General features: G+C 38.4%; 49 protein-coding genes (1 of these 49 running past the window's edge). 31 read left to right on the forward strand and 18 right to left on the reverse strand.

Annotated features, from left to right (window positions below; genetic code table 11):
- Positions 1–232: 232 nt before the first annotated feature.
- From H4J54_RS11250 to tal, 3 genes are all read right to left on the reverse strand, one after another.
- Positions 233–799 (reverse strand): DUF6942 family protein, encoded by a 567-nt coding sequence (locus tag H4J54_RS11250; RefSeq protein WP_182190973.1) that lies wholly within the window; start codon positions 797–799, stop codon positions 233–235.
- A 257-nt stretch (positions 800–1,056) separates the two neighbouring features.
- Positions 1,057–1,230, reverse strand: coding sequence for a DUF3545 family protein (locus H4J54_RS11255; RefSeq protein WP_182190974.1), 174 nt, complete (start codon positions 1,228–1,230; stop codon positions 1,057–1,059).
- A gap of 119 nt (positions 1,231–1,349) precedes the next feature.
- Complete coding sequence (tal, locus tag H4J54_RS11260) at positions 1,350–2,312, reverse strand: transaldolase (RefSeq protein WP_182190975.1); 963 nt, start codon at positions 2,310–2,312, stop codon at positions 1,350–1,352.
- A 317-nt stretch (positions 2,313–2,629) separates the two neighbouring features.
- On the opposite strand from tal, the gene yaaA reads away from it, so the two are divergent.
- Positions 2,630–3,406, forward strand: coding sequence for a peroxide stress protein YaaA (gene yaaA / locus H4J54_RS11265; RefSeq protein ID WP_182190976.1), 777 nt, complete (start codon positions 2,630–2,632; stop codon positions 3,404–3,406).
- Between the two features lie 22 nt (positions 3,407–3,428).
- On the opposite strand, the gene H4J54_RS11270 is transcribed toward yaaA, so the two are convergent.
- Together H4J54_RS11270 and H4J54_RS19785 are read right to left on the reverse strand one after the other, a co-directional pair.
- Entirely contained in the window at positions 3,429–3,584 is a 156-nt protein-coding gene (locus tag H4J54_RS11270; RefSeq protein WP_182190977.1) for a hypothetical protein, read from the reverse strand.
- Between the two features lie 146 nt (positions 3,585–3,730).
- Positions 3,731–3,883, reverse strand: coding sequence for a tyrosine-type recombinase/integrase (locus H4J54_RS19785; protein ID WP_404851902.1), 153 nt, complete (start codon positions 3,881–3,883; stop codon positions 3,731–3,733).
- Between the two features lie 279 nt (positions 3,884–4,162).
- On the opposite strand from H4J54_RS19785, the gene H4J54_RS11280 reads away from it, so the two are divergent.
- A complete protein-coding gene (locus tag H4J54_RS11280) occupies positions 4,163–5,650 on the forward strand; it encodes a sulfotransferase (RefSeq protein ID WP_182190978.1) in 1,488 nt (495 codons plus the stop codon).
- A gap of 267 nt (positions 5,651–5,917) precedes the next feature.
- On the opposite strand, the gene srmB is transcribed toward H4J54_RS11280, so the two are convergent.
- Together srmB and fldB are read right to left on the reverse strand one after the other, a co-directional pair.
- Positions 5,918–7,159: an ATP-dependent RNA helicase SrmB gene (srmB, locus tag H4J54_RS11285; protein ID WP_182190979.1), complete on the reverse strand. Its 1,242-nt coding sequence runs from the start codon at positions 7,157–7,159 to the stop codon at positions 5,918–5,920.
- Positions 7,160–7,260: 101 nt separating this feature from the next.
- The gene (fldB, locus tag H4J54_RS11290; protein WP_182190980.1) at positions 7,261–7,785 is read right to left on the reverse strand and encodes a flavodoxin FldB; all 525 of its coding nucleotides are present in this window, start codon (positions 7,783–7,785) and stop codon (positions 7,261–7,263) included.
- Between the two features lie 274 nt (positions 7,786–8,059).
- Between fldB and dsbC the strand changes: the two genes are divergently transcribed.
- The 5 genes from dsbC (at position 8,060) to H4J54_RS11315 (ending at position 14,699) form a co-directional block, all read left to right on the forward strand.
- Positions 8,060–8,848, forward strand: a complete 789-nt coding sequence (gene dsbC, locus H4J54_RS11295; protein WP_182190981.1) for a bifunctional protein-disulfide isomerase/oxidoreductase DsbC — start codon at positions 8,060–8,062, stop codon at positions 8,846–8,848.
- Positions 8,849–8,960: 112 nt separating this feature from the next.
- A complete protein-coding gene (gene recJ / locus H4J54_RS11300; protein ID WP_182190982.1) occupies positions 8,961–10,730 on the forward strand; it encodes a single-stranded-DNA-specific exonuclease RecJ in 1,770 nt (589 codons plus the stop codon).
- A gap of 165 nt (positions 10,731–10,895) precedes the next feature.
- A protein-coding gene (prfB, locus tag H4J54_RS11305; RefSeq protein WP_182190983.1) for a peptide chain release factor 2 occupies positions 10,896–11,994 on the forward strand; the annotation gives its coding sequence in 2 pieces (ribosomal slippage) (positions 10,896–10,970 and positions 10,972–11,994; 1,098 coding nt in all).
- A gap of 110 nt (positions 11,995–12,104) precedes the next feature.
- The gene (gene lysS / locus H4J54_RS11310) at positions 12,105–13,646 is read left to right on the forward strand and encodes a lysine--tRNA ligase (RefSeq protein ID WP_182190984.1); all 1,542 of its coding nucleotides are present in this window, start codon (positions 12,105–12,107) and stop codon (positions 13,644–13,646) included.
- 504 nt (positions 13,647–14,150) lie between these two features.
- Entirely contained in the window at positions 14,151–14,699 is a 549-nt protein-coding gene (locus H4J54_RS11315) for a YkvA family protein (RefSeq protein WP_182190985.1), read from the forward strand.
- A gap of 111 nt (positions 14,700–14,810) precedes the next feature.
- Here H4J54_RS11315 and H4J54_RS11320 read toward each other — a convergent pair whose 3' ends face one another.
- The 6 genes from H4J54_RS11320 to H4J54_RS11345 form a co-directional block, all read right to left on the reverse strand.
- Entirely contained in the window at positions 14,811–14,981 is a 171-nt protein-coding gene (locus H4J54_RS11320) for a hypothetical protein (protein WP_182135106.1), read from the reverse strand.
- A 2-nt stretch (positions 14,982–14,983) separates the two neighbouring features.
- Positions 14,984–16,243: an AmpG family muropeptide MFS transporter gene (locus H4J54_RS11325; protein ID WP_182190986.1), complete on the reverse strand. Its 1,260-nt coding sequence runs from the start codon at positions 16,241–16,243 to the stop codon at positions 14,984–14,986.
- A gap of 136 nt (positions 16,244–16,379) precedes the next feature.
- Complete coding sequence (locus H4J54_RS11330; RefSeq protein ID WP_182190987.1) at positions 16,380–16,709, reverse strand: hypothetical protein; 330 nt, start codon at positions 16,707–16,709, stop codon at positions 16,380–16,382.
- A gap of 319 nt (positions 16,710–17,028) precedes the next feature.
- Entirely contained in the window at positions 17,029–17,610 is a 582-nt protein-coding gene (locus H4J54_RS11335; protein WP_182190988.1) for a peptidylprolyl isomerase, read from the reverse strand.
- 37 nt (positions 17,611–17,647) lie between these two features.
- Positions 17,648–18,217: a YajG family lipoprotein gene (locus H4J54_RS11340; protein WP_182190989.1), complete on the reverse strand. Its 570-nt coding sequence runs from the start codon at positions 18,215–18,217 to the stop codon at positions 17,648–17,650.
- A 30-nt stretch (positions 18,218–18,247) separates the two neighbouring features.
- A complete protein-coding gene (locus H4J54_RS11345; protein ID WP_182190990.1) occupies positions 18,248–19,387 on the reverse strand; it encodes a methyltransferase in 1,140 nt (379 codons plus the stop codon).
- Between the two features lie 138 nt (positions 19,388–19,525).
- On the opposite strand from H4J54_RS11345, the gene H4J54_RS11350 reads away from it, so the two are divergent.
- From H4J54_RS11350 to nqrM, 12 genes are all read left to right on the forward strand, one after another.
- Positions 19,526–20,101: an alpha-ketoglutarate-dependent dioxygenase AlkB gene (locus tag H4J54_RS11350; protein ID WP_220464165.1), complete on the forward strand. Its 576-nt coding sequence runs from the start codon at positions 19,526–19,528 to the stop codon at positions 20,099–20,101.
- Positions 20,102–20,249: 148 nt separating this feature from the next.
- Positions 20,250–20,573: a BolA family transcriptional regulator gene (locus H4J54_RS11355; protein WP_182135097.1), complete on the forward strand. Its 324-nt coding sequence runs from the start codon at positions 20,250–20,252 to the stop codon at positions 20,571–20,573.
- 435 nt (positions 20,574–21,008) lie between these two features.
- On the forward strand, positions 21,009–21,374 hold the full coding sequence (locus tag H4J54_RS11360; RefSeq protein WP_182191105.1) for a hypothetical protein: 366 nt from the start codon (positions 21,009–21,011) through the stop codon (positions 21,372–21,374).
- 278 nt (positions 21,375–21,652) lie between these two features.
- Positions 21,653–22,843 (forward strand): enoyl-ACP reductase FabV, encoded by a 1,191-nt coding sequence (gene fabV, locus H4J54_RS11365; protein WP_182190991.1) that lies wholly within the window; start codon positions 21,653–21,655, stop codon positions 22,841–22,843.
- 528 nt (positions 22,844–23,371) lie between these two features.
- Positions 23,372–24,709 (forward strand): Na(+)-translocating NADH-quinone reductase subunit A, encoded by a 1,338-nt coding sequence (locus H4J54_RS11370; protein WP_182190992.1) that lies wholly within the window; start codon positions 23,372–23,374, stop codon positions 24,707–24,709.
- 2 nt (positions 24,710–24,711) lie between these two features.
- On the forward strand, positions 24,712–25,914 hold the full coding sequence (locus tag H4J54_RS11375; RefSeq protein WP_182190993.1) for an NADH:ubiquinone reductase (Na(+)-transporting) subunit B: 1,203 nt from the start codon (positions 24,712–24,714) through the stop codon (positions 25,912–25,914).
- Positions 25,907–26,719, forward strand: coding sequence for a Na(+)-translocating NADH-quinone reductase subunit C (locus tag H4J54_RS11380; RefSeq protein WP_182190994.1), 813 nt, complete (start codon positions 25,907–25,909; stop codon positions 26,717–26,719). Before H4J54_RS11375 ends, H4J54_RS11380 begins: the two co-directional genes overlap by 8 nt.
- The gene (locus tag H4J54_RS11385) at positions 26,719–27,342 is read left to right on the forward strand and encodes an NADH:ubiquinone reductase (Na(+)-transporting) subunit D (protein WP_182190995.1); all 624 of its coding nucleotides are present in this window, start codon (positions 26,719–26,721) and stop codon (positions 27,340–27,342) included. The genes H4J54_RS11380 and H4J54_RS11385 overlap by 1 nt, the downstream gene beginning before the upstream one ends.
- Before the next feature lie 6 nt (positions 27,343–27,348).
- Positions 27,349–27,972 (forward strand): NADH:ubiquinone reductase (Na(+)-transporting) subunit E, encoded by a 624-nt coding sequence (gene nqrE, locus H4J54_RS11390; protein ID WP_182190996.1) that lies wholly within the window; start codon positions 27,349–27,351, stop codon positions 27,970–27,972.
- Positions 27,973–28,052: 80 nt separating this feature from the next.
- Positions 28,053–29,279 carry an NADH:ubiquinone reductase (Na(+)-transporting) subunit F gene (gene nqrF / locus H4J54_RS11395; RefSeq protein ID WP_182190997.1) on the forward strand — a complete coding sequence of 409 codons (1,227 nt, stop codon included), beginning with the start codon at positions 28,053–28,055 and terminating at the stop codon, positions 29,277–29,279.
- A 164-nt stretch (positions 29,280–29,443) separates the two neighbouring features.
- Positions 29,444–30,487 carry an FAD:protein FMN transferase gene (locus H4J54_RS11400; protein ID WP_182190998.1) on the forward strand — a complete coding sequence of 348 codons (1,044 nt, stop codon included), beginning with the start codon at positions 29,444–29,446 and terminating at the stop codon, positions 30,485–30,487.
- A gap of 102 nt (positions 30,488–30,589) precedes the next feature.
- Complete coding sequence (gene nqrM / locus H4J54_RS11405; protein WP_182135079.1) at positions 30,590–30,811, forward strand: (Na+)-NQR maturation NqrM; 222 nt, start codon at positions 30,590–30,592, stop codon at positions 30,809–30,811.
- 264 nt (positions 30,812–31,075) lie between these two features.
- Here the strand turns inward: nqrM and H4J54_RS11410 are convergent, their stop codons facing one another.
- The gene (locus tag H4J54_RS11410) at positions 31,076–32,278 is read right to left on the reverse strand and encodes a HupE/UreJ family protein (protein WP_220464166.1); all 1,203 of its coding nucleotides are present in this window, start codon (positions 32,276–32,278) and stop codon (positions 31,076–31,078) included.
- A 524-nt stretch (positions 32,279–32,802) separates the two neighbouring features.
- On the opposite strand from H4J54_RS11410, the gene nhaD reads away from it, so the two are divergent.
- The 11 genes from nhaD (at position 32,803) to H4J54_RS11465 (ending at position 49,251) form a co-directional block, all read left to right on the forward strand.
- Positions 32,803–34,224, forward strand: coding sequence for a sodium:proton antiporter NhaD (nhaD, locus tag H4J54_RS11415; protein ID WP_182190999.1), 1,422 nt, complete (start codon positions 32,803–32,805; stop codon positions 34,222–34,224).
- Positions 34,225–34,649: 425 nt separating this feature from the next.
- A complete protein-coding gene (dinB, locus tag H4J54_RS11420; protein WP_182191000.1) occupies positions 34,650–35,723 on the forward strand; it encodes a DNA polymerase IV in 1,074 nt (357 codons plus the stop codon).
- A gap of 236 nt (positions 35,724–35,959) precedes the next feature.
- Positions 35,960–36,844: an MBL fold metallo-hydrolase gene (locus tag H4J54_RS11425; RefSeq protein ID WP_182191001.1), complete on the forward strand. Its 885-nt coding sequence runs from the start codon at positions 35,960–35,962 to the stop codon at positions 36,842–36,844.
- A gap of 360 nt (positions 36,845–37,204) precedes the next feature.
- Positions 37,205–37,993, forward strand: a complete 789-nt coding sequence (locus tag H4J54_RS11430; RefSeq protein WP_182191002.1) for a thermostable hemolysin — start codon at positions 37,205–37,207, stop codon at positions 37,991–37,993.
- Between the two features lie 39 nt (positions 37,994–38,032).
- Positions 38,033–38,692: a tetratricopeptide repeat protein gene (locus tag H4J54_RS11435; RefSeq protein ID WP_182191003.1), complete on the forward strand. Its 660-nt coding sequence runs from the start codon at positions 38,033–38,035 to the stop codon at positions 38,690–38,692.
- Positions 38,693–39,743: 1,051 nt separating this feature from the next.
- Positions 39,744–39,971, forward strand: a complete 228-nt coding sequence (locus H4J54_RS11440) for a hypothetical protein (RefSeq protein WP_259366982.1) — start codon at positions 39,744–39,746, stop codon at positions 39,969–39,971.
- 67 nt (positions 39,972–40,038) lie between these two features.
- Positions 40,039–40,611, forward strand: a complete 573-nt coding sequence (locus tag H4J54_RS11445; protein ID WP_182191004.1) for a hypothetical protein — start codon at positions 40,039–40,041, stop codon at positions 40,609–40,611.
- 73 nt (positions 40,612–40,684) lie between these two features.
- Positions 40,685–41,587, forward strand: a complete 903-nt coding sequence (locus tag H4J54_RS11450) for a sulfotransferase domain-containing protein (RefSeq protein ID WP_182191005.1) — start codon at positions 40,685–40,687, stop codon at positions 41,585–41,587.
- A 725-nt stretch (positions 41,588–42,312) separates the two neighbouring features.
- Positions 42,313–43,011 (forward strand): PEP-CTERM sorting domain-containing protein, encoded by a 699-nt coding sequence (locus tag H4J54_RS11455; protein ID WP_182191006.1) that lies wholly within the window; start codon positions 42,313–42,315, stop codon positions 43,009–43,011.
- Positions 43,012–44,299: 1,288 nt separating this feature from the next.
- Positions 44,300–45,520: a diguanylate cyclase gene (locus H4J54_RS11460; RefSeq protein ID WP_182191007.1), complete on the forward strand. Its 1,221-nt coding sequence runs from the start codon at positions 44,300–44,302 to the stop codon at positions 45,518–45,520.
- Between the two features lie 29 nt (positions 45,521–45,549).
- Positions 45,550–49,251 (forward strand): sensor histidine kinase, encoded by a 3,702-nt coding sequence (locus tag H4J54_RS11465; RefSeq protein WP_182191008.1) that lies wholly within the window; start codon positions 45,550–45,552, stop codon positions 49,249–49,251.
- Positions 49,252–49,681: 430 nt separating this feature from the next.
- On the opposite strand, the gene H4J54_RS11470 is transcribed toward H4J54_RS11465, so the two are convergent.
- From H4J54_RS11470 to H4J54_RS11485, 4 genes are all read right to left on the reverse strand, one after another.
- Positions 49,682–50,518: an SDR family oxidoreductase gene (locus tag H4J54_RS11470; RefSeq protein WP_220464167.1), complete on the reverse strand. Its 837-nt coding sequence runs from the start codon at positions 50,516–50,518 to the stop codon at positions 49,682–49,684.
- Positions 50,519–50,605: 87 nt separating this feature from the next.
- Positions 50,606–51,511, reverse strand: a complete 906-nt coding sequence (locus tag H4J54_RS11475) for a TauD/TfdA family dioxygenase (protein ID WP_182191009.1) — start codon at positions 51,509–51,511, stop codon at positions 50,606–50,608.
- Between the two features lie 30 nt (positions 51,512–51,541).
- On the reverse strand, positions 51,542–53,071 hold the full coding sequence (locus tag H4J54_RS11480) for an AMP-binding protein (RefSeq protein WP_182191010.1): 1,530 nt from the start codon (positions 53,069–53,071) through the stop codon (positions 51,542–51,544).
- A 313-nt stretch (positions 53,072–53,384) separates the two neighbouring features.
- Entirely contained in the window at positions 53,385–56,879 is a 3,495-nt protein-coding gene (locus H4J54_RS11485) for a hypothetical protein (protein ID WP_182191011.1), read from the reverse strand.
- Positions 56,880–57,636: 757 nt separating this feature from the next.
- Here H4J54_RS11485 and alaS point away from each other — a divergent pair.
- Positions 57,637–57,671, forward strand: partial view of an alanine--tRNA ligase gene (gene alaS, locus H4J54_RS11490; RefSeq protein ID WP_182191012.1) — the start only. The gene runs 2,590 nt beyond the window's last position; only the first 35 of its 2,625 coding nucleotides appear in the window; its start codon is at positions 57,637–57,639; its stop codon lies beyond the right edge, outside the window.

Raw genomic sequence — 57,671 nt, forward strand, 5'->3', positions numbered from 1 at the left:
ACGAGCGGTATGCTGCGATCACATGGATGTGAAAGAGCAGCGATGCTCAGGACGAGCGGTATGCTGCGATCACATGGATGTGAAAGAGCAGCGATGCTCAGGACGAGCGGTATGCTGCGATCACACGGATGTGAAAGAGCAGCCATGCTCAGGACGAGCGGTTAGTTTTTTTGCCAGACAAAAAATAAGTACCGAGATCCATGTCGGTAAAGCTACGAACACGTGGCCGTTCCTAGCCATCCATCTTGGATTGTACTTGGTGCGCGGTTAACTGTTGAATTAGTCCCGAAAGTTGCGTAATTTTTTTATTTGATAATTGCCGATAATCGAAATAAGGACAAATAATAACGCCTAAATCGATATTAATGGCGAAATCATGACTCAGCCATACGCAGCTATTACAAAATCCTAGTTGCTCAGCGTAACCTTTACCTAATATTATGTGTAGTTTTTGACTGGGCTTAGCGCTGAGTAAATTAGCCCCTGAACAGTCAGCCTCTGAAAAGTCAGGTGCTGAAAAAAGTAAGCAATGATCACTTTCTGCCTGTAATAGAAGGCTGTCTCTTAAGTGTTGCCAGCTAGTAAATGGTTCCGGTGATATTTCAAATAACAACTTAGCGTAGACATTAAAAATTTTTCGCCAATGGTTACCGGTTTCACGAGCAATATGGGCGATTTCATCCGCCACTAACGCTTTAACACTCGTCAGGTTTTGATAGTGTGCTAATGGAGGGCAGTTTCTTATATAGAAAATAATCTTGGCGTTAAGAGTACCTAAACCGATGGCTTTATTTTGCATTTTCACCCATTTTATTTGCTAGGTTATCCATTTTTTACGCAGGAAAAATGGCCAAATAGAAGACATTTATTTAATTACGAGTTGTGCTAATTATTAAATAAATAAATAACGCAGCAGTTATTTAAACCAGTAGAAGTGATAACAAACTTAGTGAAATGGGTGTTACTTTCCCTAATAAAAAATCCAATAAAAAATCCAATAAAAAACCCGGTACAATCCGGGTTTTTAATCGTTAATATTAGCCATACTAAGCTTAATTAAAACTCTTTCAACATATTTTCCAAAGAATCATCAAACGCATTTAATTCTTTTTCCAGTTGAAATTTTTCTTTCAGTTGTTCAATTTCACGCCACTTTCTTTTTTTATTATTACTTGAACTCGATTTAGGCCGTTTGGCTAAAGAGACCAATACTTGTTGAAAATTATCCATGGTATGCTCCTTATTTCTACAACTGCAGTATTTTGTATCACAGTTGTTAACAATATAGAAACATTATTTGCGTTTTAGTTACGAGTGCATGGGTTTCAGAAGTTTTATAACTTAAAAATTTAAAGCATTGCCTGTAATTGTTGCTCAAGTTTAACTTGGTCAATGGTAAAGTTTCGAATACCCTCAGCTAACTTCTCTGTTGCCATGGCATCTTGGTTCATTTGCCATCTAAATTGTGCTTCACTAAGTACAGGTTCATCGGCTAATGGTGCATGATCGCTGAACAGTTTTTGCGATACTGTTGCCGTTGAATTAGCTAATTCGTCCATCAGGTTTGGGCTAATCGTCAATCGATCACAACCAGCGAGTTCAAGTATCTCACCAATATTTCGGAAACTAGCACCCATGACTACGGTTTTGTGACCTTTAGCTTTGTAATAATTATAAATACTGGTGACTGATACTACGCCTGGATCTTCGCTGGCTGAGTAATCACTACGGCCAGTGTCTTTTTTATACCAATCTAAAATGCGACCAACAAAAGGTGAAATTAGGTAAATATTGGCTTCAGCACAGGCCTGTGCTTGAGCAAAGTTAAACAACAAAGTTAAATTGCAATTAATGCCTTCAGCTTCTAATTGCTCTGCCGCTTTAATACCTTCCCATGTCGAGGCTACTTTGATCAATATACGATCATTACTAATGCCAGCCTCGTTGTACATAGCGATAAGTTTATACGCTTTAGCAATCGATGCTGCTGTATCAAAAGATAAGCGCGCATCAACTTCTGTTGAAATTCTACCAGGGACTGTCTTTAAGATTTCTAAGCCAATGAGTACCGAAAACTTATCTGCAGCGTCGATGACTTGCTGTTCAGTGTTTGATGATTGAGTTTTCGCCCAGGCTACTGCGCTAGCAAGTAGTTGCTGATAATTAGCTAAAGAGGCTGCCTTTAATAGTAAAGACGGATTAGTGGTGGCGTCTTGTGGTTGAAACTTAGCAATAGCTTCAATATCGCCGGTATCAGCAACAACCGTGGTCATTGCTTTTAGTTGAGAAAGTTGAGAAAGTTGATCGGTCATAACATGTCCCTTGACGTTGATAATGTAATCAGGTGGTTTTATTGAGTAAATTTTGGTGAAATATTACAACATTTACAAGTATTTTGATTGAAAATAGTGATTTTTTTATCTTATTCGCCCCTATTTGTATCAAATTTTCATAATTTAGCAAGTGTGATGGTGAAATAATGTCGATAAAACACTTTATTGCCTGTGTGTGCGCTATTTATTGCCTGTGTGTGCGCTAATGGTTCAGTGCGCAATTGATAATGAAGATAATTATATTCGTTTTTTCCTGTGTTATAGTGACAAAAACTTTAAGATAGAGTAGATAAATAATGTTACTTGTTGTTTCTCCGGCGAAGAACTTAGATTATGAATCCCCCGTTGCTACCGAGCTATATTCACAGCCTGAACTATTAGCAGACAGTAAAGTGCTGATGAAAAAGTGTAAAACACTAACGCCTGCGGATATTAGTTCATTAATGGCTATTAGCGATAAATTAGCTGGCTTAAATGCGGCACGTTTTGGCGAATGGGCAACGCCTTTTACGCCGGAAAATGCTCGACAAGCTGTGCTAGCTTTTAATGGCGACGTATACACTGGCTTAGATGCTAAATCGTTTAGCGAGGATGACTTTACCTTCGCTCAGCAACATATGCGGATATTATCAGGGTTATATGGCCTATTAAAACCGCTCGATCTGATGCAAGCATATCGACTAGAAATGGGTAAGAAATTAGATAATGATCGCGGTAGTAATTTATATCAATTTTGGGGTGATATTATCACCGAGCATTTAAATGTCGCTATTGCTGCCCAAGGCGATAATGTGTTAATTAATTTAGCGTCAAATGAATACTTTAAAGCGGTTAATAAAAAAGTATTAAAAGCCGAAGTAATAACCCCAGCATTTAAAGATTGGAAAAATGGTCAATTTAAAATGATCAGTTTTTTTGCCAAAAAAGCCCGAGGTTTAATGGCGCGTTATATTATTGAGCACCAAATCACAGATCTTGAAAAGCTGAAAGACTTTGATGTGGCAGGTTATCAATACTCCAGTGAATTAAGTAAAGATAATGACTGGGTATTTACCCGTAAAACGCTCGATTAAGCGGATTTTATTTGCTTGACTATTAATCGCTATGATGACCAAAGAGATTGCCGTTGTTGCGATGTTTTGCACATAAGTATGGCATAATCGCGTGACGAATATCCTGTGTTAATTGACTGCTATATTGAGTTTCAAGGGCTTGGTGATGTTGTCGTAGTAAGTCGATAAAGGTACTCATTTTACAGACCATGTAATGGTCAGTGTATTGGTTAAGTCGTTTATGGTGCATGACATATCACGTTGTTTCACTTTAGTGAGTTGAGTGTAGCGTGCAGTGGAAACTGGCGTGTCCAAGTATTGCTGTAAAGAGCGCAAATCAAGCCCTTACTCAAGCAGATGGGTAGCAAAACAATGACGAAGGGAATGTGGGCTAATGGGTTTTTTAATCTGGCAATTTTGGAGCACACGTTTTAACGCTTGTTGAGTAATGCCTTTATCCATTGGTGTATTGGTTTTTGTATGAGCCCCAGGAAATATTCAACGCATGTGGCGGTGTGTTTTCCAATAATTTCTCAGCGCTAATAGGGTATACTCAATGACAGCATCATCGAAGTGACAATGCTGTCATTGAGTATGGAAGGTAGTTTAAAAAGTTACTCTGCCGCAGAGCGGCTTCGTTCAACAAGTTGCTAAACGGAAAAGTACAGCTGTCTTTTTTCACTCCGTTCAACATTTTAGCCAACAATTACTTAGCCTGTTATTTAGGTGTTGGATTCGATTTCAGACAACACCTTAGAGAGATAAATTGAATAATGTATGGTAAATATTACTTCAGCACATCAATGTTTTAATCAAGGAAATATTGCCCAAGCAGAGCAAATGTATCGTCAAATATTATCTGAAAATAAAAATAATGTTGAAGCGCTTTGGGGAATGGGCAGGGTAGCATTAACGTTTAATAGTTATCAGCGCGCATATGAGCTATTTAAACGCTGTATTTCGCTCAATAGCACATTGAAACAACCACAGTATCTTTTATCGATGTCTGAGGCTTGCCTTCACTTAATGAGGTTTGAAGAAGCAGAGCAGGCTTTGTTAGCTGCGAATAAAGTTAATGGAGGCTCTGTAGCTACTTTCACGGCATTGGCTATATTTTATTGTGAAATGGGTGATTTTATACAAGCAGGAACTTTTATTAAAAATATTTTGAAAATAGTCCCTGCAAATGTACAAGCTTTTTGTTTATTAGTACGCTGTAAAAAGTTAACACTTGCTAATAATAGCGAAAGAGAATTTGTTGATGATATGTTCAATAAGCTTACACTTTCTACAAGTGTATTAACGAAGCGAGAGAAAATATTATTACATTTTTCTTTTGCTGAACTTTTTCATGAAAACAATGAATTTGAAAAAGCATTTTCACATTTTACCCAGGCCAATGCACTGCAACGTTCGCTTATTAATTTTAGTGTAGTTGATATGAAAGACTATTTTGACAGTTTACTTTCTTCATTCACCCATAGTACTTTTCAACAGCTAGAACCTGAGCTAGAACTAGCCGAAACCCAAAAACAGCAATTAACCCCAATTTTTATTGTTGGGCAGCCGCGTTCAGGCTCTACTTTATTAGAACAAATGTTAATAGGGCACAGTGCTATTAACAGTGGTGGTGAATTACCCTTTATGGCTGGAGATATAGCCAAAGGCATTTATCAATTAACGGGTAAGCACTTTCCTGAAGGCGCATCACTGTTAGATAACAAACAATGCCGTATACTAGGTGAACATTATTTAAAAAACTTACAAACACTTGCCCCTTCATCAAAATATATCATTGATAAAATGCCCGCGAATTATCAGTCAATAGGTTTGATAAAATTGATATTGCCACAGGCAAAAATAATTCATATTAAGCGAGATCCTATTGACGTTAGTTGGTCAATTTTTAACAACCATTTTGAATCATTAGAGCCTTACTTTTGTTCGCTAATTGAAATAGGGCAATATCATCACTTATACCAAAAAATCATGGATAATTGGCAAGCGGTGCTCCCTAACTTTGTTCATCACATTAGTTATGAACAATTAGTGGAAACCCCAGAAGTTGAAATAACGAAAGTGCTAGCGTTTTGTAAGTTAGAGTTCCAAAGTAGTTGTTTATCAATGGCAGGGTCTAAACGTTACATTAGGACACTGAGTGATATACAGTTAAGAGAAGGTATACAGAAAAATAATGAGAAAAAATGGTTATCTTATAATAAGTATTTGCAGCCGTTATTTGATGCTTTGAATGTGACGAGTTAACAATCATATTCTTAGGTGGTTCTCAGGTAATTATTGTTAAATATTTGGATATTTAAGCTTAAGTTGTTTCGCATTTTGGATGTGTATTGCTGATAGCCATTGAATTCACGGGCTAAAGCTGACGGAATTAGAATAAAAGTAGGGGGGTAGGTGTAACAAAAACCTAAACAGTAATGTTTAGGTTTTTTAGTTTACATTGACAGCTTTTAATTTCTAGCTAACATCTGGTCACTTTTAACTGACAGCTTAGCACTGGCCATGTTTAGTTTAACTAGTCGCTTTACCGCGTTTCGCGACTTTTTTCGCTTTAGCTTTCTTTTGAGCAACGGTTCTTTTTACTTTGGTTTTTTTAACAGCAACACGTGCTTCTTTGTATTGCGGTCTTAACGTTTCAATCACACGGCGTGGTAAACGTTCTTTAATATAACGTTCAATTTTACCAATAACCAACATGTCATGCGCTTCAACCAGTGAGATAGCGGTGCCTTTATTGCCCGCCCGACCTGTTCGCCCGATGCGATGTAAATAAATATCGGCGGTGCGTGGCATATCAAAGTTGATAACATGGGTGATATCGTCAATATCAAGACCACGTTCAGCGATATCGGTAGCGACTAAAACATTAACCGTACCATTGCGTAAACGCTCGACTGATGTGTTGCGTTTGTCTTGTTGCATTTTACCTTCAAGCCAGACACAAGGCACGTTATCAGCATAAAGTTTACCTGATAGGTATTGCACTGTCTCACGTTTATTGGCAAAAACCAGTGCACGTCCTACTTCTTCTTGTTGCAATAAGTTCAGTAATAAGGCGAATTTATGCTCTTTGTTATCGGCTAAGTGCATCCACTGGTGAATTTTCGCTTTTTCTTTTCGAGAAGGGTTGGCTTCCAAAAATACCGGGTCGTTCAAGAGTTCGCGAGAAAAACGTACTACGGCAGCACCTTCCAGTGTGGCGGAAAATAGCATGGTTTGTTTACGCCAACGTGCTTCTCCAACAATGCGATTAATAGTTTCAGCAAAACCCATAGTGAGCATACGGTCAGCTTCATCTAAAATAAGGATTTCAATTTCACGGCTATCAAACTGCTCGCTTTCAATGTATTCCATTAACCGGCCAGGTGTAGCAACCAAAATATCTGTGTTACCTGTGAGTACTTCTTTATGGCTGCCATAATTAACACCACCAGTAATAACCGCAGATTTAATGTTGGTTAGCGCGGTTAACTTTTCACATTGCTCATGAGTTTGTATGGCAAGCTCGCGTGTTGGCGATAAAATGAGTACACGTGGAAAACCTTGCTGCGGGCGAGGATAATCAAGCAAGTGTTGAGCAGCAGGTAAAATAAATGCTGCTGTTTTTCCCGTTCCTGTTGGGGCTGAAGCTAATACGTCTTTGCCTGTCATAGCCACAGGAAGTACTAACTCTTGGATAGACGTTGGCTTTTTAAAGCCTGCATTTTCAATGCCGCCCAATAATGCGGAATCTAGGTCAAACTGCTCAAACATGTAATAATTTTCTTTGGGGATTAGTGAGGGGGATTATAATGGCAAAATACGATTTATCCTAAAGATCTTGCCAAATTTGTCTATTTATTATGATATTTAACTTAATCTACTAGAATATCTGCGATTTCAGCGCTAATTTGTTGGCACCACTGTTTGATCCGTGCTTCGCTAGCGTTGTATTGGTTGTCTTCATCAAGCGCTAAACCAACAAAATGTTGCCCATCTTCTGTTAGTGCTTTTGACTCCGCAAAGTCATAACCTTCATTTGGCCAATAACCGATAACATAACCGCCTTGTGCAAGCACTTGGTCATGTAACATGCCAAGAGCATCTTGAAACCAATCAGTGTAACCAATTTGATCCCCCATGCCATAAAGGGCAACAATTTTTCCTTCAAGATCAATGTTGGCGATTTCTGGCCAATGTGATTCCCAGTCTTCCTGAATTTCACCATAGTCCCAAGTAGAAATACCTAAAATTAAGATGTCGTGATCTACCATTTCCGTCAGTGGCGTATCTTTGATATTAAATAAGGTGACGTTATCTTGGCCAAGTTCAGCTTGAATTTTTTCTGCTGCTATTTCGGTATAACAAGTAGTTGAGCCGTAAAATAATGCGATGTTCATTGATAAATTACCGAGGTTTAACGAACCACGTTAAGTGGTTGGTGAGCGAGTGGCGGGATTTTAGCAAATTTCTCGCCAATAAGATGCTTTGCTGTGCCACTAAAAGTCATATTTTATCAGATCAGTTAGCTATTGGCCGGCTTAGTGTTATTGCAATTATGCCTTTTTCACTGTAATTTTAGGGTGCTTAAAGCGGTCTTTGTATTTATCTAAAATTACAAAAGTAATTTTCCGCTTATTTTCCGCTCATAGAGTTAAGGTATGGTATTGATTTATGTCTAAGAAATTTTTATTGGCTGCTGCATTTGGCTTGTTAAGTTTGACCCACAATGTTGTAGCGTATGCTGAGCCAGCAAATAACAGTGTGATGTTACCTGCTACCCAGTCGCCTGAGTTGCAATCGTTAAAGGTAAAGTTGTCGCAAACCTTAGGGTTTAATGTCGCCAGTATCAAGTCATCTCCCATGGCAGGTATCGTTGAAGTGCTTACCGATCAGGGCTTATTTTATGCTAGCGCCGATGGCAATTTTTTATTGCATGGTAAAATGTATGGACTAGGCGACAATGTGAGTAATTTAACCGAAGAAAGTTTAGCGCAAGTGCGTGTTGACGGTATGGTTAAGTTCTCTGATGCTATGATTGTTTATCCGGCTAAAAACGAAAAGCATGTAGTAACCGTTTTTACTGACATTACCTGCGGTTATTGTCGTAAAATGCACGAACAAATGAGCGCTTACAACGATAAAGGCATCACGGTGCGTTATTTAGCGTATCCACGTGCCGGCGTAAAAGATCAAACCGGCAGTTATTCACAAGGTTTTAAAGATTTACGCTCGATATGGTGTCATGAAGATCCTCAGTCGGCGTTAACAAAAGCAAAAAATGGCTCTTCAGTGGCGGCACGTATTTGTGATATGCCTATCGAAGATGAATTTGACTTTGGTCGTCAAGTAGGCGTTTCTGGAACACCGGCCATTATATTAGCCAACGGCATGATGGTGCCAGGTTATCAAGACCCAAGTAAATTATTTACGTTATTAGAAAACTCTCAACAAGGTGGCTAATATCAAACCAATTGATAAATTCTTTTGATGGGTATAAGTTAATTTTTTGATAAAATGGCAAGTCATTCACTTGCCATTTTTGTCTCTAGCGTTTCAAGTATAAGGTTAATTCATGCATAAAGAGATTCTTCGTCGAGAGCAAGTTAGCGATGAGCATTTACCCGATACACTACATCCACTTGTTCGACAAATATATGCACGACGCGGTGTGACCAACAAAGAACAACTTGAATTAACCGCGTCTCATTTATGTGCTGTTGATTCATTAAAAGGCTTACCTGAAGCATGTGAACTGTTATATCAGGCACTGCAAGGGCAAAAAAACATCACGGTAATTGGTGACTTTGATGCTGACGGAGCTACAAGTACGGCTTTAATGATGGAAGCATTGCACATGCTAGGTTCAAAAAATCATCATTTTTTAGTCCCCAACCGATTTAAGTATGGCTATGGTTTAACTCCTGAAATTGTTGATATTGCCAACTCACAAGGCGCACAAGTATTGGTGACGGTTGATAATGGCATTAGCTGCATTGCGGGTGTTAAAAGGGCCAAGGAGTTAGGGCTGCAAGTGGTGGTTACTGACCATCATTTACCTGGCGCGCATACACCCCCTGCGGATGCCATTGTTAATCCAAATCAAGTGGGTTGTAATTTTGCTAGCAAGTCGTTGGCTGGTGTTGGTGTCGCATTTTACTTTATGTTGGCGTTAAGAAAATATTTACGTGAACAGCAATGGTTTGAACAGCAGAACATTAAAGAGCCTAATATCGCACAATTACTTGATTTAGTTGCTTTAGGTACGGTTGCTGATGTGGTTTCACTTGATGCCAATAACCGAATTCTAGTGGAGCAAGGACTCAAGCGCATTCGCGCAGGAGCGACGCGCCCGGGTATTCAAGCCTTAATAGAAATTGCCGGTAAAAATCAGCAAAAATTAGTGGCCAGTGATTTTGGCTTTGCCTTAGGCCCACGTATCAATGCAGCAGGTCGATTAGACGACATGGCATTTGGCATTAACTGTTTACTAGCAAAAGATTTATCAAGCGCTAGAGTGATGGCGGCCGATTTGGATGACTTAAATAAAGCGCGCCGGGAAATAGAGCAGGGCATGCAAATTGAGGCAGAGCAAGTACTGGCCAGTTTACAGTTTAGTGAAAGTAATTTACCCCATGGCATTAGTTTGTTTCATGGCGACTGGCATCAAGGCGTCATCGGTATTGTCGCTGGGCGCTTAAAAGAAAAGTATCATCGCCCGAGTATTGTCTTTGCCAAAGGTAATGATGACGACGCCAGTGGTATTAATAACAGTGACGCTGACAGTATTGATATCAGTAGCAATGAAATAAAAGGCTCAGCGCGCTCTATTCCAGGGTTACATATTCGTGATTTACTCGAGTATATTGACAGCCAACACCCTGGTATTATTATAAAATTTGGTGGTCATGCCATGGCGGCAGGTTTATCAATACCAGCAAATAAATTCGAACAGTTTTCAGCACTATTTGAGCAATATGCCGAGCAGTGGTTAAGTAAAGAAGCTTTAACGGGTGTACTGGCCTCAGATGGCGAGCTATTAACTAAGGATATGACACTGGCTTTTGCACAGGTATTACGCGAGGCCGGGCCGTGGGGACAAAATTTTCCAGAACCGGTATTTGATGACGTTTTCACGCTTGTACAGCAACGTATTGTTGGCGAAAAACACTTAAAGCTTGTGGTAGAAAAAGACCAGCAAGTATTTGATGCCATCGCCTTTAATGTTGATATTAAGCGTTGGCCAGACAACCAAGCCAAGCAGGTGAAGCTAGCCTATCGTCTAGACATTAATGAATTTCGTGGTAAACAGTCGGTACAATTAATGGTTGAACAATTAGACTGAAGGTGATCAATACCATTATCACCTTAATGGGTGATAAAATATCATAAAAACGGCATTTCATTCCTCAAGCAAGCGTTTATTTAATCGCATAATTAGGCTACAATGCGCGACTATTTTTTTTGTTTTTCCCTTTATTCATCAATTACGGCGTGACAGATAAAAAATATGCTAGAAGTTAATCCAGTACTCAATAAAATTAAAGAAATTCGTCAACGCACCAATCTGCTTCGGGGGTATCTTTGACTACGACCAAAAGTCAGAACGCTTGGTTGAAGTTACGCGAGAATTAGAATCTGCCGATGTGTGGAATAACCCTGAACGTGCACAAGCACTAGGTCGTGAACGTGCGGCATTAGAAGCTGTGGTTGAAACTATTCAACAAATGGACTCAGGTTGTGAAGACATTGAAGGCTTGGTTGAACTTGCCGTTGAAGCCGACGACGAAGAAACCTTTAATGACGCTGAAGCTGAAACAAAAACCTTAGAAGTTAGCCTTGAAAAACTAGAATTTCGTCGGATGTTTTCTGGTGATCACGACGCCAATAACTGCTATTTAGATATTCAATCAGGATCTGGCGGTACAGAAGCACAAGATTGGGCAGAAATGCTTATGCGCATGTATTTACGCTGGGGTGAAGCCAATGGTTACAAAACAGAAGCCATTGAAGTCACCGGCGGTGATGTCGCTGGTATTAAAGGTTGCACCATTAAATACACGGGTGAGTATGCTTTTGGTTGGTTACGCACAGAAACCGGTGTGCATCGTTTAGTACGTAAGTCACCTTTTGATTCAAGTGGTCGTCGTCATACCTCGTTTGCGTCTGCGTTTATTTACCCAGAAATAGACGACAATATTGAAATTGATATTAACCCAGCAGATTTACGCATAGACACCTTTCGTGCCTCTGGTGCGGGTGGTCAACATGTTAATAAAACTGATTCTGCCATACGTATTACCCATGAGCCAACTGGCGCAGTAGTGGCTTGTCAAGCTGATCGTTCACAGCACAAAAACCGTGCTACCGCGATGAAATTGCTAAAAGCTAAATTGTATGAGATGGAAATGCAAAAGCAAAATGAAGGTAAACAAGAATTAGAAGACGGCAAGTCAGATATTGGCTGGGGCAGTCAAATACGCTCTTATGTTTTAGATGACAGCCGTATTAAAGACTTACGCACCGGCATAGAAAATCGCAATACTCAAGCCGTATTAGACGGCGATTTAAACAAATTTTTAAAAGCTAGTTTGAAATCTGGCTTATAAGTACTTAATTAATTTAAACTATTTTTAATAGAATATACCTGTAATAGCAAAATTTGAGCGCTAAATAACTTAGCTTAAATTCCATGTTACGTTAACACACGAGAAATAAAATGACTGATCAAGCACACCAAGACGAAAATAAATTGATTGCCGAGCGTCGTGGCAAATTAGCAAAAATTCGAGAAAACTGTCCGGCTAATGGCCACCCTAACAAGTTTGACCGAAAACATTATGCTGCTGATTTGCAAGCTGAACACGGTGAAAAAGATAAAGAAACGCTTGAAGCTGAAACCGGTCTTTACAGCATTGCTGGTCGTGTTATGGCAAAACGTGGTCCATTTTTAGTCTTACAAGATATGACGGGCCGTATTCAGGCTTATGCCCATAAAACGGTGCAAAAAGACATTAAAGAGCGTTGGGGCACTTTAGACATTGGCGATATTATTGGTGTTACCGGTACTATGCATATGTCAGGTAAAGGCGACTTATACGTCAATATGGATAAATATGAGCTGTTAACAAAGTCACTGCGTCCATTACCAGAAAAGTTTCACGGCTTATCAGATGTTGAAACAAAATATCGCCAACGTTACGTTGATTTGATCATCAATGAAGAAACGCGTAACACCTTTAAAATTCGTTCAAAAATTGTTGATGGTATTCGCAAATTTTTAACTGACCGTGATTTTATGGAAGTTGAAACACCTATGCTACAAACCATTCCAGGTGGTGCAACGGCGAAGCCTTTTGAAACATTCCACAATGCCTTAGACATTCAAATGTATATGCGTATTGCGCCAGAGCTTTACTTGAAGCGCTTGGTTGTTGGTGGTTTTGAGAAAGTTTTTGAAATTAACCGTAACTTCCGTAATGAAGGCTTATCATCACGTCATAATCCAGAATTTACCATGATTGAATTCTACCAAGCTTATGCTGATTATCATGACCTAATGAACCTTACTGAAGAAATGTTACGTACCCTAGCGGAAGACGTTATGGGTTCAGCGATTATTCGTAATACCGTTAAAAACTCTGACGGTGAAGTCGTAGAAGAGAAGTTTTATGATTTTGGTAAGTCGTTTACCCGTTTGTCTATGGTTGATGCTATTTTACAATATGGTACTAACCTTGATGAAGCGGTTTTACGTGACCCAGAAGCTAATTTTGATGCCTTAAAAGCGATGGCAAAACAAGTGGGTGTTAAGGAAACTGAAGCATCTAAAGTCTGGGGTGCTGGTAAGTATGTTTGTGAGATTTTTGAAGAAGTTGCCGAGCATATGCTGGACCAACCGACCTTTATCACAGAATACCCGTGGGAAGTTTCGCCATTAGCTCGTAGAAATGATGACAACGCATTTATCACTGACCGCTTTGAGTTTTTTGTTGGTGGTCGTGAACTAGCCAACGGCTTCTCAGAGCTTAATGATGCTGAAGACCAAGCGGCACGTTTTAGAAATCAAGTCGCAGGTAAAGATGCCGGTGATGACGAAGCCATGCACTTTGACGCTGACTATATTCAAGCACTTGAATACGGTTTACCGCCAACGGCGGGTGAAGGTATTGGTATTGATCGATTAGTGATGCTATTTACCGATTCACCGACTATTAAAGACGTTATTTTGTTTCCGCATATGCGTCCAATTGCTGAGTAATACCTACTTGGCGATACTCGCTGAATAAGCTGAGTTAAACGCATAATGAAAAAAGCACCTTAGGGTGCTTTTTTATGTTCAGGCCTCGCTCAGATATCCTGTTTTTTCAGCTATGAGTACCTCTTGGTAATTGCTCCTGTATTACTCTACTGAATTCTCTCCCTGTAAAAAACATGGTTTCACAGTAGGTTTATTTTAGCTCATGGCTATTCTCATCTAAGTGTTTATAAGCTAGAGTATTTACCATATAAGTAATGTTATTTTAAATAATATAAACAGATAGTTAATTTTTTTATTAGACTTTTTTTGGCCGCAATATAATTTTAATCGCTTGGTTTATCAACTTAGATTGAAATAATGTCGTGGCCAAAATTAAGCTTTAAATAGCACAAGGGTTATTTAAATTAATGCTTTATATTTGTCTGTATTAGTGGTGTATTGTCAATGTTCTGTTAAATTTAAAGGGTTACCGATCAAAGTAAACCAAATATTAGGAGAATTAAAATGGCATTTGAAGTTACCTTTGAATTGAAAGAGTCAGATTTAGAGTATTTTCGTGATGTGATGCGAGCATCTAAATCAGAAGCAAAAAATTTAACTGAAGCAGAAATCTTAGCTAATGCAAAAAGCCTGAGTAAAGACATTCAAGTTGATGTGCCGCTATTTGTCAGTGAAAGAATTAAAAAATTAGCCACCTTAGTCGCTATGATTGAAGATTCGGAGTGGAAAATACCTGACCAAGAGCGGGCTGATGTATTAAGTGCTTTGGCTTATTTTAGTGATCCTGAGGATTTAGTGCCTGATCATATTCCGGTGTTAGGTTTTTTAGATGATGCCATCATGATTGAGCTAGTTGTTGATGAACTTAAAGATAACATCGAGGCTTTCTTAGAATTTTGTCACTACCGAAAGCGTGAAGAAGGTCGTCATAGCGATGAAACTATTACTCGAGAGGAGTGGTTAGAGTCTAAGCGAAAAGAGTTGCACAGTAGAATGAGAAATCGTCGTTCAGGTCGCAGTAGTTCTCGTTCAGGTTTTCGTTCAGTTTTTTAACTGAAAACGGGTCAGTTTACTTTATTGAACTCAAGGTCTGAAAAAGCCGCAGTAAGTGGCTTTTTCAATCTTCAACTTTCAACTTTTAATTTTTCAAGATAGCTAGATGAATTAATGCGTTATAAATAACATTAAAATGAAAAAAGCGATAATAGTAGCGTTAAAAGCAAAGATATAACCAAAGCCTTTTAAGCCCTGTTTAATGGTGTAATTATTACTGCTTAAATACCAATACCAAATAGCGCTCATGAGTATAGGGACAAGAAAAAATAGTTGGATCATATTTACGCTATCTCCTGCGTTACTGTTTTTGATGGCTCGCGCCATGGTGCCACTTTTAATAGCATTAACATACCGGGTATCGCTAATGCCGTACATATAAAGTAAAAATTAGTCCAACCTATTTGTTCAACAATAACGCCCGTAGTGGCATTAGCAAATGTTCTTGGCAGTGCGGTTAATGCAGTAAATAATGCAAATTGTGTTGCTGCAAATGCTGGGTTAGTGGCTCGGGCAATAAAAGCGGTAAAGGCCGCTGTGCCAAGACCAACACCCAAATACTCAAAGCCCATAGCGAAAGCTAAAGCGTAGGTGTTGTGGCCAATTTCTGCGAGGGCTGCAAAACCTAGTATACTTATTATTTGCACAAAACCAAACAACCAAAGCGCACGATTAATACTTAATTTAATCATTACGATACCACCAACAGCCAAACCTATAGTCATAGCAATTAATGACGCTGTTTTAGCCACCACACCTATCTCAGTTTTAGTAAAACCTAAGTCGATGAAAAATGGGGTTTGTAAAGCCGTTGCCATACTGTCGCCGAGTTTATATAAAAACAAAAAAGCGAGAATTTGTAGCGCAGATTTTGTACCTTTTCTATTAATAAAGTCTTTAAACGGTAAAACAACGGCTTGCTGTAATGTTTTTGGTGCTTGGGCGGTGTTATTAAGCTCTTTAATTGAAAGGCTCAATATAACGCCTATTAGCATAAACGCGGCGACAATAATAAATACCGCTTGCCAACTGATATGGTCAGAAAGAATAAAGGCTAGTGAGCCGGGCACTAAGCCAGAAAGCCGGTAAGCTTGTACGTGAATAGAGTTACCTAGGCCAAGTTCATGCTCAGGCAGTAATTCTCGACGATAGGCATCGAGTACAATATCTTGACTAGCACTAAAAAATGCCACAGCGGCTGCTAGGTAGGCAACATTCCAGATATTCATTACGGGGTCAACAAAACCAAAACCTGCAATAGAGAAGAGCAATAATATTTGGGTGAGCAACATCCAACTGCGGCGGCGTCCCAATACCGGTAATGAATATCGGTCCATTAATGGCGACCAAATGAATTTCCATACGTAGGGAATGCCGATCAAGGAAAACAAACCAATTTCAGTCAAGCTAACGCCCTCTGAGCGTAACCAACCCGGCACCAGTTGATAAAGAATAAACAAAGGCAGTCCGGAGCTAAAGCCAGTGAATATACAAATTAGCATGCGGCGATTGAGTATTGCTTGTTTAAAGGTCGGGGATTGCATTGATCAAAGCCTAATGAATGCGAGAATATAATGTTATAAGGCTATCAAAATGTATTAGTAAACAGAAGTTTAATCTTTTGAAACAGGCAATTAGTTATTACTGATTACCTGTGTATTTTGGTTTTAATCTGTAATATTAAGGTATTGGGCGCCAACCTATGCAATCAATAGGATAACTGCCCGTTCCAGAGAAAAACTCTAAACAGGTGGATATCTCACTTTTGAAATATAAATCACGTTCAAGGTCATGAGCGCTGTGCAAACTAAGTTCATGCATTATATGCCAAAATACACGTTCTCTAGCATTATTGGGCGTTTCGTCACTCACCTGAAGTAAAGTCCATTCTGCCATGGTATTTTCGACAAATTTATCAAGCTCAGTGTAGTGCAGAGAATGATTAATAACCGCGGTAATATAGGCCCTAATTTGTGTGATTTTTTCATTGATAAACTGCTCAATTATCATGATGTTCCTTTTTCTAAATGTAGCTAATAAAGTGACTTAGCTCGGGTATATACTCGGGTATATAATAGTGTTACTCGCCTTGTAATATTTTTTGATGCTGTTTAGTTATCGTAGATAAAACTAAAATTGTCAACGTTGACCTGTTGTTGAATTGTGACTTACAGGGGGGGTGAAAGGCGATTTAGTAACCAAAAAAAACATTTGGAAAGTGTGTTTCTATCAAGGTAAAGTTATCTATCATCTACTTTACTATCATTAATAGTGCGCTTATAAAAACCCATAAGCCCAGTATATAATTAATCAATTTCGGATAAGTGCTTTAGATGGCAGGCAATAAAATGGCCTTAATTAACATAACAGGTTCAATAGGCACATCTTCCCAGCCCATTTCGCCATTATAATCAGTTTTCACTAAGGCCATGGCATCTACGACTGCTTGACCTTCAACGATGGCACCAAAAACCGCATAACCCCAATGTCTGCCGGGGTCTAAACTGCTATTATCTGCAACGTTGAAAAAAAATTGTCTATTAGCGGTATGAGGACGGTTTTCTTTTGCCATGGCAATTGTGCCTATGACATTTTTTAAACCATTGCCTGACTCATTTATGATGGTGTTATCCACTTTTTTAAGTTCAAAATTTTGGCTATAGCCTCCGCCTTGAACAATAAATTCAGGCACAATACGATGAAAAATAGTGTTGTTGTATTCGCCTCTAACCACATAGGTTAAAAAATTATCGACAGTAATGGGAGCGCGTATTCTATCAAGCTCTACAATGATGGTGCCCATTGAGGTTTCTAATTTAACTCGTGGGAATAAATTATCAGGATCAATGGCTAAATTTTTGGCACTACAGGTGAATGAAAGTAAGAATAATATCACTGAAAAAATTTTCATTATGGCTCTCTCGACATTTGGTTATTAAGTTATTGTGCTATTGAATAAACTGCTGCAACTCTTCGCTTTGCACTATTTGGCTTAATAATTCTGTCAGTTGTTGGTTAAAATCGCGCTCTAATACTGCAAGGTCTGCTTTTAAAGGGCCATTGCTGGTACCGGTAATTTTAAATGTTTTTGTTAAAGTGTTTTTGCCATTATTGACAACCACACGAAAAATCATTTGATTACTGGCGCTATATTTTAACATTTGTTGTTGCACACTGACCAAGGCATTGTCGATAATAACGTCCATTTGATTAACGGCTAGCGGCTGTATTTTTAGACCATTAGCTATTAATGCTGGGGTAAGTGCTGTCGATACAATATCAACTATGCGCTGTTGAGGTGAATATAACTGTGTGGCTTCGCCAGCACGTAAAATTTGCACGACATGGTTTGAGCGGCGCAAATCACTAAAGCGTAATTGCACTTGCTTTTGTTGGAAGGCATTACTGCTACCTACATTAATTTCAGGGCTGACAATAACCTGCTTTATTGGCGCACTACAGGCAAATAACAAGCTAGTAGCGCTTAAAAGTAGCACCTTTATTACACTTGATTTCATCTTATATCCTTTAGAATTAAAGTGACAAAATTAACGTTTTATTGCTGAAATAGTGACAAATTTTTCGTTACTGGCAATCAATTTTTCATTGCCAAAAATACGTTGTAATTTTATATGATAACCCAGTTGACGATTGCCAATAATGCGTAACTCACCCCCTTTTTTCAATACCCGGTGGCTGTCTTTAAACATCTGCCACGCGATATGATCTGTGGTGGCGGTTTGTTGATGAAATGGCGGGTTACATAATACAAGATCAACACTGCCGCCCTCAACACTGGTTAAACAATCGTTGACTAGAAAATGGCACTGCTCAATAGCTGAGGGTAAGTTTTCAGTCATATTTAATTTTGCTGATGCGATCGCCATGTAAGACTCATCGATAAAGTGCACTTGCGCTGCTGGCTGCTTTGATAATACCTGTAAGCCAATAACACCATTGCCACAGCCGAGGTCGATAACCTCAGTATTTGCAGCAACATTGGGTAAGTTTTCCATAAAATAACGCGCACCAATATCGAGTTTTTCTCGGGCATAAACGTTGGCGTGATTATGAAGGGTGAAATCGGTGTTTTCTAATGGCCATGAGGTTGGAAACACCGCCGATAATGCTTTGTCATTATCGAGTTGACTAAAAACCAGGCGGGCTTTTTTTACCGCTAATGATGTAGTCGTTGTGCCTAAGTAATTTTCAAACATTTTAAGTGTCGAACTGTGAATTTCCTTAGCGCGATCGCAAGCAATAAAAATAACATCTTTACTCAGCTGTTGTTTTATTTTGCTCAGTTGTTGGCAGAGTAAGCCTTTGCTTTTTGGAATTTTATAAAGCACGATGTTAATATCGTTAGGTAAATCATCTAGGCTGCTCAGCAGGGTGATATTTTCTTCTGATAAACCATTTTGCTCTAGATTAAGTTCAATACCTTGATGACTTAAAAATGAGTCACTAACACAATACAACTGCTGCTCAGTTAAGTTGCAGCTTATAGCGCCAAAACTATCATTGAAAATAAGAATATTTTGTTTTGAACAAGTTAATAGCTGTTGCTCTACATAACTAATAATATATTCATCAGCGGCATCCCATGCTTGCAAGCTTCGATTGACTTGGCCGGTTGGAAAACGATCGAGAAAAAGGTTTTTGTCATTGAGAATAAAAGGGCTGATCATAGTGATAAATACTTGGTTGGCGTTACTGATATTGTGACAAAATTTATCACTACGAGCTAGTTAATTGCGGATTTTATCGAGATAATAGCGTTAAATAAGACAAAGTCATCATTAAAACATCATAAGGAAGCTATTGGTTTGAAAATACTATCTCCAGATGCTGATATAGATTATATCGAAAACTTTTATGCGCCAGATAAAGCACAACTGTTTTTTCACCAACTAGAACAAAAATTAGCTTGGCGCCATGATGATATTAAAATGTTTGGCAAAGTGATGAAAATACCAAGATTACAAGCTTGGTATGGTGATAATAATCTCAGTTATCGTTATTCAAATATGACATTGATAGCCCAACCTTGGACAGAAAATTTACGGGCACTAAAAGCGAAAGTTAGTGACTATTGTGACCATGAATTTAATGCGGTATTAGCAAATTTATACCGTAATCAAGATGACAGTGTCGGCTGGCATAGTGATGATGAGCCTGAATTAGGTTTAATGCCCACTATTGCCTCGTTATCTTTTGGCGCAGAACGTGAATTTCAACTTAAACATATTATCACTAAAGAAAAAATAAACATTGTGCTTAGGCCAGGTAGCTTACTGATTATGCGAGGAAATACACAAAAATATTGGCAACACTGCCTACCTAAAAGAAGTAAGGCAATAGCGCCACGTATCAACCTGACCTTTCGCAAAATATGCCGTTAAGGTTTATTTTGGCAATTTTAAAAAAGATTTAAATAGTAAGAATAATATTTAAAATAACGCTGTCAGTCGTCTAGATAGATGGCATAATTGTCAGTAACGACTAAAATTAAAACTGATCCATCAGCCGATCAACTTTAGGGAAAATACTATGACAATCGAAGCTATTATTGAAGAAAAACTACTTGCTGCTTTTTCACCGCTTCATCTCGATGTAATTAATGAAAGTCATATGCATAATGTTGCACCGGGTAGCGAGTCGCACTTTAAAGTGATTATTGTTTCAGATGAATTTGAAGGCGAACGTTTGATTAAGCGCCATCGCGCCATTAACACATTATTAGCAACAGAGCTTGCAGATAAAATACATGCACTAGCCCTACATACTTATACTGAACAAGAGTGGAAAAACTATTACGCTGAGAACACGCCTTTATCACCTAAATGCCTAGGCGGTAGCAAAAAAACAGGATAATTTATCCACGTATTCCTGGTAAATAATCCGCTATTATATTTAGCACCGTTAATGTCATATTAGCGGTGTTTTTATGTACAGGATGTACGGTATGCTGCGATCACATGGATGTGAAAGAGCAGCGATGTACAGGATGTACGGTATGCTGCGATCACATGGATGTGAAAGAGCAGCGATGTACAGGATGTACGGTATGCTGCGATCACATGGATGTGAGAGAGCAGCGATGTACAGGATGTACGGTATGCTGTGATCATATGGCGGTTCCTAGCCATCTAGGTAATCACTCTATTGAGGGGCTTATAGCTATGTAAGAATATGGCTCCACGGTATTAGTAGAAGCATGATCGCCGATATGAAAGCTCTTTGCTGTCTAAGCTATACAATGCGTTAGCTTTCGAGTTTTATCAGGCCGCAGAGAACTATTACTCATAGATATGGCATGAGCAAGGTACTGGCTTAGCGTTTTTAGTTAACCAACAAGCTTTTGATGCTTTGCTTGTTGATTTGCAGAGTATTATTAAAGTGCTAGCCAATGCGTTATATGAATCAACTTTGACAGAATATAATGCCCGAAACAATACGGCAGTAAAAACCCTGGTTGAAGCGCATAATGTGCAATTACGTCAATTCCCTGCTGAAGTTATGTTAGCATTAAAACATCATACCGATGAATTGATTGCAGAACAGGTAAAAGCAGGTAAGTATTTTGCCCGCGTATGGCAGTCATATAGTGAATTTTTAGCGTCTATGCGAGCGTATAATAAATTAACCTCGCAAGCTTATGACCAAAACCGCTAACTTTTTAACAATGTTGTCGGTTTTTTGTCGAATATTATCGTTTGTTTTAGTCGAATATCGTCTAGCATTGCTGAGTTTCACCACTGGTCGCATCTCTTAAGAGGTAAAGCCAGAGTAAACTAGTCGGCAAATTGCTCGTAGACAGTAAATTAAGCTTAATTAATTTTTAATTAGGCATTTTTCAAACTCAAATTGTTACTTTGAATACCTCTGTAATACCATACTAATGTGTAGTGTATGTTATCGGAGTTTTGAAGTGACACTAAGAAGGTATAGTTATGGTTATTAAGCCAAAAATTCGTGGTTTTATTTGTACTAATGCTCATCCTGCAGGTTGTGCAGCGCATGTTAATGAGCAAATTGCTTATGTAAAAAGTCAGCCTCAAGCCGATGATAAACCTAAAAACGTATTAGTTATTGGTGCATCAACAGGTTACGGCCTGTCATCTCGAATCACAGCGGCTTTTGGTAATGACGCTAAAACATTAGGTATTTTCTTTGAAAAGCCACCAACAGAAAGAAAAACCGCATCAGCGGGTTGGTATAATACGGCTGCTTTTCAAGCGGCGGCTGACAAAGCAGGCCTCTGGTCAAAAAATATTAATGGCGATGCTTTTTCTCATGAAATTAAAGCAAAAGCTATTGCCGCTATAAAAGCAGAATTAGGTGAAATTGACCTCATTGTATACAGCTTAGCGTCTCCACGTCGTACGGATCCGGATACGGGCGAAGTCTATTCATCAGCACTTAAACCTATTGGTCAAAGTGTTACGACGAAAAATTTAAATACCTCTAAACGTACGATTGATACAATGTCAGTGGATGCGGCTACAGAAGCAGAAATTCAAGGTACTATCGATGTTATGGGTGGCGCTGATTGGGAGCTTTGGATTAAAGCACTCGGCGATGCGGGTGTACTGGCTAATGGCTTTAAAACCGTAGCTTATACTTATATTGGTAAAGAATTAACTTGGCCGATATACGGACATGCCACTATTGGTCGTGCAAAAGAAGATTTAGATCGTGCGTCAACAGCAATAAAAGCGACAACAGCTAATATTAAGGGCGAGGCTTATGTTACGTCACTTAATGCCGTGGTAACACAAGCCAGTTCGGCAATTCCTATTATGCCATTATATATTTCAGCTATGTTTAAAGTGATGAAAGCTGATGGCACTTATGAAGGTTGTATTGAGCAAATTCAAGGCTTGTTTAGAGAAAATATATACGGCAAAAACCCTATTATTGATGAAGCTGGGCGTTTGCGTCAAAATAACAAAGAGCTTGAAGACAGCGTGCAAAAACGTGTCACTGATATCTGGAATACAGTTGATAGCGACACCATTGATGAATTAACCGATTACCTTGGTTATCATCAAGAGTTCTTGAAGTTATTTGGTTTTGACGTAGTTGGCGTTGATTATGACGCAGATATTAATCCAGAATTGGCGATCAATAACCTGTTGTAATTTGTTGCAAATTACATGAAACATAACACTGAAAGTCATACAGCCTAGTGCATGATTAATTAATAACTTAATCACAGTGATTGAAAAACCGACAATTTGTCGGTTTTTTTATGTCGATTAGGCGTTATTTAGGCTTTATAATCTTGCTTGTTTACAACTTTATTGCAGAAAATAATGAGTCAATTTTTAACTGGAATTGACTTGTTATCGTAGTAAATTTCTACTAAAAAACGATATTTCGTTCTAATATTAGCCGTATTAGAGGTTATTCGACTAAATTGTTATTTTTTGTGCCGCTTAAGATAGAATCAAAATGTGGTTTTGTGCTAGAATCGCGCCAGAAATTTTAACTAGAGCCAGTGAACCTTGATTTATCAAAAATAAATTAAGACTTTGCTGAAATACACTGAAATCAGTCGTTTTGTTATTTGTCTGCGCTCATTGTTGTGGTGTTTTGCAACAGAAAGTGCAGTTAAATAGCTCAAAAATTGATTTTGATTACTCCCATCAAAAGTAGTGCAAGTGTTTATGATTACAATAAAAAAAGGTCTGGATGTTCCTGTAGTAGGTACCCCCCAGCAGGTAATCCATGATGGTCCGTCCATCAAAACTGTTGCAACATTAGGTGAAGAGTTCGTGGGTATGCGCCCAACCATGTTTGTTAAGGTTGGAGAAAGCGTTAAAAAAGGTCAGGCACTTTTTGAAGATAAAAAGAATCCTGGCGTTAAATTCACAGCTCAAGCTTCAGGTGTTGTTAAAGAAATTAATCGTGGCGAAAAGCGCGTATTGCAATCAGTTGTCATCGAAATTGGTGGCAGTGAGCAAGAAACGTTTACTTGTTATGCGGCTAACGAACTCAATTCTATTGCACGTGAAGATGTTGTTGCAAACCTAGTTAACTCAGGTTTGTGGACGGCATTACGTACACGTCCATTTAGTAAAGTGCCTGCGGTAGATGCCAAGCCTGTTGCCATATTTGTTAGCGCTATGGATACTAATCCATTGGCCGCAAATCCAGCACTAATTATTGCCGAGCAAAGTGCAGCATTTGCTAACGGTTTAACTGTGCTTTCGCGCTTAACTGACGGTGAAGTTTTTGTCAGTAAAGCGCCAGGTAGTGATATTGCGGTTAATTCATCGGCTATTGTCAATGAATTTGCTGGAAAACATCCTGCTGGCCTAGTAGGCACACATATGCATTTTTTGAAGCCTGTTAGTGCTGATAAAGTTGCATGGCATGCTGGCTATCAAGATGTTATCGCCATCGGACATTTATTTATTACCGGTGAGCTCGACAGTAGTCGTATTATTTCTCTAGCCGGCCCTGCTGCAAAGAACCCTCGCTTGATTCGTACCGTATTGGGTGCAAATGTTGCAGAAATTATTGCTGATGAAACACTTGATGGTGAGTTACGTGTCGTTTCGGGTTCATTACTATTAGGCGCAATTGCCTCAGGCGTTAAAGGTTACTTAGGTCGCTATCACACGCAAATCTGTCTGATCCTTGAAGGTAGAGAAAAAGAGTTTATTGGTTATATGTACCCAGGCCCTAATAAATTCTCAGTAACGCGTGCGTACATGTCACACTTCTTCCCTAAGAAGTTGTTCAACATGACGACTACAACCAATGGCAGTTCTCGAGCTATGGTGCCTATTGGTAATTTCGAACGTGTTATGCCGTTAGATATTTTACCCACATTGTTATTGCGTGATTTATGTGCCGGTGATACCGACAGAGCGCAACAGCTTGGTGCTTTAGAGCTTGATGAAGAAGATTTAGCCTTGTGTACGTTTGTTTGCCCAGGCAAAACAGATTACGGCGTGATCCTTCGTGATTGCCTAACCACAATTGAGAAGGAAGGTTAGTCATGGGCTTGAAAAAGTTTATTGAAGATATTGAACCGCAATTTGAAAAAGGCGGTAAATTTGAAACTTGGTATGCGCTTTACGAAGCGGTTGCAACAGGGCTATTTACGCCTGGCCAAGTGAACAAAGGTCAAACTCACATTCGTGACAGTATGGATCTTAAACGTATTATGATCACAGTATGGCTAGCGGTTTTCCCTGCTATGTTCTGGGGTATGTACAACATTGGTTTTCAAGCGGCTGACGCATTAGCGGCCGGTTACGCTTTATCTGATAATTGGCAAGTCGGTTTGTTTGAAATGTTGGGTGGTAGCTTATCTGCAGAATCTGGTTGGTTCAGCATGATGTGTTACGGCGCTGTGTTCTTCTTACCTATCTATGCCACAGTATTTGTTGTCGGTGGTTTTTGGGAAGTGTTGTTTGCCTCAGTGCGCAAACATGAAGTTAACGAAGGTTTCTTTGTTAGTTCAGTACTTTTCGCTTTAATCTTACCGGCAACTATTCCACTATGGCAAGCCGCCATAGGTATTACTTTTGGTATTGTTATTGCCAAAGAAATATTTGGTGGTACAGGTAAAAACTTCTTAAATCCAGCATTAGCCGGTCGTGCGTTTTTATACTTTGCTTATCCAACGGATATCTCTGGTGGCTCTGTGTGGGTTGCTGTTGATGGTTACTCGGGTGCAACAACGCTAAGTGCAGCAAGCCAAGGCCTAAACGATTATACCCTAGGTACTGATTGGTGGAATGCTTTCTTAGGTTATATCCCAGGCTCTGTTGGCGAGGTTTCCACGGTAATGGTTCTGCTTGGTGGTGCTTATATACTTTATAAAGGTATTGCTTCATGGCGCATCGTGTTGGGTGTGTTTACCGGTATGGTGTTAACGTCAATGCTATTTAATGCCATTGGTAGTGATACCAATGCTATGTTTGCTATGCCTTGGTATTGGCACCTTGTCAGTGGTGGTTTTGCTTTTGGTATGATGTTTATGGCAACAGACCCAGTAACCGCTGCATTTACCAATAAAGGTAAATATTGGTATGGGGCAATGATTGGTCTGATGGTGGTACTAATACGTGTGGTTAACCCAGCATTCCCAGAAGGTATTATGTTAGCTATTTTATTCGCTAACTTGTTTGCTCCACTACTTGATTATTTTATGGCTCAAGAAAATATCAAACGGAGGCTTGCTCGTAATGTCTGATACTAAAAAGAAAGAAACTTTCGGCGGAACTGTTGGTTTCGTATTTATAATTTGTCTAGTTTGTGCTGCCTTAGTATCAATTGCGGCGGTTGGTTTAAAACCCTTACAAACTGCAAATAAATTGCTTGATAAGCAAACTAAAATCCTTGAAGCATCTGGTTTATTAGCGGTAGCGCTTAAAGCGGAAAATATTAAAGCTTTGGGTGGTGAATCTGAAAGTATTGTTGATACGTATGAAAAGTATGTTGATGCCAAGATGATTAGCTTAGCAACAGGTAAAGTTATTGAAGGTAATGTTAAAACCTTTGATGAACGTGCTGATGCGCGTGATGTCAGTAAAAGCTCAATACCTGAAAATGATATTGCTGGTATCAATCGTCAAGCTGATAACGCTGTGGTTTATTTGATTAAAGATGAACAAGGTAAGGTATCAACGATAGTATTGCCTATTGTTGGCTCTGGCTTATGGGATCTAATGTACGGCTTTATTGGTTTAGAGTCTGATTTAAATACCGTGAAAAGCGTTATCTATTCTGATCTAAAAGAAACGCCGGGCTTAGGTGCTGAAGTACTTAACCCTAAGTGGAAAGCTTTGTGGCCAGGTAAGGAAATGTTTGACGAACAAGGCAATATAGCGATTCAAATTGTTAAAGGTGGCGCTAAAGCTGGCAATATTCACGGCGTAGATGCCTTGTCTGGTGCAACCTTGACCAGTAATGGTGTTGAGCGTACTTTACATTTTTGGTTAGGTGAAGAAGGCTATGGCCCATTTATTACTAACTATCGTGCTGGAGGACTGAACTAATGTCGACAGATACTAAAAAGGTTTTATTTGGACCTGTTGTTGATAATAACCCGATCGCCTTGCAAGTGCTGGGTGTTTGTTCTGCACTGGCCGTTACAAGCTCATTAGCGAATGCGTTGGTTATGACGCTTGCCGTGATGCTAGTAACAGGCTTTTCAAATTTATTTATTTCACTTATTCGTAATCAAATACCATCAAGTGTTCGTATCATAGTACAGATGGTGATTATTGCTTCGTTGGTTATTTTGGTTGACCAAGTATTAAAAGCGTTTTCTTATCAGCTATCAAAAGAGCTGTCGGTATTTATCGGACTGATCATTACTAACTGTATTGTGATGGGACGTGCTGAAGCTTTTGCGATGAAAGAAAAGCCAGGGGTTAGCTTTTTAGATGGTATAGGTAATGGTTTAGGTTACGGTGCTGTGTTGATGGTTGTTGCTTTTTTCCGTGAACTATTTGGTTTTGGTGAACTATTTGGTTATGAAGTGTTTACTTTGGTGCAAAATGACGGTTGGTACCAAGGTAATGGCTTATTAGTTTTACCCTTTAGCTCATTCTTCATTATCGGTTTAATTATCTGGGCAATTCGCCAGTTCAGGCCAGAACAAGTAGAGAAGGATTAAGTCGTTATGGAACATTATTTAAGTATATTTGTTAAGGCTATATTTATTGAAAATATGGCATTAACCTTCTTCCTAGGTATGTGTACATTCTTAGCGGTTTCTAAGAAAGTTAGCACGGCGATAGGTTTGGGTGTTGCAGTTGTTGTAGTATTAGGCATTGCAGTACCTGTTAACCAAATCATTTATCAAGCGATTTTAGCGCCAGGTGCGTTAGATAGCGTCATGGGTGTTACCGAGGCGAAAGACTCAATAGATTTAAGCTTTTTGTCTTTTATTACCTTTATTGGTGTGATTGCGGCCTTAGTGCAAATTCTTGAAATGGTTTTAGATAAATACTTTCCTGCGCTATATCAAGCACTGGGTGTTTTCTTACCCTTGATTACCGTTAACTGTGCCATCTTTGGTGGTGTGTCGTTTATGGTAGCGAAAAACTTAACCTTAGGTGAAAGTGTTGTTTACGGCATTGGCTCAGGTGTTGGTTGGATGTTAGCAATAGTATTAATGGCGGGTATTCGTGAAAAAATGAAATACTCGGACGTACCTGATGGCTTAAAAGGTCTAGGTATTACGTTTATTTCTGCAGGACTGATGGCCTTTGGCTTTCTTTCTTTCGGTGGTATTTCACTTTAGGTTTATGTTGGTTTTAGCGAACACTTACTTGCGAGTAAATGACTTAGCTAAAACCCTTAGAGAAAATTAAAGGAAAGTCGATGGAAATTATTATTCTCGGCGTATCGATGTTTACTGCGATAGTGCTAGCCTTAGTAGTGGTGATTTTACTTGCCAAATCTAAGTTAGTTTCTTCAGGTGACGTTACGATTAGCATTAATGGCGACCCAGAAAAGTCGGTAGTAACTCCGGCTGGTGGTAAGCTTTTAAGCGCACTTGCTGACCAAGGTATTTTTATACCTTCAGCTTGTGGTGGCGGTGGTACTTGTGGCCAGTGTCGTGTAGAAATACATTCAGGTGGTGGTGATCTGCTACCCACTGAATCAGGCCATATCAATAAGCGTGAAGCAAAAGAAGGTTGTCGTTTAGCCTGTCAAGTGGCTGTTAAGCAAGATATGGATATTGTGCTTGAAGATGAAATCTTTGGTGTTCAGCAATGGGAATGTGAAGTTATCTCTAACGATAACCAAGCAACTTTTATTAAAGAACTTAAGTTACAAATTCCAAATGGTGAGTCTGTACCTTTCCGCGCGGGTGGTTATATTCAAATTGAAGCACCTGTTCACCACGTAAAATACAGCGATTTTGATATCGATGAACAATACAAAGGTGACTGGAATCATTTTGGCTTTTTTGATGTAGAATCAAAAGTTGATGAGCCTACGTTACGTGCTTATTCAATGGCGAACTATCCAGAGGAAGAAGGCATTATCATGCTGAACGTGCGTATTGCTACGCCACCTCCAGGGCGTTTACATTTGCCAGCAGGTAAAATGTCATCTTATATCTTCAGCTTAAAAGCTGGCGATAAAGTGACTATTTCAGGCCCATTTGGTGAGTTCTTTGCCAAAGAAGGCGAAAGTGAAATGGTCTTTATTGGCGGTGGTGCAGGTATGGCGCCTATGCGTTCTCATATTTTCGATCAACTTAAACGTTTGCATACTAAACGTAAAATATCGTTTTGGTATGGTGCTCGTTCTAAACGTGAAATGTTTTATGAAGATGATTATAACGGCCTTGCTGCTGAAAATGACAACTTCAATTGGCATGTGGCCTTATCCGATCCACAACCAGAAGATAACTGGGATGGCATGACAGGTTTTATTCATAATGTATTGCATGAAAACTACTTGAAAGACCATGAAGCGCCAGAAGATTGTGAGTACTACATGTGTGGTCCTCCAATGATGAACGCTGCCGTTATTCATATGTTGAAAGATCTGGGTGTTGAAGATGAAAACATCATGTTAGATGATTTCGGTGGCTAATTAAGCTCGCGAATTCATTAAGTGAAAAGGCGGCCTAGGTCGCCTTTTTAATGGCTATTCTTTTATAATTTTATCACTGAATTTATTTAGCTAAAACAAGCGGTATTTTTTCATCAATGACGCAGCTTGCTTTAGCTAAGTAAACTTTTATTAAGGATATTGTGATGCAATATAGTTTTAACCTACCCAAGTACAAATTAGCCGCTAAATTATGGCTAATAACAAGCATGTTAGTTGTGTTTAGTGGTTGTTCACCCAGTAATGATCTTGCTCGTCAAGAATATTTGTTGCAAGGCAATACGATGGGCACCACCTATAATATTAAACTGGTGGGTCAGAACATAGACGCAGTTAAAATCCAGCAAGGTATTGATAAACAGTTAAAACAACTCAATCAGGAAATGTCGACTTATATTACAGATTCCGAATTATCAAGATTCAATCAATCAGGGTCACTTTCGCCGGTTAATGTCTCAGCAGGTTTAGCTCGGGTAATTAAAGAAGCTATTCGCTTAGGAGAGTTAAGTCATGGTGCGCTTGATGTAACGGTAGGGCCATTAGTTAACTTATGGGGTTTTGGGCCAGAATATCGTCCTGAAACCATACCAAATAATGAATTATTAGCGGCAACCAAAGCGCGAGTGGGTTTAGATAAGTTAGCATTTAAAAACGGCATGTTAAGTAAAAGTATTCCCGATCTTTATGTTGATTTGTCAACCATTGCCAAAGGTTATGGCGTTGATTTAGTCGCTGAGTTCGTCGAGGCGAATGGTATCAATAACTACCTCGTTGAAATTGGTGGAGAGATGCGTCTTAAAGGTTTTAAACATACCGGTGAACTTTGGCATGTTGCGATTGAAAAGCCTTTAAGTACTGAGCGTGCTGTTCATCAAATTATAGTGCCAAAAGATAACGCGGTTGCTACTTCAGGTGACTACCGCATTTATTTTGAAGCTGACGGCCAACGATTTTCGCATATCATAGATCCAAAGACGGGCAAGCCGATTAATCATAAACTGGTTTCTGTGACGGTAATTCATCCATCATCAATGACTGCTGACGGTTTATCTACGGCAATGATGGTGATGGGTGAAGAAAAAGCGCTGGCGTTTGCAGAGGCTAATGATCTTGCGGTTTACATTATTGAGAAAACTGATCATGGCTTTGTCGAGCAAAGCACGGTAAAATTCATGCAGTACCTCAAGTAGGTTTTCAGGGTTTTATTTACGTTACTGACGTTATTCCCGTTATTTAAAATTTATTTTTATAATCAACTTATTAAAGTTTTATCAAATAGGTAGGCACTCGTTATGGTTATTTTTTTAATCACCTTATGTTTTTTTCTCGTTATTGTTATGGCAATGGCAGTAGGTTATATATTTCAGAACAAAACACTTGCTGGTAGTTGTGGTGGTCTAGCGAACGTTGGTATTGATAAGTCATGCAACTGTGATGATCCTTGTGAAAAGCGCCAAGAACGTGATCGAGTAGCGGCATTAACCATTGGCGACATCAGTGTGAAAAATATTTAGACTGTTGACGTAAGTAAAGTTTTTAGCGCATTGTGTTATCAAAACTTGCAGTTTACGTCAGATGATTTTTAGAAAAAGGTGAGCTTAGCTCACCTTTTTCTGTTTAGCTTGAGCAGTATAACTTGAGCAATGGTTGTTTTTAGTCATCGAAGCTTCTTTGGTATTAGCAGAGCCTTGTAGCTCGATGTCAAAGAATGTGATGCTTAGTTAACTATTAACCATTAACTACTGCCATTTACCATGCTAATCACTTAACTAAAACGCTTAAATAAGTCGTTCAATTAGCCAATAGATAGCGATAACGGCAATCGCAATATTAAGCGACAGCACTAACCTTTTTTGATACCAAACTTTACTCCTCAAGGGATATAAAAAAATAAAAGCGAGGGCAATAACTGTCAGTTGTCCTAGTTCAACGCCAATGTTAAATGAGATCAAACTCAAGGCATATTGACTCTGCGCTAATCCCAGATCGCCTAATACCGAAGCAAAGCCTAAACCATGTAACAAACCGAAGGCAAATATTATCGGCATTCGTGTATAACTAGTAGTATTTGTTTGCGCTCGGTAAATATTCTCAACGCCTACATAGACAATAGATAATGCAATGAGCGGCTCTACAATTGCGCTAGACAAGGCTACAACACCGTAAATACTTAAGGCAAGCGTAATGGTATGCGCTAGGGTAAATGCAGAGACTTGCCATAGTAAAGTTGAGCGACGTTTAGCAAAAAGTAAAAGGGCTAAAACAAAAAGAATATGATCTAAGCCCAGTGGCAGTATATGAACAAAACCCTGATAAATATAATCAGCGGCAAGTTTTATTCTTGTAGGCACTATAGCGTTACTTGCTGCTAAGTTGGCGTTGGCTAAACTAATTTTATAACGGTTACTTAGGCTTGCTGAACGGATGATTTCTTGCTGTGGCCGAATCACTTTCAGTACAATATCACCCAATAATGGCGAAAATCGCACCGCAACTTCACCCACCCCTTGTGGAATATCTCCGGTTACGTTTAATTGCGCTTTATATTCGGTTAAGCCTGCTTGTTGAGATAATATTCGCTTTAAATGCTGTAATTGTAAGCCTTTAAAGGGCGAGATATTGTGCTTTAGATTTTGTTCTATGTTCCCGTCAATATTTCTATGCTCATTTATATAAGTAAAGTGCAGACTAGTTTGCTGGCTCAAAATAACTTGCAGATGTTCGAGTAGCTTTTTTTGTTCAACAAACGAGAGCTGATTGAGTACACCAATCACCTTAGTGTCATCACCTGAGATGTTGAGATTTTTTTTGAGTAAATGCAGCAAGTCTACCGTAACAACAAGTTGATAATGTTCACTGTTATCTAACGATAACGTCGCCTGATTAATATCATCACTATGAGCAGAGCTAGCGCATGAAAAAAGTGCTGTCGTTAATAAAATAATAAAAATATATAGCGGAGAAAGTGCTCGCGTATGCAAAATAAAAACCTTTATGGTGAGAAAAAAATAGCGCTAAGCTATCGCATCTTTTATAAAATTAACAGTGATTTTAAAATGAAGGGGATACTTTTAAATTTATATATCACGACTTATCTCTCCTTTACCTATTCTTTACTACTAGCTAGCGCTTATTAATGGACAAACATAAAAGCTAAACCTAAAGCTTATTATTTATCATGCCGATGGAAAGTGACAAAATTTTGCGATATATTATGATTTAGAGTAAAAACTTTAAAAATAATATAAGCCACATGTTATTTCACAGATTATAATACTGTGGGCAATACCTCTGCTTTGCTAAAATTTAAATGATTTAGCAAAGCAGAGAGCCTTATTCGTTACTTATCAGCGCGAATTTATCCGCTTAATCAGATCAAATTGATACATTAAACAGCGAGTAAACAGCCGAGTTAAGTTTGAAAATAGTACAAGCCAATAAAAGAGCCATTTTAGTCATGGGTCAAGGCTAATAACCAGAACAATATTGAGTTCATTAGGTACTTATGTTTAAAAAAATATTATTAATTCTGTTACTTTCATGTATTCCTGTTACTGCTTGGGCCTCAGGTCACGGTAGTATTGATTTAACCAACTCGATATTTGGTTTCACTGCCCTTATCTTATTCTCAATCGCCTACCTACTGGTTATTGGTGAAGACGTTATCCACTTAAGAAAATCAAAACCTGTGCTTGTTGCCGCCGGTGTTATTTGGTTAATTATTGGCTGGGTATACACCCAGCATGGAGTGCCCTTAGAGGCAGAGGAAGCCTTTAATCATAACTTACTTGAATATGCGCAGTTATTATTATTTCTTCTTGTGGCCATGACCTACATTAACGCTATGGAAGAAAGAGGTATTTTCGATGGCTTGCGTTTATGGATGGTTTCTAAGGGCTTGAGCCTTAGGTCGTTGTTCTGGGTAACGGGTATTTTAGCCTTCGCTATTTCTTCATTTGCTAACAACTTAACGACCGCCATGTTGATGTGTGCCATTATATTAAAAGTGGCGTCGAAGGATAAAAAGTTTATCAATATAGCCTGCATTAATATTGTTGTTGCGGCTAATGCGGGTGGTGTATTTAGTCCGTTTGGCGACATTACTACTTTAATGATTTGGCAGTCAGGGCTGGTTAAGTTTGAACAATTTATTGTCTTGTTTATTCCCTCAGTCGTCAATTTTGCAGTACCCGCCATCATCATGAGCTTTTTCATTTCCAATGAAAAGTCGACGGCAGTAGTCAGTGAAACTTTTCAAATAAAACGAGGAGCAAAAAGAATTATCGCACTTTTTGTGCTGACCATTGCAACAGCCGTGTTATGCCATAGTGTGGTTAATATGCCACCCGTGTTAGGTATGATGATGGGATTAGGTTACTTAAAATTCTTTGGTTTTTATTTACGTATGAGCCTACCGCGCTCTTTAGATAAAAAACGTAATAAAGCCGAAGCTGAAAACGATGCAGAGGCATTAAAAAAGCTTGGCAATATTATACCTTTTGATATTTTTGACAAAATTGCACGGGCAGAGTGGGACACCTTATTGTTCTTTTACGGCGTTGTTATGTGTGTGGGTGGTTTAGGCTTTATGGGCTATTTAAGTTTAGTTTCAGAGGCCTTGTACAGTAACTGGAGCCCAACTTATGCCAATATTGCCGTAGGTGTATTATCAGCCATTGTTGATAACATTCCGGTAGTGTTTGCGGTGTTAAGTATGAACCCAGTGATGGATCTTCAGCAATGGTTATTAGTTACCATGACCGCAGGGGTTGGCGGCAGTTTGCTGTCAATTGGCTCAGCGGCAGGTGTGGCGTTAATGGGGCAGACCAAAGGTATGTATTCTTTTATGGGTCACTTAAAGTGGAGTTGGGCTATTGCTTTAGGTTACGCGGCAAGTATTGGCGTACACTTTCTGATTAATGGTTAATGGTTAATGGTTAATGGTTAATGGTTAATATATTTTCAGTTTAGCTTAACTGAAAATATATGATTTCGAACTAGTTATTGTTATTACGCCTAAAGCGTATTTAACCTTAGCTAGTTTGCCGCTTAATATAGTAACTAATCACTTCAATGAGTAACCAGAAAAGGGGCTTGGCTCTATTCAATTACTCTTTAACTCAGTCTTCATTTTAACAATCCTTTGAGGAAAATTGATGCTTTGCACTACGGCCTACGGCCACTAGCATTCAACATCTTATAATGATTTATATTGATAACTTAAGCCATTTCTTCATTGTTTGATTTTACTATATTGACGCTAGCTTAATAAATGGTAAAGTAACTGTATTTATATACAGCTATGGTCTGTATTGTTATATCTTACATCAATTTATTTATATGGCATGCTGAATGTTTAAAGATAAGCCACCGCAAAAAAAGATAATTCATATCGATATGGATTGCTTTTACGCTGCTGTTGAAATGCGTGATAATCCCCAGTGGCGCCATGTGCCTATTGCTGTTGGTGGCAATGGGCCGCGTGGTGTGTTGTGTACTTGTAACTATAAGGCGAGAGAGTTTGGTGTGCGCTCCGCTATGCCAAACGCAAGGGCGAAAGCCCTTTGCCCTGAACTGATTATTGTTAATGGCCGTATGTCAGTTTATCAGCAAGTATCGCAACAAATTAGCGCCATATTACACCGCTATACTGGTTTAATTGAACCTTTGTCGTTAGATGAAGCGTATCTTGATGTGACTGATTCGCCGTTATTTTATGGTAGCGCTACCTTAATTGCCGAACAAATACGCCGTGATATTTATAACGAGCTTAATCTCACCGCGTCGGCTGGTATTGCGCCCAATAAGTTTCTAGCTAAAATTGCTAGCGATGAAAATAAGCCCAATGGCCAATGTGTAGTTACGCCAGAAAATGTCAGTGCTTTTGTGGCTAATTTAGCGCTGAAAAAAATCCCAGGCATTGGGCCAAAAACCAGTGAAAAGCTAAAAGTTTTTGGTTTTGAAAGCTGCGCCGATGTAAGAGCGAGTTCGGTAGCAAAACTACACACTATAGTGGGTAAATTCGCCAAGGTTCTATACCAACGTAGCTTTGGTATAGATGACAGAGCACTTGAAACGTCACGGATTAGAAAATCACTGGCAATTGAAACCACTCTGGCAGAAGATATTGATTCTATTGAACAATGTCAGACGATATTAATAAGTTTATTTAGTAAACTACAACTGCGCTTAGCCAAGTATGCCGATCGTGAAATTAGCAAACAAACAGTAAAAATTAAGTTTGCTGACTTTCAGCAAACAACGGTTGATATTCAATCAACAGCTTGTCTTGAAGCTGTTTTTATTACGTTACTACAAAAAGCTATGACCCGAGCTAATAATCGAAAAGTTCGCTTGATAGGCTTGTCATTGGGTTTTACTGAGCAGCATAGTCATGATAAGCAAAGTCAGTTAGCTTTATTTTAGCTTATATTAGTATTATATTTTTGATAACTTGGTGTTTTGGGTTTTATTGCCTTTAACATCATAATGCTAGGGCAAAGTGATCTAAGTACGGTCAAAGGGAGTAAAATAATCCATATCAACTAATGCGAATATCAATACCAACGGCAATTGAATGATAGAAGGTTAAAGCTATTAATAGGATTTAACCTATGCTTTGAATACTCAAGTCTTAATCATATTAACAATGGCGGAAAATTATGTTAAAAAAACTTTTAGTGCCACCAACTACACTTTTTAGCGTTTTAGTGAGTGCAGTCGTGAGTACATTATTGAGTGTTTCATTGCATGCGCAAGAAATGGCCGATGCCGATATAACTGTGCAACCCGCTGCAGGCGGTGTTTATATGTTGCAAGGCCCAGGTGGTAATATTGGTGTGTTAGGCACAGAGCAAGGTTTGCTATTAGTTGATGATAAATTTGCCCCATTAGCTGAGAAAATTGAAGCGGCAATGAAAGGCATTGAGGATAAAGCACTTAAATATATCATCAATACGCATTATCACGGCGACCATACTGGCAGTAATCAGTTTTTTTCACATAAAGCGCCAATTTTTGCCCATGAGAATGTTCGCAGCCGGTTGAGCAGCAAAGCCGACCATGAAGTAGAAAGTTTGCCGGTGGTAACCTACAAAGATGGTATTACTATTTATTTAGCTGACGAAGAAATTCAGCTAACACATTTACCTAGCGGCCATACTGATGGCGATACCTATGTTTACTTTAAAAAAGCGAACGTATTACATACCGGAGACTTATTTTTTGAAGTGGGCTTTCCTTATATCGACTTAGAAAGTGGTGGTAGTGTTAAAGGCTATTTAGCCAACGTTAAGTACATGCTAAAAAACACACCTGACGATGTAGTGATTATTCCAGGTCATGGTAAGTTAACCGACAAAAGCCATATGCTAGCCTTTGCGACAATGATGGAGTTTAGTATTAATAAAGTGTCTGCGGCACTTGCTGCAGGAAAATCTGAACAGCAAATACTTAACGAAGGTATGGGTGAAAAATATCAGCATTTGTCTTGGGCATTTATTTCTGAAGAGAAGTGGCTGAAAACCTTGGTTGCTGACTTAAAGTAATAGTTTACTGAGTCAAAGTAATAGGTGAGTTATCATCATCGGCGCTGTGAATACAAAGGTCGAAAAAACTGAACTCAGCTAACCGACTATAGATTATTTACCTATAAGGGCTTTTTAATGGCCCTTTTTTTATGTGCAGAATTTACAGTATGTAGAGTATATCGCGGGTACATGGTCATTACTCAATGATCATAATCTTTGCATCACTAACGCCTTATCGAACTTAACTTTTGTACTTAAGTTGCTCAAACATGAAAGTGAAAAATAAGATGATTTCTTAACATAATTTTAGCTTACTTAAGCTTGCTTTAAGATTTGAGTAATAGAATGACATTATGAACTTTTCAGGAGATAGTTATAATGTTAAACACAATTTCAAGCCATCAAGTACACGAGATAACTTCAACTGAAAAATATCAAAATTATTCAGTTAATTTGACATCGCCTGAGCCGTTGTTAAATAAGACTACGCCAAAGCCATACTCACCAAGTAACAACTCACTTGTTAAGCAAACACTCGTTAAGCAAAAGTTCAATTTTGATATTCAAGTTGCTGCATTGGGCAGTAAGCAAAGAAGCGAAATTGAGCAATTTATCAAACAAGGTTTTCTCAAGAGTTATCAGGCGAAAGTTTCAGTGACCATGCCCCATTTGTTGGCTCTGTGTAATGGTACTTATAAAGCGGCTTTAGGCATTCGTAGTGGTCAAGACGATTTATTTATTGAGCAATATCTTTCGGGTGCCATTGAGCAACAAGCTGTGTTTGTAAAAAATAATATCGACAGAAAAGATATTGTCGAAATAGGCCATCTTTTTAGTAACAATCAAAGGTTTACTCTGCCGTTATTTATGATCACAGCCGTTTCTTTGTTTTATCTAAACTATAAGTACATGGTGTTTTCAGGTACAGAAAAGGTGGTTAATTTAATGGTTAAATCAGGTGTGCATTGCACTCACCTTAGTGATGCTTATCAGAATAAAATTCAAACATCGACTGATGATTGGGGCAGTTATTATGCCACTAATCCAAAGGTTATTGCGGTGTCGTTATCCGATGTTATTGCTTTGATAGACCGACTGCCGATGTATCAAGCAATGTTTAAATCACTTGATAAACAAATTGCCCAAACATGTCAGCAACTAGGTTAAAAAACTTTTAATTTATATGATTAATAAAAAGGTATTACCATGAAAAAATTTACATTATTTACACTCCTTTGTTGCCTTGTAAGCAATGTTTACGCGAATAATATCAGCGAGCTTAATTTTGATGACGCACTACTCGCCATACAGCAACAGTGGGTAGAAGCTAATTATGTTAAAACTCAAAAGGAACAAAAAAACGATTTTACCGAGTTACAGCAAGCATCAAAAAAACTAACGGTTGAATTCCCTGACCATGCCGAAGCTTGGATTTGGCATGGTATTGTACAATCTAGTTTTGCGGGGGCAAAAGGTGGCTTGGGAGCACTTTCTTTAGCTGATGATGCTAAAAGTGCTTTTGAAAAAGCTTTATCTCTGGATGAAACTGCTTTACAAGGCTCTGCGCACACCAGTTTAGGTATTCTTTACCTTAAAGTACCTGGCTGGCCACTGAGTTTTGGTGATGACGACAAATCTGAACAACATCTTAAAGCCGCTGTAAAAATGAATCCTACGGGTATTGATATTAACTATTTCTTAGCTGAATTTTATCTTGAGCAAGACCAGTATGAAAAAGCAAAAGAGCACCTATTATTAGCACAAGCGGCTCCACAGCGAGTTAACCGAGCCAGTGCTGATAAATTTAGACAGCAAGAGGTGTTAGTTTTACTTGCCAAAGTGAATAAAAGTATAGCGAAACATTAAGTTTAATCGTTAAGCATGATTTTAACAGCTTGAAAGATAATGGTTTCAAGCTGTTTTTGTCTACAAGATAAGTGATAGGCGCTGATGCCATGGCGACTCCTCAGCATCTCATAAGTTGCAAAGTAATGGCTTACCAGCTTATTAGTCAATGAACTTTTGAGGTATCGCGAAACGCTCCAATATTAATAGTCATGCTTGATCTTTTGCTAAGTCAGCGCGTATTAATGTATCGCAAAATGATAGTTTGTATTAAATGTAGAAGCCCAATAAAGCTAGAAAAATTTTTCAATGTAAGTCTACTTATGCCGTTAAGCTTAAATGGGCTTTTATAAACAAAGTTGGAAACGAAATAATTAATTATCTATCATAGTGATTAATTAGCTCGCCCTCGCATATTTGTCGAAATTAACTATAGTTGGAAACTTGCAATAATATTCCAGTAATTTATTGCATAACATAGATAGCCGTTTACTGGCGTTTAGACGAGCTTAGTTATCACAGAACAGACCCTTTCCTAGTCGAAAATTCGACCTCAGAATAGAGCGTTTTAATACTAAAGCTGACGTTAGCTCTAGTTTATCTACCAGCAACTAATCTGACACCGCGGTTATCAGCGTATTGGCTTTAACGATCACTAATGCCACAACGCCAATCTAATTTAGACGTGAATTGATCATAGTAAATGCTCTGCTTTGCAAAAGCGGACTAAGTACTTTATATTTTATGTTTAGAGCAAATAGGTATAAATTTTGGTCTGAAAAGTGCGTTCCTGACATTCCAGCTAAAAATCTTGCCCTATATTTTCTAATGAATTAACTACTAGCGTAAGCGATGTAATGCCCTTTTGTATGGAAGTCAGTATGATTTTTCGGGGTGTGTTACTGAGAGGTCTTAATAACACGCCCTAATAACATGTGATTTAGCATTACTAGTTTCTAATACTTTGAAAGTATGAGATATTGATGTTAATTTAATGTTACTTATGGTGTGTGTGATACTGAGACGTATACATAATAAGCTGTTGTTAGGTGGTTCAATTACAAGGAGAAATATGAATATGCACGAATCAATGTTTGGTAGCGGGATGTGGCCATTTGGCTCTTTAATGATGTTGGTAATGGCGTTTGTAATGATCTTGCCGTTCTGGTTTATTTTCTATAAGGCTGGCTACTCAAAGTGGTTAAGTCTGCTCATGGTGGTGCCACTTGTAAATCTGTTACTGCTATATTTCCTTGCTTTCTCTCAGTGGCCTAACCAAGAAAAAAGCCCTGATAGATAAAAATAAATCCGTCGAGATTAGTTATGTTAATTACACCAACCTATTAGCCAGGCGTTGGAATCACTCAATGATCACATATCGCTTACAAATCATCCTATTGATTGTCCTTGCGACCGTCAGCTCGATAACAGCGGCTCAAACAGATCGTGTCGCCGTGGATCAAGCAATTTATGGATTCGAAAAAGCCCTTCCTCAAGGCTGGACGGTCATAGATCGGCAATTGGATGCCGTACCGTATGGCCATCACTTCTGCAACGACTATAGGGGGCAGAAAGGTACAAAAATCATAGTTATCGGGCCAGAGCCCGTCCAAGTTGTATGGACGTCTCTCTCGGGAGAGACAGTATCAACAACTCTCGCAAAGGAATCGTTAGAACTTTGGTTTATGCCTCCGAATTATCGAGACAGTCAGACGGCTTGGCTATGTTTACATCGTCCAATTCAGCCAGTCGTAATCCTTGAGGACCCGTCAGTTGTCGTCTTTGGGCGCCCAAGTCATCAACTTAATTCAAAAACAGCATGGCTTGAATTGCTCACTAAAGCCCAAGCGATAAGTTGGCCGGAATCGCCAGCGAATGACCGTTCCAAAATCTCTTGGTCTAACTGGGAGCAGGATATCCGCCTCGCCGTGCAAAAGTGAGGCCTAACCGCCAGTCAATCCTGACGCGCCGGTTACTGGGAACGTTGCAACTTGTAGATAAGGATATGACCTAATGAATGAAGTAGTGTTTCCTGTGAAGAAAAGAGAGTTTCACAACCATCATTTTGATTCGACAATCTGGAATGATTTTGTATTCCGTGACGACGATATTGTCATTTCGACCTATGCCAAATCCGGGACGACTTGGATGCAGCAAATTGTGTCCCAGCTCCTGTTTTCAGGTGAGGAAGGCTTGGAAGTTGCTGAAATGTCGCCCTGGATGGACTTGCGAGTTCCTCCGAAAGAAGTCAAGTTGCCTGCGGTCGAGGCGCAGACGCATCGTCGATTCGTAAAAACTCACTTGCCTGTGGATGCCCTGGTCTTTTCGGAAAGAGTGAAGTACATCTACATCGGTCGAGACGGGCGTGATATTGTTTGGAGTCTTTACAATCATCATCTTAATGCTAACGCAGCATGGTACGACGCTCTTAACAATACGCCAGGCAGAATTGGCTCAGGAATCGAGCCACCATACTCGTCGATCTCTCAGTATTTCGACAATTGGCTGGAAAAAGACGGCTTTCCATTTTGGTCGCTCTGGGATAATGCCCGCACTTGGTGGGCTATTCGGAATTTGCCGAACGTGCACATGGTGCATTTTGCAAATTTGAAGTCAGACATGCCTGGAGAAATTCGCCGCATTGCAAAATTCATTGGCACACCCATCGAAGAATCGAAGTGGGAGAATATATTAAAGCATTGTAGTTTCGACTATATGAAGGCCAATGCCACAAAGAGTGTTCCTCTTGGAGGGGCGTTCTGGGAAGGGGGCGCAGAAACCTTTATTCACAAAGGCACGAATGGTCGGTGGCGTGATGCGCTTTCTGCTGAACAGATTATGAATTATGAGCAGTGTGCGGAATCGGAGCTTGGCCCCGAATGTGCACATTGGTTTGCCACTGGGGAGCTCAGATAATATGTTTTCGTGCGTGTAGCCCGATTGCGCATAACAAGCCAATGCACGCGCAACTTAGCTGGCCCGGTGATTGGACCGTTATTGATACAAAAACTAGTCCACCTTGCTTGATTAGTTTCTATAGCTAATGTCTGCTTTGTGGCATAAGTGACGATTAAACCCAATCTCCCAAGTGACTTCATTTATCGGCACTAATATTTGTTAGTGCTAATGTTCCTTTGGTGCGCATTGGCGGCATGAGTAGGTAGTTTTTTTCTAACGTCTGCTTTATGGTCCGATAGTTGATAATGTGTAGTTTAGACCAAAGGGTTACTAGTCAGTTGAACTGTGCTGCATATGTTGTTTTTTTCAGCATATGCAGCACAGAGTTTAAATTAATGACACTACTGCAATGGGTATTTTAGATAGTTTAAACCTGAATGTTCGCTAATTTATCTATTGTCTAAAGTTGAATTCAGTCATCTCATACTATTATTATCGTAAACCAACCAAAATGTGCACTTGTTAATATTATGCAATAAAAGTAACGAATGGATGACTTTTGTGTCAAATAATTTTACAATCAGCATATGGATATCGTGTCTTATTTTTTTATTACATTGAAAATATTGAGTATTATTTTATTGGTGTGATTTTTGCGTAAGTCGGGTAGGACAAAGTGATGAAATTTCACTTTTAACAATTACCTTTCAAGTTTATTGTGAAAGGATTAAAAGGAATATCAAATGAAATTTAAATTTTTTCATCTCGTAGTATTGATTGCTTTACCTTTATTACCTTTATTACCTTTATTAGCTTTAAATGCAAATGCAAGTTTAATTCTTGGTACAGATACTAAGGCATTAATTGGTGGAGATTTAACTGATCCAGAAAATGATGGTTTAGCGGATTCGAATGTCAATTACAATGCAACCTTTCGTTCAAGTATAGAGTCTGGTTTTGGCGGTGGTGAATACGCATTTAATGTATTTGATAACATATTGTCAGGAGGAAATGGTAAATGGTGTTGTGATGCTGGTGACGTATGGGTAGAAGCCAACTTCGGTAGCGACCGTTATATTCTCGATATGTTTACACTATCTTCAGCAAATGATGCATCGTACAGAGATTCAGATCAGTGGAGTGTATTAGGTTCAAATGACGGTGTTAATTACACAGCTCTATATTCTTATGATGTAACTGGTACTTCTATTTGGAATGACCGTCATCAAGTGGTTAAATTCTCAAACGATGATGACTATAATGTTAATACGTCATACAGTATTTTCCGTTATCAATCGTCTTCTGTGGTAAACAACGGTGTTCAACATCAATTAGGCGAGATTGAATTTTTTGGTACTAAGGTTCCAGAACCATCAACACTCGCTATTTTTGCATTAGGAATGATTGGCTTAGCATCACGTCGATTTAAGAAACAATCTTAAAAAATTAGTTTATTTTATGCTTACAAAACACTAATTGTCATGATTGGTGTTTTTTTTGTTTCTGGTAATTAGCAAATTTTAAGTAAACCATCACTATATGATTAAGTATCCTTTGGTTGTTAAGCCGTGTCCGCTGTAGGGCAAAGCATACAAAAATTTTCAGTATAAATTCTAAAATGCTAAGGTCAGCAAAGTGGCAGCTATTGCCCTTAGCAATCATTCTAAGAAAGTTTACATTATTAAAATTTATCAGTGCTCACCTTTATGTCAAAAATGTGTCAAGAAGACATTAGCTAGTACCTACTTTTAAGGTCAACTGATCGCTAAAAGAAGACATTTATAGTTGCACTAGCAATGCAATTTTTACCATAACGAACTATATCTATTGTCTGGCATTATTAACATCAGGTTAACATCAGGTTAACATCAGGTTAACATCAGGTTAACTGAAATAAGCATACGCAAATGTTTCAAATACTCAGTGCCTAGAACGAAAGTCAGTAGTAGTTAAGCTAAACCTTCCTCAGTTAACTAATGCCACATGGTCTCAACCACTAGTGCCAAAGGTTAGAAAGTTTATTGATTATATTTCAGCGCATTTTGTTGATATGTCATATTCAGAGCATAACATTTACACACTAAGCTAACTCCGCTAATCAACATCTTCCTTAGTTACCATCTCTTTATCAATAAGTTGACTAGATATCTCAGCACACTTAATTTTCAAATGTTCCCTAAGTAATAGAACTGTCGGAGTAATGGTTTGTCTACTTGGACAAATAAGCCATAATTTAGTCGGTTTAAGGGGAAATTTGGATAAAATTGAAATAATTTTATTTGAGAGCAAATCATTTGACATATCTACACTATATTTCGCCACTATCCCTGTACCATTTACACACTAGCGTCTAATTAGTTCAGTATCACACACATTGCAAGCTACCTGCACAACCAGTACTCAGTGGCATTGCCTGAAATTTGAGCTGGACGAAACATTTAACTGTATTTATCTCTTCTAATCCCCGTGAGGGCAGAATTTATTATTTTCAAACCAAATGGTTATGATATGCCCATCACTTAATGCTTGTTGACTAGGCTGTGATTGCGTTCTTTATTATTTTGGGGCTCTAGGTTGTTTTCTGCTATTTAAAATCAATAAGGTTACAAATATTATTGGGAATGAGTTTAAAATTTGCTATGTTAGGCTATCAAATATATTCATAGCTTCTCAGTTTAAAAATGAGTATCCCCCTTTACTCCTTGTAGTCTGATAAATAAGAAGAATTTTTTGCAATTATTTAACACTCAAAAGCTTCGTAGTATTCAAGCGCAAGAGCAAGCAATAAAAAAACATGCCATTTTAGTCGTTGATGACGAAGTTGAAAACCGTAAAGTGATTACTTCTATTCTTCAATATGAATTTATTGTTTTAGAGGCTAGCAATGGGGCTGAAGCGATTGAGCTTGTTCAGAAACATCCTAATCCTGAAGACATCAGTATGGTGATCAGCGATCAGCGTATGCCACACATGAGTGGAGTTGAATTGATAAGTCACTTAGCTAAAATCATTCCTAAATCTGTGCGAATTATTGTTAGTGGTTATACCGACGTCGAATCTTTCATCGGGTCTATCAATAAAGCTAATATTTATAAATTTATTATTAAACCCTTTGAACGCGCCGATTTTCTATGGACTATAGAGCGTGCACTTGAAAACTTTGAGTTACAACAAAAGCATGATGCGCATTTATTATCGCTTGAGTACACGGTAGCAGAAAGAACCAAAGAGCTTGCTGATAAAAATATCGAACTTGAACAAGCGTATAAAAAGCTAGAAGATATTAGCTTAATCGATCCATTAACCCAATTAAATAATCGTCGCTATTTAGATAAACATATTGATGCTAACGTCGCCCAATCTTTAGAAGCGTTTCAAAATTGGCAAAAAGATACCACAAAACCCTTGCCTCATAATGAACAACTCACCTTTTTTATGATCGATTTAGATAATTTTAAATCAGTGAATGATACATATGGCCACGAATTGGGAGATGAAGTTCTTAAAAACATTAAACCCTTACTAGAAACTGTATTTCGTAGTTCCGACATATTTATACGCTGGGGCGGAGAAGAGTTTTTAATTGTAGTTAGAGAGATAAATCAAACGGATGCACCAATACTAGCCGAGCGATTACGTAAAACCATTAAGCAACATGTATTTGTTGTTAATTCAGACACAAGTTTTACTGAAACTTGTTCAATAGGTTATGTTCAATACCCTTATATTATCGAACAACCCAATGCGTTAAGTTGGCAACAGGTACTGAAACTTGCGGATAAAGCACTTTATCTAGCTAAAAATAATGGCAGAGATGCATGGGTTGGACTGAGTCATGTAAACGATAATATTACTGAGAAAGAGATCACCAAGCTACTAGATCCAGATGAACTATTAACTCAAAATAGCATGATTAATTTAGTCAGTAATATCACTTTATCCATTAAGTAATGTAAACCAGCCGAGAGCCTTGTTTAGTTATGCTATCACCTCCATATTTGAACACTTTTTCTATTCATAAACCTGTCAATATTCAACGCAGAATATTGACAGGTTCTTTCTTCATATCCTCTGTTGCTTTTGTCTTGTTTTACTTTTTGTTTATCGGTAATTCAATGGCTTATGGATATAATCTAAAGCCTCAATTGAAATTTCAAGACATGCTCAGCGATGAAAACATTGTGGCAATGGATTTTATTGAAGATAAACAGGGCATGTTATGGATAGCATCAGATAGTGGGTTTTATAAGTTTGATGGTATTGATCTGCAACATTATATCCAGAATGAAAAACAAAACTCAATATTAAGCAATGCAATCAATACCTTATTTTTAGACAGTCAGGGCTATATTTGGTTAGGTTATAAGCATGCAGGTGTATCACGTTTTGATCCCGTTACTGAAAAGTTTATTCACTTCTCTTCGTCTACGGCTAATCATAATAAAGTTGCTTATGAATTTGCGGGCAATGCTATAGAAACTATTGTCGAAGATAAATTTAATCATATTTGGGTTGGCAGTGATGATGGACTCACTCAAATTACCCCTAAAAGAGAAAGTATAGCAGCAACAACAGATGACTTTGAAATACTATCATTTACTAATGCACCATTTACTAACAGTGTTGTTAACCGTCTTGTCGTTGATAAACAACAAAATCTTTGGGTGGGTAGTGATCTAGGGTTACATTTTGTCAATATTTCTCAGCTGAACAGTGCTACTTTGCCTTTGAATAAAATAAATTCACTTTTCAAAGAGTTAAAGTTGCCTTTAAATAACTCAAAATCGATTAGTGTATTAAGTTTATTGGCTGATAGTGAGCAAACATTATGGATAGGTACGAGTGATCAAGGAATATTTAGTGTAAATATTACTAATATGTCAAAAGGATTATTGAATTTAGCAAATGATAACAGTGTTAAGCCAAGATTTATTAATCATGCTCTTCGTAATATCGAAGACATTAAGCAAGCTAATAATGGTGATATTTGGTTTGCGACTAAATCAGGATTAGGCTTATTCAGTGCAACGCAGCAAGTTTTTTATTTGTATCAACACAACGCAGAAGTTCCGAAAAGCTTAGCTACAAATCTGATTTATAACATTTTCATTAATCAACAAGGTGTTTTGTATCTATCTATTCCATTTACTATTCAAACAGTTAACACTAATAGCACCTGGTTCAAAACCATCCCTATTAATGCTGATAATAAAAACATGTTGCAAAGTAAAGTAGTGGTTACGGCAGATTTTGATAATCAACAAAATTTATGGCTCAGTGGTATTGCTACCGGGTTGTCTAAGGAATTTAAAGATAAAAACAGTAAAAATAAAAGTAACGAGTCAATATTAGCAAATTCAAAGAGCTGTGCACCCTATTGCTTTATTAATTATCAACTTTTAGATAAAAATACCGAACCGAAAAAAAGAAGTGTGTTTTATTTAGATGAAGGGGGTGTAGTCGGCTTTAAAGAAGACTCTCAAGGGCGTATTTGGCTAGGGTTATTTAATAATGGCGTCTATAAAGTATCTTCAAATAAACAGCAAAAATCTCATTATAAATATGATAAAGAAAAGCCAAATAGTCTAAGTAGCAACTGGCGTAATCGCGTTATTATTGAAGATTCAAATCAGCGTATATGGGTAGGTAATCAGGCGGGAGTTAATTTATATGATGATCTTAAAGACGACTTTTTTCGGGTGCCAATACGGGATAATAATGCTCAAACAATACTTTCAGTATATATAAACGCCATTGTTGAAACAAAGCAGCATTTATTAATTGGTAGCGGCGATGGTCGTTTGTTTTATTTAACTGAGACAGAAAGCGAGCAAAATAAAGCTCAAAAATTAAGTTTTGAAAACGTAAAAATACGATTGAAAAATGGTGAAAAAAAATATTTCACCTCAATCACTTCTATTACAGAAACAGAGGATGGTGCTATTTGGCTATCAACCTTAACAACAGGTCTGCTTAAGGGAAGTTTAGTTACGACTAAAAGTGGTGAGTTGAGCTTTGTTGGTGAGATTTATGATCATCGACACGGATTGAATAACAATAATATTAGAGCTTCTCATGCAGACTTAAATGATAATAATCGCTTGTGGTTACATACCGAATTTGGAATTTCAGTATTTTATATTGACCGTGAACGTTTTTATAATTTCACCTCTATAGATGGTATATCAAGTGTAAAACAATGGATAAACTGTGCAGATCAAGCTAAAAATGGTGATATATATTATTGTGGTCCAGAAGGTGTTGTCTATTTTTCACCCAAAGATATTAAGTTAAATACCCGTATCCCCGAAGTCGTATTAACTCGACTTTATGTAAATAACAAAGCAGTTAATATTATGCATGAAGACGAAATTCAGCCATCTAAACAAGATAAAAAGCAGTACAATTTACTGACTAAAAATATTAATTTTACTAACAGCATTACGCTAAATCATCAACAAAATAATTTTGCTTTTGATTTTTCCGCTCTGGCTTATTCCGCGCCATTAAAAAATAAATATCTATATATGCTGGAGGGCTTTGACAAAGAATGGATACCGACCAATGCAAAACGCCGGCATGCTAATTACAGTAATATTCCCGTGGGCGAATATATATTTAAAGTCAAAGGTAGCAATAATCATGGCTTTTGGAATGAAGAGGGTGCAAAAATTAAAGTTATTGTCCTAGCACCTTGGTATTGGACTTTATGGGCTAAAAGCATTTTTATCTTAATTTTTAGTTTACTCATTTTTAGCTTTATACGGTATCGTACTCAACAACAAACAAAAACATTAACACAACGTAGCATTGACCTAGAGCAAGCGGTTGATGAACGAACAGCGGAGCTCAAAAACGCGCAAAAAACCATTGCCATTCAAGAGAAAATGTCCTCTTTAGGTACACTCAGCGCAGGCATTGCCCACGAAATTAACAACCCTACCAATTTTGTTTATGGTAGCTGTCAAAATATGGATGTTGATTTAATCCGCTTTAAAAAATTTATATATGATTTAGCTGGCGACGATGCCGATGAGGAAGTACTTACCGCGTTTGAGAAGAAATTCATCTCTTTACATGACCATCTCGATATTATTAGTGAAGGTGCGCAGCGGATCAAAAAAATCGTCAGTGGATTAAGTGTGTTTTCTCGCTCAGATAAAAATGAAATGGAGATCATGCCCATTAATCAATGCATAGAAGGTACGGTTGAATTGGTTAAAACCGAATATAAGGATGTTACTCATTTTGAATTAGTATTTAGAGATAATCCTGAAGTATTTTGTTTTCCCTCCAAAATTAATCAGGTGATAATGAATTTATTGGTTAATGCTAGTCAAGCCATAAAAGCTAATTCACCAAGCAAAGGTGATGATTATTTTGGTCATATCCGCATTTGTAGCGCTATTATTGATAGTCATTGTGTGCTCAAAATTTATGATAATGGCCAAGGTATTGCATCAGGTCATCTAACTAAAATATTTGAACCATTTTTTACTACTAAAGAAGCGGGCGAAGGCACCGGACTTGGCTTATCGCTCAGTTATGAAATTATTCAACAACATGGAGGAAGTTTATCGGTAGAAAGCACTGAAAATATTGGTACTTGCTTCACTTTAGTTTTACCCCTTAGCCAGCATAACGATACTGAGTCGGTAAAATCTAGCTGCACTGTTTTATGATCAAACAAATATGTCAGATACCTCAGGATAATTTTCCAGATATTTAACAATATAATCAATAGGATCAGTGACTGAGGTATCCAAAAAAATAATTTATAAACCATAAAAACAGTTGAAAAATTAGTGAACATTTATGGTATTTGGTGATCAGAACAATGGTAAGTGTCCGGCAAAGTTCATCTAAACAATAAGTTACATTCAAGTTAAATTACTTCAAACAATTATTGGAGTAATTTATGAAAATAACTCGAAGCCAAGAGCCATGGCGAACTATTCTTAATGAACAACAAGCTAGCGGTCAAACTATCATTGATTATTGACGAGAGCATCAATTAGCAGCCTACAGATTTTATGTGTCTCGTCAGAAATTGGCTATCACATCAAGCCACTTTATTCGACGGCTACATTAAGGGTAAAGTTATAGAAAAAATCACACTGAACTACTATTGGCATATTTTTTTATAATAGGTAATTGTTTTATAATTGATTGACTAACTAGTGAGGGAAATAATTGGTTGATTCGAACAAAAATCTTTTCTGGCCAACCTATGTAGCGTTCTTCACTTGATTGCATGATCAAGGTGAGTAATGCTTTAGCCACAGTTTCGGCTGAATCGACAGTGCTATTCAGTTCAGCATTTAATTTCTCTACCTCACTACTATTTAAGCTCGTTTGAGTGGCGCGTGGTGCAAGATATTTAACCCGAATATTACTATCGGCTAGTTCTCTTGATAAGGTTTGGCTAAAGCCTCTTAAAGCAAATTTACTGGCACAATAAGCCGTATAGCCAGGAAAACCTATGCTGCCATAAGTAGAGCCAATATTGATTATTTGTGCCTTGTCACACTGTTTAAGTAAGGGCAATAACGCTTGGGTTAGTTGCATAGGGGCGATAGTGTTAGTCGTCATAATATGACTTATTTCACTTTCGCTAGCTTGTTCAAATAACTTAAATTGACTTACCCCAGCATTGTTGATCAATAAATTAACTTCAAACGGCAATAAGGCTAATTGTGCAATTAGGTGAGCACGTTGTGCTGGCTGTAAAATATCTACCACAAAGGTAAGCACTGAGTTTTTGGCCTCTGGATTTGAAGCCAATAATTCAGCTTTTAATTGCGTTAGTTTCACTTGATTTCGACCGACTAAAACCAAGTTAGCACCAGAGCTAAACAATAGTTGGCTAAAGGCTTGTCCAATGCCCCCGGTTGCGCCAGTGAGTAAAATATTATTATTGGTCATGGTGTTGCTGAATTTATTGGTCATTTGCAGAGCCTCTGTCCATGCGGTTTATCGCATTAGGTAAAATATTGTTTAACGTATTCTTTACAGTGTTTTGTAAAAAATTAAGGCTTAGTAACCCATAGCAATAAAAAGTGCTCTGTCGCTTAAGTTGCCAGTAATAGCTCTGCGACCATGCAATACGCGTTTATTGTTAATAATGACTATATCGCCATCTTGCCACTGAATTTCTTGAGTATATTTTTCAGCAAGCTCAGCGGTTTGTTTCATTAATGCTTCACTCACTGGCTGACCATTAGCAAAGCTATAATTTGGTTTTTCATAATTAAAAGACGGACCTAACAGTGCGTTGGCAAAAGCAAATTGCTCAGTTTGGCTTTCTGCTGTGAACGTTCCTTTCTCCGCTTCTTGATTAGCAAGGCCCTTAATGGGTAAACAAGGCTGAATATCTAATGCGTAATCTAAACTATCATCAGGGTTTATTTTCCCTCTTTGATGTTGATTAATCGCTATAAAATCAGCTAAATGTTTTTCAGTTACCTCAGCTAAACCGTTAACTTCTGGGTGTTGATTAACCACATACTGGCGCCAAAGGTGGGAAGGTAAACGTCGTGAAACAGTCACTGTTTGTTGCCATGCTTGTTGTAACTGTGCTGACATATTTTGATAAAGTTCAGCACCGTCGCACAAGGTCGTTTGAGAACCCTGTTTAGCGCTTTTTTCACTATAAAAAGCCACCAAGTTAGGTGGAAATGGCGTATTACCATTTTCTATATGTAAACCCACTGCGTCTATACCCGCATTAACTTTTTGGCTAGATTTATCAGCAAATTCACGTGCAGGATCAAAGGTTAGCTCATGACAAAACTGTTTTAATAATTCACTAAATTTTGGCAAGCTAGCATCAAATCCACGCAGTAATACCCAGCCGTTATTATTTAATTTTTGTTTGGCTTGGTTAACCACTTCAAGTTCATTTAACGCTGTGTTTGTGGTAGCCAAAATAATGTTTGTCATAGTGATCTCCTGATAATAAATAGGGTTAAATTATGAATAAAGTGCAGCAAGTTTGTCTTCATAGAGCAATGCAATATTTTTTCTTTTTATACGTCCGTTACTGGTAAGCGTATTGGACTGAGTACTAAAAGGAGCATCAGCTATTAACCAATGATGAATTTGCGCATAATCGGGTAAGCTTTTATTACACTCATCAATAGCGTTTTGTATCGCAAGCGGATTTTTATTACTGGCAACCACTACCGCTGACAAAGCAGGACGAGCTTCGCCAAAAACCGCTACTTGCGCAATAGTCGATGACGACGTTAAGCTAGCTTCAACCCATTCAGGAGAAATATTACGGCCAAAACTACTGACAATAGTGTTCTTTTTTCTGCCTGACACATAGATGAAGCCATCAGCATCGATATAGCCTAAATCACCGGTATGAATTTGTTCAGGTACTGGCTTTAACTCACCTAAATACCCTAGCATTGCCTGACCATCAATAATGATCTCGCCATCTGCAGCAATACTGACCTGCACATGAGGTAGTGCCTTACCAACACTGCCTATTTTATTTTGTTGGGGTAAATTAAGACTGACCACCGAACAACATTCTGATAAACCATAGCCTTCATAAACAGGTAGCCCAAGAGCTATCGCTTGTTGCAAAATAAGTGGTGATGTTTTGCCTCCGCCTAGCGCGATAAACTGTAAGCTGGCGCATTGAGCTAAAACTTCTGTATTTGCTGCATGCACTAAATATTTTAATATTTGTGGTAATAAAATAACGCTGCCAACCTGATGCAAAGCAATTTTATTGACTAATTTTTCAATATCGAATTCAACATTAGACACAAAGCCTAGCGTGGCTAATGGCGCGGTTATTACTGCTCCACCTCGTAGTAAGCAAATATATACCCCAGCAATATTCTCTAATAATGTCGCTAACGGCATAACGCATAAATGATCTGATATGGGCATTTTAACCATTGAAGCTTCAATGCCTTCGCACACCGCCGCAATGTTCGCACTGGATAAACAAACCCCTTTAGGCTCTCCGGTAGAGCCTGAGGTATAAGTAATTTTAGTCACGGCATTAATATCGTTAATCGCATGAATTTTACGTTCAATGCGGTAATCGTCCGATAGAGGCAATAGCAGGGTGTCAGTAAGTGGTAAAAGCTTAGGTGCGGCGTTATTCGCAACAGCAAAATGTAAGTGCTCGTTAGTGCTAAGCGCCAGTGTTAAAGCTTGCTTGGTTATAATGGCGTCTAGTTGTGCGCTTTTCGCTAAATGTCCAACTTGTGCAGGCGTAAAAAATAGTGGAATGGGCACCAAGGTAACGCCTAAGCTAGCGGCAGCCAAATCACAGATAATCCACTCTGAGCAGTTATCCATATACAGCCCAAGGCACTGTACTTTTGCTTGGGTAAAAACCGCGGCTACACTCGCTATTTTTTGCCATAATTGCTGATTAGAAATGATGTCTTGATGATCACCCGCATCGGTAATTAAAGCCGCTTGATGAGGAAAAAAATCAGCGCGCGAGCGTAATACTTGAAACAGCTTTTCCATGATACTTCCTTTCAATGAATCCATTAGGATTTGATTAAAGCAAGTATCTATGACAAATCTTAACGCAGTCTTAAGCGTGAGAAAAATTGCTCAACACAAAGAGGAAAGTTATACCTATCCCTAGGCAGAGTTATAAATAAAAATGCTCCGAATTTATTTTATCACCGATGATTTTACAGCTGATCTTGATGCTAACTTGAACACTAAATTATTATGTAAAGCATAAAAAAATCGCATAAATGCGGTTTTTTATTTGTTCATCGTTTGTCAACTTATGTGTCAGTAAAAGCAACCACTCTATTTTAGCTTACCACTAAGGGTGAGAGCGTAACTTTAAGGTTGATGTCTCTGCATCATAAATCAGCACACGTTGGTAAGCTGGCAATAAGTAACTTTCAGCGCTAGCATCCGCTATAACCTCTGACCAAAGTTCAACCTGAGCCGCGTTATATTTACTATAAGTAATACCTAAGGTTGGATCAAAACGGTAGAAGTAACTGTTGTTACCGCTATCTGTGGTGCTGTTAAAGGTTTGCACATTAGCATTGCCTTGAAGTCGGCCGTTGTCAGTGTAGATAGTGCCGTCAAAACTTGCCCATTCGCTGGTGCTATTAGCGCTATAAATCGTCTCACCGTTATGACTCATGGCAAAGCTCGATAAGTTAGTGAAGGCTGCATTGATGTAGGCCGGCTGATTTGTCACTGATATCGTTTCACTGGCATAAGCGTTATAACTTAGCGCAAAGCGCTCAAGTGAGGTGGTTGCTTGCTTGTAGGCCATAAATATATCTGCACTATTGGCTTGGGCAATGCTTGCAACGAAATAAGCATTGTTTTGAAGCCAATATTGGCGCGTTAAATTTAGGTCGGCGTACTCCAGTGTTTGTGTGATAACAAGGGGTATTCCAGCGATTATCTTGATCATCAGAGGGCGGTATTCTATAGTGATCTTGTCACTATTTATTTGGCTAAACTGATAACTGTTTAAGTCAAATTGATAATGATTAATCCGAGTTTGTTCAAGCTCGTTTTCATCTAAATAAGTTTCGCTATTTGATGCTAACAACATTGAACCGTCAGGGTGGATCACTAAGTTGGTTAAATCGACATCGACTAATGGTGACCTTGTGGTGTTAATTAACGCGCCAGAAATAACATGATAAGTATTAATTTTATCGCCTTGAGCAATATAAACGTAAGGTCGCATCGGATCTAGCACTAGGCCTGAGGTATTGAAGCTAATATTACTGATATCAAGGTCATTGGCATCATTGACGCCTTTATTGAAGGTGACGTTAATGCGGCCCAATAATGCGGTGTCAGCGGTAGTTGGTGATAAGGTTATTACCGCACTATGAACGCCGTCACTGGCTATGTTGGCGGGTGTGCCTGTGATGGTCAGTGTGTTGTTGGTGCTGTCAGTTGATAAAGATAACCAGCTAACGTCAGTACTGGCTTGCCAAGCGATATTAGTTTCGCTGTTGGTTAAAATATCAAGGGTATGTACTAGTGTTTGCTCGGTGGCTAAACTATTAAAAGCCAGTGACGGGTAGTTACTACTTAACCTTATGGCATCAATAGCCAGGTCAACCGTAATCACTTTTGTGGTGCCACTAGCGGGGTCGTATATCGAGATACTGGCGGTCATTAAGCCCCAACCAGTAATTAAACTAGCATCAATATCAATTAATATTCTCTCGCCATTGTCATCACTCTGCGGTGTTAATATCAGCCAAGGTGCACTGGCCGTTGCTTGCCAATTCGCAGAAATATTTGACAGTGTCAGTGTTTGTTGTGTTATGGCGCTGTTGCCAAAAGTGGTATTAAAGGCGAGTGTTTCAACCGAGCTTGAAATTTGGCTTAAAGTGATGACATCTATGCTGTCAGCACTGCTTGATGTTAAAACTGCACGGTTATCACCATTGGCAATTAACATTTTGGCGGGTTGATTTGCACCTAGCTCAATAGTGTTAGCAAGGGTTTGTTGCTCGTTATAAACATCGATTTTAAAACCAACTTCTGAGTCAAATCTAACATAGTGAGGGCGATCATTAGTACTATGCGCAAGCGCTAAATTAGTCATGGCTGCATTGCTATTTAACACGCCATTGTCGATAAAGGTTGTACCATCAAAACTTATCCATTCACTTGTTGGGCTAATCGCGTAAATGTTTTGCTCATCAGCGGTAACATAGAAATCGTTAATTTGCTCGTTTTCACCTAATAGTTCAGGTCGATAACTGTGGCTTATTTCTGTGGTGATGGGGTTGCGGCCAAAATCATTCACTTTGACATTTAAGCGCTTTATCGACATTAAATCATCGCTGGTGCTTACGTCTAAGGCGAATAGGCTTTGATTTTGTTCGGCAACATTAAAGGCTCGGGCAAAAAAGGCGTTAGGGCCGTCGAAGCCAACACGGATTAGGTTTTCGTCGGCAAATTCTAAAATGGTGGTTGCCACAAAATAGCGGCCATTAAGGCGAATGAATTTTATCGGTTCGTTGGTAATATCAACATCGGTTAACTCAACAACGCTCATATCACTGAGGTTGATTTGATATCTATGTATGCTGGTTTCAGTGGTGTTTTCATCAATGACGATAGTTTCGACCGCTTTTGCTAACATCATGCTAGCGTCAGGATGAATAATTAGCTGTTCTAGTAAAGTATCTGCTGGCGCTATAACGGTTGTGGATAATAATTCATTAGTATAAAGGTGATAGCTGCGTAGCTCATTGTTGGTGGCAACATAATATTGTGGCAGTAAAGGATTAGTCACTACACCGTCAGTATTAGCGACAATATTTAGTGAGTTATTTTCACTGAGTAAGTCAGATTTATAAAAACTCACTTGAATAGTTTCTGAAATCGCTGTGGTTTGTTCATTGCCACTCAGGGTGATCTCGGCGATCGTTGTTGCGTTATTCGCTAAGGCCGTGCTGTCGGCAACCAGTGTTAACTCATTAGTGTCGGCGTTAGGCGTTAGGGTTAACCACGCCGCTTCGGTCGTTGCTTGCCAGCCCCAAGGCAAAAGACTATTTGAATTAATGTTAAGCGTAGTTTGGCTGTTACTAATATTAGCGGTTTGTGCTAAGGCCACTGTTGCTCTGTCAGCAAATAAATGAATGTTGTCTAAGCTCAATTCAACGGGATACTCTGTTGTGCCTAGCGGGCTGGTTATATCTATGGTCGCGGGATAAAATCCGGCTGTACTAAAGTGACTAACATCAGGGGTAGCGGTAATGGTTGTTACACCATCAAGAAAGCTTTTTTCAAGGCTGAGCCAAGACACTGAACTTGCTAAGGTTAAATTATCTGCGCTTGAGCTGAGTGCAATATTTTGCGAGGCAATGGCGTCAACACCGTAAGTATCGTCGTAGGTAAGGGCCTGCCAAATTAGTAATGAAACATTAATATCGGCATGGGCGAAGTTTGTTGTTGCCGTATCGCCACTGGATAATCTTAGGGTTGTACCGTAAAGGTCCGCTGGGATTATATCAGCGTTAACCACATCAATATGAATAGTGGCAGACGTTGCGGTTAGATTGGCAATGCGATAATTTAACCAGCTTACAGGCGCTGCGGTCGGGGCGAAGCCGAGTAATAAGCCATCACCATCAAAGGTAACATCAAGGGCAATGGTATGGTTTTGTGCTTGTAAAAATTCATGGGTAAATGCAACCGATGAAACTGATGAGCTAATGGTGAATGTTGGTGTTGTATCATTTGAACCACCACATGCCTGTAAAAATAGTAAGCTAAGTAAAATAACCAATATTAAACGCATGTTTTTAATTTGTCCCTTCATACATGTCCTTATTTTTATTAATCGCTAGTACTTAGCTGTTATTTTTGACTGAATGTCGCTCAATGTTAGCTCATTCATTATGATAAATTACTGCAAGTTTATTCTGCGCGATTATGAACGGGATGTAAAATTTATTCATCTAATGTAAGTTTTATTGGCGTTGTGTAAAGTTAGTCATCATTGATGATTTTTTACTTTTTACTTTTTGCTGACTTCACTAAGGCATAAATTCTATTGTTTATCTGTTTATTCTCAGTGAAATATTTGCCAATAAAAAATTGGATTAAATCATTCCCTTTAAATACAGCCACTGTTGTGCTGTTTCACAGAAAAAAATCAGCTAAAGAGTTACAGCAAAAAATCAGCTTTTTAGCGTATAAATTTGCTGAAATAATGCTATTTTTAAACTAGATCATTACAGCATATTATCTAAATAAAGATTATTTTGCTGAGTGTTTTTGTGATTTTTTTAACTGCCAATTGTCTTGAGGCTAAGGTTAGTGCGATATGAAGGTGACTTGGCAGAAAAGATGTTAATGGTCAATTTGTAGATAAATCACCAAGTAATGATTAAATAGATTGGTATCTTCAAGCAGAGCTTGCGTATAATAAGCACATTGGTGCGTCCCTAATAACAGATCAAAAAGATAAAGCCAAAAGAGTGCGCTTTATGCAACAAGGTGGTTTCTCAACAGATTAAACCATGACACTATTAAACGCTTAAACAGATATATTCTTCGAAAATTAGGAAATTTAAATGATTGAAACTAGTGCCCAATTGCGTCAGGCATT

The organism is Colwellia sp. MB3u-8 (assembly GCF_014076985.1).
In the GTDB taxonomy this organism is placed as follows: Bacteria; Pseudomonadota; Gammaproteobacteria; order Enterobacterales; family Alteromonadaceae; genus Cognaticolwellia.

Bases quoted from the DNA above. Each gene is read 5' to 3' on its own strand.
- H4J54_RS11250 (WP_182190973.1), bottom strand. From the start codon at position 799: ATGCAAAATAAAGCCATCGGTTTAGGTACTCTTAACGCCAAGATTATT.
- H4J54_RS11255 (WP_182190974.1), bottom strand. From the start codon at position 1,230: ATGGATAATTTTCAACAAGTATTGGTCTCTTTAGCCAAACGGCCTAAA.
- tal (WP_182190975.1), bottom strand. From the start codon at position 2,312: ATGACCGATCAACTTTCTCAACTTTCTCAACTAAAAGCAATGACCACG.
- yaaA (WP_182190976.1), top strand. From the start codon at position 2,630: ATGTTACTTGTTGTTTCTCCGGCGAAGAACTTAGATTATGAATCCCCC.
- H4J54_RS11270 (WP_182190977.1), bottom strand. From the start codon at position 3,584: ATGAGTACCTTTATCGACTTACTACGACAACATCACCAAGCCCTTGAA.
- H4J54_RS11280 (WP_182190978.1), top strand. From the start codon at position 4,163: ATGGTAAATATTACTTCAGCACATCAATGTTTTAATCAAGGAAATATT.
- srmB (WP_182190979.1), bottom strand. From the start codon at position 7,159: ATGTTTGAGCAGTTTGACCTAGATTCCGCATTATTGGGCGGCATTGAA.
- fldB (WP_182190980.1), bottom strand. From the start codon at position 7,785: ATGAACATCGCATTATTTTACGGCTCAACTACTTGTTATACCGAAATA.
- dsbC (WP_182190981.1), top strand. From the start codon at position 8,060: ATGTCTAAGAAATTTTTATTGGCTGCTGCATTTGGCTTGTTAAGTTTG.
- recJ (WP_182190982.1), top strand. From the start codon at position 8,961: ATGCATAAAGAGATTCTTCGTCGAGAGCAAGTTAGCGATGAGCATTTA.
- lysS (WP_182190984.1), top strand. From the start codon at position 12,105: ATGACTGATCAAGCACACCAAGACGAAAATAAATTGATTGCCGAGCGT.
- H4J54_RS11315 (WP_182190985.1), top strand. From the start codon at position 14,151: ATGGCATTTGAAGTTACCTTTGAATTGAAAGAGTCAGATTTAGAGTAT.
- H4J54_RS11320 (WP_182135106.1), bottom strand. From the start codon at position 14,981: ATGATCCAACTATTTTTTCTTGTCCCTATACTCATGAGCGCTATTTGG.
- H4J54_RS11325 (WP_182190986.1), bottom strand. From the start codon at position 16,243: ATGCAATCCCCGACCTTTAAACAAGCAATACTCAATCGCCGCATGCTA.
- H4J54_RS11330 (WP_182190987.1), bottom strand. From the start codon at position 16,709: ATGATAATTGAGCAGTTTATCAATGAAAAAATCACACAAATTAGGGCC.
- H4J54_RS11335 (WP_182190988.1), bottom strand. From the start codon at position 17,610: ATGAAAATTTTTTCAGTGATATTATTCTTACTTTCATTCACCTGTAGT.
- H4J54_RS11340 (WP_182190989.1), bottom strand. From the start codon at position 18,217: ATGAAATCAAGTGTAATAAAGGTGCTACTTTTAAGCGCTACTAGCTTG.
- H4J54_RS11345 (WP_182190990.1), bottom strand. From the start codon at position 19,387: ATGATCAGCCCTTTTATTCTCAATGACAAAAACCTTTTTCTCGATCGT.
- H4J54_RS11355 (WP_182135097.1), top strand. From the start codon at position 20,250: ATGACAATCGAAGCTATTATTGAAGAAAAACTACTTGCTGCTTTTTCA.
- fabV (WP_182190991.1), top strand. From the start codon at position 21,653: ATGGTTATTAAGCCAAAAATTCGTGGTTTTATTTGTACTAATGCTCAT.
- H4J54_RS11370 (WP_182190992.1), top strand. From the start codon at position 23,372: ATGATTACAATAAAAAAAGGTCTGGATGTTCCTGTAGTAGGTACCCCC.
- H4J54_RS11375 (WP_182190993.1), top strand. From the start codon at position 24,712: ATGGGCTTGAAAAAGTTTATTGAAGATATTGAACCGCAATTTGAAAAA.
- H4J54_RS11380 (WP_182190994.1), top strand. From the start codon at position 25,907: ATGTCTGATACTAAAAAGAAAGAAACTTTCGGCGGAACTGTTGGTTTC.
- H4J54_RS11385 (WP_182190995.1), top strand. From the start codon at position 26,719: ATGTCGACAGATACTAAAAAGGTTTTATTTGGACCTGTTGTTGATAAT.
- nqrE (WP_182190996.1), top strand. From the start codon at position 27,349: ATGGAACATTATTTAAGTATATTTGTTAAGGCTATATTTATTGAAAAT.
- nqrF (WP_182190997.1), top strand. From the start codon at position 28,053: ATGGAAATTATTATTCTCGGCGTATCGATGTTTACTGCGATAGTGCTA.
- H4J54_RS11400 (WP_182190998.1), top strand. From the start codon at position 29,444: ATGCAATATAGTTTTAACCTACCCAAGTACAAATTAGCCGCTAAATTA.
- nqrM (WP_182135079.1), top strand. From the start codon at position 30,590: ATGGTTATTTTTTTAATCACCTTATGTTTTTTTCTCGTTATTGTTATG.
- nhaD (WP_182190999.1), top strand. From the start codon at position 32,803: ATGTTTAAAAAAATATTATTAATTCTGTTACTTTCATGTATTCCTGTT.
- dinB (WP_182191000.1), top strand. From the start codon at position 34,650: ATGTTTAAAGATAAGCCACCGCAAAAAAAGATAATTCATATCGATATG.
- H4J54_RS11425 (WP_182191001.1), top strand. From the start codon at position 35,960: ATGTTAAAAAAACTTTTAGTGCCACCAACTACACTTTTTAGCGTTTTA.
- H4J54_RS11430 (WP_182191002.1), top strand. From the start codon at position 37,205: ATGTTAAACACAATTTCAAGCCATCAAGTACACGAGATAACTTCAACT.
- H4J54_RS11435 (WP_182191003.1), top strand. From the start codon at position 38,033: ATGAAAAAATTTACATTATTTACACTCCTTTGTTGCCTTGTAAGCAAT.
- H4J54_RS11440 (WP_259366982.1), top strand. From the start codon at position 39,744: ATGAATATGCACGAATCAATGTTTGGTAGCGGGATGTGGCCATTTGGC.
- H4J54_RS11445 (WP_182191004.1), top strand. From the start codon at position 40,039: ATGATCACATATCGCTTACAAATCATCCTATTGATTGTCCTTGCGACC.
- H4J54_RS11450 (WP_182191005.1), top strand. From the start codon at position 40,685: ATGAATGAAGTAGTGTTTCCTGTGAAGAAAAGAGAGTTTCACAACCAT.
- H4J54_RS11455 (WP_182191006.1), top strand. From the start codon at position 42,313: ATGAAATTTAAATTTTTTCATCTCGTAGTATTGATTGCTTTACCTTTA.
- H4J54_RS11465 (WP_182191008.1), top strand. From the start codon at position 45,550: ATGCTATCACCTCCATATTTGAACACTTTTTCTATTCATAAACCTGTC.
- H4J54_RS11470 (WP_220464167.1), bottom strand. From the start codon at position 50,518: ATGACCAATAAATTCAGCAACACCATGACCAATAATAATATTTTACTC.
- H4J54_RS11475 (WP_182191009.1), bottom strand. From the start codon at position 51,511: ATGACAAACATTATTTTGGCTACCACAAACACAGCGTTAAATGAACTT.
- H4J54_RS11480 (WP_182191010.1), bottom strand. From the start codon at position 53,071: ATGGAAAAGCTGTTTCAAGTATTACGCTCGCGCGCTGATTTTTTTCCT.
- H4J54_RS11485 (WP_182191011.1), bottom strand. From the start codon at position 56,879: ATGAAGGGACAAATTAAAAACATGCGTTTAATATTGGTTATTTTACTT.